The sequence below is a fragment of the Streptomyces sp. NPDC012888 genome, assembly GCF_042900645.1.
Classification (GTDB): domain Bacteria; phylum Actinomycetota; class Actinomycetes; order Streptomycetales; family Streptomycetaceae; genus Streptomyces.
In genome coordinates this window covers 50,299-105,237 of sequence record NZ_JBIBBM010000019.1, presented here as the reverse complement: position 1 = coordinate 105,237, position 54,939 = coordinate 50,299, and the positions used below count along the sequence as shown (strand labels likewise).

At 72.9% G+C, this 54,939-nt stretch carries 54 protein-coding genes and 1 tRNA gene (1 of these 55 only partly in view); 38 read left to right on the top strand and 17 right to left on the bottom strand.

Translation table 11 applies throughout. From position 1 onward, the window contains the following. The 8 genes from topA to ACFY61_RS28295 form a co-directional block, all read left to right on the top strand. On the top strand, positions 1–2,714 hold the 3' portion of the coding sequence (gene topA, locus ACFY61_RS28330) for a type I DNA topoisomerase (RefSeq protein ID WP_389476506.1). It extends 133 nt beyond the left edge of the window; only the last 2,714 of its 2,847 coding nucleotides appear in the window; the start codon falls outside the window, past its left edge; its stop codon occupies positions 2,712–2,714. Positions 2,715–3,237: 523 nt separating this feature from the next. Then, entirely contained in the window at positions 3,238–6,528 is a 3,291-nt protein-coding gene (gene tmk, locus ACFY61_RS28325; protein ID WP_389476504.1) for a dTMP kinase, read from the top strand. Positions 6,529–6,677: 149 nt separating this feature from the next. Next, positions 6,678–7,889, top strand: coding sequence for a DNA polymerase III subunit delta' (locus ACFY61_RS28320; RefSeq protein ID WP_389476502.1), 1,212 nt, complete (start codon positions 6,678–6,680; stop codon positions 7,887–7,889). Between the two features lie 143 nt (positions 7,890–8,032). Next, a complete protein-coding gene (locus ACFY61_RS28315; protein ID WP_389476500.1) occupies positions 8,033–9,568 on the top strand; it encodes an alpha/beta hydrolase in 1,536 nt (511 codons plus the stop codon). 79 nt (positions 9,569–9,647) lie between these two features. Continuing rightward, positions 9,648–9,721 (top strand) — tRNA-Thr (locus ACFY61_RS28310). Positions 9,722–10,210: 489 nt separating this feature from the next. Then, positions 10,211–11,410: a PP2C family protein-serine/threonine phosphatase gene (locus ACFY61_RS28305; RefSeq protein ID WP_389476498.1), complete on the top strand. Its 1,200-nt coding sequence runs from the start codon at positions 10,211–10,213 to the stop codon at positions 11,408–11,410. A 313-nt stretch (positions 11,411–11,723) separates the two neighbouring features. Beyond that, positions 11,724–12,263: a DUF5994 family protein gene (locus ACFY61_RS28300; RefSeq protein ID WP_389476496.1), complete on the top strand. Its 540-nt coding sequence runs from the start codon at positions 11,724–11,726 to the stop codon at positions 12,261–12,263. Between the two features lie 120 nt (positions 12,264–12,383). Further along, the gene (locus ACFY61_RS28295; protein WP_389476682.1) at positions 12,384–13,112 is read left to right on the top strand and encodes a VOC family protein; all 729 of its coding nucleotides are present in this window, start codon (positions 12,384–12,386) and stop codon (positions 13,110–13,112) included. A 127-nt stretch (positions 13,113–13,239) separates the two neighbouring features. On the opposite strand, the gene ACFY61_RS28290 is transcribed toward ACFY61_RS28295, so the two are convergent. Next, on the bottom strand, positions 13,240–13,557 hold the full coding sequence (locus ACFY61_RS28290) for a hypothetical protein (RefSeq protein ID WP_389476494.1): 318 nt from the start codon (positions 13,555–13,557) through the stop codon (positions 13,240–13,242). A 139-nt stretch (positions 13,558–13,696) separates the two neighbouring features. Between ACFY61_RS28290 and ACFY61_RS28285 the strand changes: the two genes are divergently transcribed. The 3 genes from ACFY61_RS28285 (at position 13,697) to ACFY61_RS28275 (ending at position 16,094) form a co-directional block, all read left to right on the top strand. After that, a complete protein-coding gene (locus ACFY61_RS28285; RefSeq protein ID WP_389476492.1) occupies positions 13,697–14,173 on the top strand; it encodes a GNAT family N-acetyltransferase in 477 nt (158 codons plus the stop codon). Between the two features lie 59 nt (positions 14,174–14,232). Next, entirely contained in the window at positions 14,233–14,757 is a 525-nt protein-coding gene (locus tag ACFY61_RS28280; RefSeq protein WP_389476490.1) for a SigE family RNA polymerase sigma factor, read from the top strand. 119 nt (positions 14,758–14,876) lie between these two features. Further along, entirely contained in the window at positions 14,877–16,094 is a 1,218-nt protein-coding gene (locus ACFY61_RS28275; protein ID WP_389476488.1) for a hypothetical protein, read from the top strand. Between the two features lie 19 nt (positions 16,095–16,113). Here ACFY61_RS28275 and ACFY61_RS28270 read toward each other — a convergent pair whose 3' ends face one another. Beyond that, positions 16,114–17,796, bottom strand: coding sequence for a bifunctional 3'-5' exonuclease/DNA polymerase (locus tag ACFY61_RS28270; protein WP_389476680.1), 1,683 nt, complete (start codon positions 17,794–17,796; stop codon positions 16,114–16,116). A gap of 168 nt (positions 17,797–17,964) precedes the next feature. Here ACFY61_RS28270 and ACFY61_RS28265 point away from each other — a divergent pair, with 168 nt between their 5' ends. Beyond that, positions 17,965–19,203, top strand: a complete 1,239-nt coding sequence (locus ACFY61_RS28265; protein ID WP_389476486.1) for a DUF2786 domain-containing protein — start codon at positions 17,965–17,967, stop codon at positions 19,201–19,203. A gap of 119 nt (positions 19,204–19,322) precedes the next feature. Here the strand turns inward: ACFY61_RS28265 and rpsN are convergent, their stop codons facing one another. Continuing rightward, positions 19,323–19,628, bottom strand: a complete 306-nt coding sequence (rpsN, locus tag ACFY61_RS28260; protein WP_389476484.1) for a 30S ribosomal protein S14 — start codon at positions 19,626–19,628, stop codon at positions 19,323–19,325. An 11-nt stretch (positions 19,629–19,639) separates the two neighbouring features. Next, entirely contained in the window at positions 19,640–19,876 is a 237-nt protein-coding gene (gene rpmB / locus ACFY61_RS28255; RefSeq protein WP_389476482.1) for a 50S ribosomal protein L28, read from the bottom strand. A 53-nt stretch (positions 19,877–19,929) separates the two neighbouring features. Between rpmB and rpmG the strand changes: the two genes are divergently transcribed. The 5 genes from rpmG (at position 19,930) to ACFY61_RS28230 (ending at position 22,142) form a co-directional block, all read left to right on the top strand. Next, the gene (gene rpmG / locus ACFY61_RS28250) at positions 19,930–20,094 is read left to right on the top strand and encodes a 50S ribosomal protein L33 (protein ID WP_389476480.1); all 165 of its coding nucleotides are present in this window, start codon (positions 19,930–19,932) and stop codon (positions 20,092–20,094) included. 8 nt (positions 20,095–20,102) lie between these two features. After that, positions 20,103–20,357, top strand: a complete 255-nt coding sequence (locus ACFY61_RS28245; RefSeq protein ID WP_389476478.1) for a type B 50S ribosomal protein L31 — start codon at positions 20,103–20,105, stop codon at positions 20,355–20,357. Beyond that, positions 20,354–21,502 carry a CobW family GTP-binding protein gene (locus ACFY61_RS28240; protein ID WP_389476476.1) on the top strand — a complete coding sequence of 383 codons (1,149 nt, stop codon included), beginning with the start codon at positions 20,354–20,356 and terminating at the stop codon, positions 21,500–21,502. Before ACFY61_RS28245 ends, ACFY61_RS28240 begins: the two co-directional genes overlap by 4 nt. 43 nt (positions 21,503–21,545) lie before the next feature. Then, positions 21,546–21,797 (top strand): 30S ribosomal protein S18, encoded by a 252-nt coding sequence (gene rpsR, locus ACFY61_RS28235; RefSeq protein ID WP_389476474.1) that lies wholly within the window; start codon positions 21,546–21,548, stop codon positions 21,795–21,797. 120 nt (positions 21,798–21,917) lie between these two features. Next, positions 21,918–22,142, top strand: coding sequence for a DUF397 domain-containing protein (locus tag ACFY61_RS28230; protein ID WP_389476472.1), 225 nt, complete (start codon positions 21,918–21,920; stop codon positions 22,140–22,142). Between the two features lie 126 nt (positions 22,143–22,268). On the opposite strand, the gene ACFY61_RS28225 is transcribed toward ACFY61_RS28230, so the two are convergent. Then, positions 22,269–22,757, bottom strand: coding sequence for an ATP-binding protein (locus tag ACFY61_RS28225; protein ID WP_389476470.1), 489 nt, complete (start codon positions 22,755–22,757; stop codon positions 22,269–22,271). Between the two features lie 350 nt (positions 22,758–23,107). Between ACFY61_RS28225 and ACFY61_RS28220 the strand changes: the two genes are divergently transcribed. The 6 genes from ACFY61_RS28220 to ACFY61_RS28195 all read left to right on the top strand — a co-directional run bounded on the left by ACFY61_RS28220 (position 23,108) and on the right by ACFY61_RS28195 (position 28,627). Then, complete coding sequence (locus ACFY61_RS28220; protein WP_389476468.1) at positions 23,108–23,986, top strand: helix-turn-helix domain-containing protein; 879 nt, start codon at positions 23,108–23,110, stop codon at positions 23,984–23,986. A gap of 50 nt (positions 23,987–24,036) precedes the next feature. Further along, positions 24,037–25,494, top strand: coding sequence for an aldehyde dehydrogenase family protein (locus ACFY61_RS28215; RefSeq protein ID WP_389476466.1), 1,458 nt, complete (start codon positions 24,037–24,039; stop codon positions 25,492–25,494). Between the two features lie 121 nt (positions 25,495–25,615). After that, positions 25,616–26,119, top strand: coding sequence for a DinB family protein (locus ACFY61_RS28210; RefSeq protein WP_389476464.1), 504 nt, complete (start codon positions 25,616–25,618; stop codon positions 26,117–26,119). Between the two features lie 25 nt (positions 26,120–26,144). Further along, complete coding sequence (locus ACFY61_RS28205; protein ID WP_389476462.1) at positions 26,145–26,762, top strand: PadR family transcriptional regulator; 618 nt, start codon at positions 26,145–26,147, stop codon at positions 26,760–26,762. Positions 26,763–26,900: 138 nt separating this feature from the next. Then, positions 26,901–27,848 (top strand): ATP-binding cassette domain-containing protein, encoded by a 948-nt coding sequence (locus ACFY61_RS28200; RefSeq protein ID WP_389476460.1) that lies wholly within the window; start codon positions 26,901–26,903, stop codon positions 27,846–27,848. 2 nt (positions 27,849–27,850) lie between these two features. Beyond that, entirely contained in the window at positions 27,851–28,627 is a 777-nt protein-coding gene (locus ACFY61_RS28195; protein WP_389476678.1) for an ABC transporter permease, read from the top strand. A 58-nt stretch (positions 28,628–28,685) separates the two neighbouring features. On the opposite strand, the gene ACFY61_RS28190 is transcribed toward ACFY61_RS28195, so the two are convergent. Next, positions 28,686–29,933, bottom strand: coding sequence for an ion channel protein (locus ACFY61_RS28190; RefSeq protein WP_389476458.1), 1,248 nt, complete (start codon positions 29,931–29,933; stop codon positions 28,686–28,688). A 115-nt stretch (positions 29,934–30,048) separates the two neighbouring features. Between ACFY61_RS28190 and ACFY61_RS28185 the strand changes: the two genes are divergently transcribed. Further along, positions 30,049–30,807 (top strand): MerR family transcriptional regulator, encoded by a 759-nt coding sequence (locus ACFY61_RS28185; protein ID WP_389476456.1) that lies wholly within the window; start codon positions 30,049–30,051, stop codon positions 30,805–30,807. Positions 30,808–30,938: 131 nt separating this feature from the next. After that, positions 30,939–31,652 carry a VTT domain-containing protein gene (locus ACFY61_RS28180; RefSeq protein WP_389476454.1) on the top strand — a complete coding sequence of 238 codons (714 nt, stop codon included), beginning with the start codon at positions 30,939–30,941 and terminating at the stop codon, positions 31,650–31,652. 60 nt (positions 31,653–31,712) lie between these two features. On the opposite strand, the gene ACFY61_RS28175 is transcribed toward ACFY61_RS28180, so the two are convergent. Both ACFY61_RS28175 and ACFY61_RS28170 read right to left on the bottom strand, forming a co-directional pair. Next, the gene (locus ACFY61_RS28175; protein WP_389476452.1) at positions 31,713–33,359 is read right to left on the bottom strand and encodes a threonine/serine exporter family protein; all 1,647 of its coding nucleotides are present in this window, start codon (positions 33,357–33,359) and stop codon (positions 31,713–31,715) included. A 178-nt stretch (positions 33,360–33,537) separates the two neighbouring features. Beyond that, positions 33,538–34,029, bottom strand: coding sequence for an inorganic diphosphatase (locus ACFY61_RS28170; protein WP_125541818.1), 492 nt, complete (start codon positions 34,027–34,029; stop codon positions 33,538–33,540). Positions 34,030–34,183: 154 nt separating this feature from the next. On the opposite strand from ACFY61_RS28170, the gene dacB reads away from it, so the two are divergent. The 7 genes from dacB to ACFY61_RS28135 all read left to right on the top strand — a co-directional run bounded on the left by dacB (position 34,184) and on the right by ACFY61_RS28135 (position 41,890). After that, positions 34,184–35,617, top strand: a complete 1,434-nt coding sequence (gene dacB, locus ACFY61_RS28165) for a D-alanyl-D-alanine carboxypeptidase/D-alanyl-D-alanine-endopeptidase (RefSeq protein WP_389476450.1) — start codon at positions 34,184–34,186, stop codon at positions 35,615–35,617. Positions 35,618–35,673: 56 nt separating this feature from the next. Continuing rightward, positions 35,674–36,804, top strand: a complete 1,131-nt coding sequence (locus ACFY61_RS28160) for a zinc-dependent metalloprotease (RefSeq protein ID WP_389476448.1) — start codon at positions 35,674–35,676, stop codon at positions 36,802–36,804. Between the two features lie 175 nt (positions 36,805–36,979). Continuing rightward, positions 36,980–38,005, top strand: a complete 1,026-nt coding sequence (gene tilS / locus ACFY61_RS28155; RefSeq protein ID WP_389476446.1) for a tRNA lysidine(34) synthetase TilS — start codon at positions 36,980–36,982, stop codon at positions 38,003–38,005. 40 nt (positions 38,006–38,045) lie between these two features. Beyond that, positions 38,046–38,585 (top strand): hypoxanthine phosphoribosyltransferase, encoded by a 540-nt coding sequence (gene hpt, locus ACFY61_RS28150; RefSeq protein WP_389476676.1) that lies wholly within the window; start codon positions 38,046–38,048, stop codon positions 38,583–38,585. 189 nt (positions 38,586–38,774) lie between these two features. Beyond that, on the top strand, positions 38,775–40,811 hold the full coding sequence (gene ftsH / locus ACFY61_RS28145) for an ATP-dependent zinc metalloprotease FtsH (RefSeq protein ID WP_389476444.1): 2,037 nt from the start codon (positions 38,775–38,777) through the stop codon (positions 40,809–40,811). A 96-nt stretch (positions 40,812–40,907) separates the two neighbouring features. After that, positions 40,908–41,513, top strand: coding sequence for a GTP cyclohydrolase I FolE (folE, locus tag ACFY61_RS28140; RefSeq protein ID WP_389476442.1), 606 nt, complete (start codon positions 40,908–40,910; stop codon positions 41,511–41,513). After that, positions 41,510–41,890, top strand: coding sequence for a hypothetical protein (locus ACFY61_RS28135; protein WP_389476440.1), 381 nt, complete (start codon positions 41,510–41,512; stop codon positions 41,888–41,890). The genes folE and ACFY61_RS28135 overlap by 4 nt, the downstream gene beginning before the upstream one ends. A gap of 25 nt (positions 41,891–41,915) precedes the next feature. Here the strand turns inward: ACFY61_RS28135 and ACFY61_RS28130 are convergent, their stop codons facing one another. The 6 genes from ACFY61_RS28130 to ACFY61_RS28105 all read right to left on the bottom strand — a co-directional run bounded on the left by ACFY61_RS28130 (position 41,916) and on the right by ACFY61_RS28105 (position 46,867). Next, complete coding sequence (locus tag ACFY61_RS28130; protein WP_389476438.1) at positions 41,916–42,410, bottom strand: DUF3180 domain-containing protein; 495 nt, start codon at positions 42,408–42,410, stop codon at positions 41,916–41,918. Between the two features lie 62 nt (positions 42,411–42,472). Beyond that, the gene (gene folK / locus ACFY61_RS28125; protein WP_389476436.1) at positions 42,473–43,072 is read right to left on the bottom strand and encodes a 2-amino-4-hydroxy-6-hydroxymethyldihydropteridine diphosphokinase; all 600 of its coding nucleotides are present in this window, start codon (positions 43,070–43,072) and stop codon (positions 42,473–42,475) included. Further along, positions 43,069–43,428, bottom strand: a complete 360-nt coding sequence (gene folB / locus ACFY61_RS28120; RefSeq protein ID WP_389476434.1) for a dihydroneopterin aldolase — start codon at positions 43,426–43,428, stop codon at positions 43,069–43,071. The genes folK and folB overlap by 4 nt, the downstream gene beginning before the upstream one ends. Positions 43,429–43,553: 125 nt before the next feature. Then, positions 43,554–43,997, bottom strand: coding sequence for a nuclear transport factor 2 family protein (locus ACFY61_RS28115; RefSeq protein WP_389476432.1), 444 nt, complete (start codon positions 43,995–43,997; stop codon positions 43,554–43,556). Between the two features lie 58 nt (positions 43,998–44,055). Continuing rightward, entirely contained in the window at positions 44,056–44,928 is an 873-nt protein-coding gene (folP, locus tag ACFY61_RS28110; protein WP_389476430.1) for a dihydropteroate synthase, read from the bottom strand. Between the two features lie 82 nt (positions 44,929–45,010). Further along, positions 45,011–46,867 (bottom strand): phosphatidylglycerol lysyltransferase domain-containing protein, encoded by a 1,857-nt coding sequence (locus ACFY61_RS28105; RefSeq protein ID WP_389476428.1) that lies wholly within the window; start codon positions 46,865–46,867, stop codon positions 45,011–45,013. 149 nt (positions 46,868–47,016) lie between these two features. On the opposite strand from ACFY61_RS28105, the gene ACFY61_RS28100 reads away from it, so the two are divergent. Then, the gene (locus ACFY61_RS28100; RefSeq protein ID WP_389476426.1) at positions 47,017–48,126 is read left to right on the top strand and encodes an alpha/beta hydrolase; all 1,110 of its coding nucleotides are present in this window, start codon (positions 47,017–47,019) and stop codon (positions 48,124–48,126) included. Here the strand turns inward: ACFY61_RS28100 and ACFY61_RS28095 are convergent. Then, on the bottom strand, positions 48,117–49,109 hold the full coding sequence (locus ACFY61_RS28095) for an ABC transporter ATP-binding protein (RefSeq protein ID WP_389476424.1): 993 nt from the start codon (positions 49,107–49,109) through the stop codon (positions 48,117–48,119). The genes ACFY61_RS28100 and ACFY61_RS28095 overlap by 10 nt on opposite strands. 126 nt (positions 49,110–49,235) lie before the next feature. Between ACFY61_RS28095 and ACFY61_RS28090 the strand changes: the two genes are divergently transcribed. From ACFY61_RS28090 to ACFY61_RS28075, 4 genes are all read left to right on the top strand, one after another. Further along, positions 49,236–49,910, top strand: coding sequence for an ABC transporter permease (locus ACFY61_RS28090; RefSeq protein WP_389476422.1), 675 nt, complete (start codon positions 49,236–49,238; stop codon positions 49,908–49,910). A 2-nt stretch (positions 49,911–49,912) separates the two neighbouring features. Then, positions 49,913–50,593 carry an ABC transporter permease gene (locus ACFY61_RS28085; RefSeq protein ID WP_389476674.1) on the top strand — a complete coding sequence of 227 codons (681 nt, stop codon included), beginning with the start codon at positions 49,913–49,915 and terminating at the stop codon, positions 50,591–50,593. Next, the gene (locus ACFY61_RS28080; RefSeq protein ID WP_389476420.1) at positions 50,590–51,564 is read left to right on the top strand and encodes an ABC transporter substrate-binding protein; all 975 of its coding nucleotides are present in this window, start codon (positions 50,590–50,592) and stop codon (positions 51,562–51,564) included. Before ACFY61_RS28085 ends, ACFY61_RS28080 begins: the two co-directional genes overlap by 4 nt. Positions 51,565–51,646: 82 nt before the next feature. Continuing rightward, on the top strand, positions 51,647–52,792 hold the full coding sequence (locus ACFY61_RS28075) for a hypothetical protein (protein WP_389476418.1): 1,146 nt from the start codon (positions 51,647–51,649) through the stop codon (positions 52,790–52,792). A gap of 16 nt (positions 52,793–52,808) precedes the next feature. On the opposite strand, the gene ACFY61_RS28070 is transcribed toward ACFY61_RS28075, so the two are convergent. Next, positions 52,809–53,408, bottom strand: a complete 600-nt coding sequence (locus ACFY61_RS28070) for a TetR/AcrR family transcriptional regulator (protein ID WP_389476416.1) — start codon at positions 53,406–53,408, stop codon at positions 52,809–52,811. A 110-nt stretch (positions 53,409–53,518) separates the two neighbouring features. Here ACFY61_RS28070 and ACFY61_RS28065 point away from each other — a divergent pair, with 110 nt between their 5' ends. Continuing rightward, complete coding sequence (locus ACFY61_RS28065; RefSeq protein WP_389476414.1) at positions 53,519–54,412, top strand: NAD(P)-dependent oxidoreductase; 894 nt, start codon at positions 53,519–53,521, stop codon at positions 54,410–54,412. On the opposite strand, the gene ACFY61_RS28060 is transcribed toward ACFY61_RS28065, so the two are convergent. Beyond that, complete coding sequence (locus tag ACFY61_RS28060) at positions 54,409–54,618, bottom strand: hypothetical protein (RefSeq protein ID WP_389476412.1); 210 nt, start codon at positions 54,616–54,618, stop codon at positions 54,409–54,411. The two genes, ACFY61_RS28065 and ACFY61_RS28060, sit on opposite strands and share 4 nt — an antisense overlap. Positions 54,619–54,939: the final 321 nt, after the last annotated feature.

Below are 54,939 nucleotides of genomic sequence, written 5' to 3'. Positions count from 1 at the left end.
ACCTCCCGAACGGCGCCGCGGAGGTACCCGAGAAGTACACGGGCGAGGTCCGCCGCCTCGGCGTGGACGTCGAGCACGACTTCCAGCCGATCTACGTCGTGAACGCGGACAAGAAGGCCCAGGTCCGCAAGCTGAAGGAACTGCTCGCCGAGTCCGACGAGCTCTTCCTCGCCACCGATGAGGACCGCGAGGGCGAGGCCATCGCATGGCACCTCCAGGAAGTCCTCAAGCCCAAGGTCCCGGTCCACCGGATGGTCTTCCACGAGATCACCAAGGACGCGATCCGCGAGGCCGTCGCCAACCCGCGCGAGCTCAACCAGCGCATGGTCGACGCCCAGGAGACCCGCCGCATCCTCGACCGCCTCTACGGCTACGAGGTCTCGCCGGTCCTGTGGAAGAAGGTCATGCCGCGGCTGTCGGCCGGCCGCGTCCAGTCCGTCGCCACCCGCCTCGTCGTCGAGCGCGAGCGCGAGCGCATCGCCTTCCGCTCCGCCGAGTACTGGGACCTCACCGGCACCTTCGGCACCGGCCGGGCCGGCGACCCCTCCGACCCGTCCTCGCTGGTCGCCCGCCTGAACTCGGTCGACGGCCGGCGCGTGGCGCAGGGCCGCGACTTCGGCTCGAACGGGCAGCTCAAGAACGACGCCCTGCACCTCGACGAGGCGAACGCGCGCGCCCTGGCGGCCGCGCTGGAGAACACCTCCTTCAGCGTCCGGTCGGTCGAGTCCAAGCCGTACCGCCGCTCGCCGTACGCCCCGTTCCGTACGACCACCCTCCAGCAGGAGGCCTCGCGCAAGCTCGGCTTCGGCGCGAAGGCCACCATGCAGGTGGCGCAGAAGCTGTACGAGAACGGCTTCATCACCTACATGCGTACGGACTCCACGATCCTCTCGGACACCGCGGTCGCCGCGGCCCGGGCGCAGGTCACCCAGCTGTACGGTGCCGACTACCTGCCGGCCCAGCCGCGGGTCTACGCCGGCAAGGTCAAGAACGCGCAGGAGGCGCACGAGGCGATCCGGCCTTCGGGTGATCGTTTCCGCACGCCCGCCGAGACCGGTCTGACCGGCGACCAGTTCCGGCTGTACGAGCTGATCTGGAAGCGGACCGTCGCCTCCCAGATGAAGGACGCGACCGGCAACTCGGTCACCGTGAAGATCGGCGGCACCGCGAGCGACGGCCGGGACGCCGAGTTCTCCGCATCCGGCAAGACCATCACCTTCCACGGCTTCATGAAGGCCTACGTGGAGGGCGCGGACGACCCGAACGCCGAGCTCGACGACCGCGAGCGCCGCCTGCCGCAGGTCGCCGAGGGCGACGCCCTCACCGCCTCCGCCATCACGGCGGACGGCCACGCGACCAAGCCGCCGGCCCGCTACACCGAGGCGAGCCTGGTCAAGGAGCTCGAGGAGCGGGAGATCGGCCGCCCGTCGACGTACGCGTCGATCATCGGCACCATCCTCGACCGCGGCTACGTGTTCAAGAAGGGAACCGCCCTGGTGCCCTCCTTCCTCTCCTTCGCCGTGGTCAACCTGCTGGAGAAGCACTTCGGCCGGCTCGTCGACTACGACTTCACCGCGAAGATGGAGGACGACCTCGACCGCATCGCGCGCGGCGAGGCGCAGTCGGTTCCGTGGCTGAAGCGCTTCTACTTCGGCGCCGAGGAGGAGGTCTCCGACGCTTCCGCCGCCGGCAACGGCGACGGTGACCACCTCGGCGGCCTGAAGGAGCTGGTCACGGACCTGGGTGCGATCGACGCCCGCGAGATCTCCTCCTTCCCGGTCGGCGAGGGCATCGTCCTGCGCGTCGGCCGTTACGGCCCGTACATCGAGCGCGGCGAGAAGGACGCGGAGGGCCACCAGCGGGCCGACGTCCCGGACGACCTCGCGCCCGACGAGCTGACCGTCGAGTACGCCGAGCACCTGTTCTCCAAGCCGAGCGGCGAGTTCCCGCTGGGCAAGGACCCGGTCACCGGCCACGAGATCGTCGCGAAGGACGGCCGCTACGGCCCGTACGTGACGGAGATCCTCCCCGAGGGCACGCCGAAGACCGGCAAGAACGCGGTCAAGCCGCGCACGGCCTCGCTGTTCAAGTCCATGTCGCTGGACACGGTCACCCTCGACGACGCGCTGAAGCTGATGTCGCTGCCGCGGACGGTCGGCACCGACGCGGAGGGCGTGGAGATCACGGCGCAGAACGGCCGCTACGGCCCGTACCTGAAGAAGGGCACGGACTCGCGGTCGCTGGAGACCGAGGACCAGCTCTTCACGATCACCCTCGACGAGGCCCTCGCCATCTACGCCCAGCCGAAGGCCCGCGGCCGGGCCGCGGCCAAGCCGCCGCTGAAGGAACTGGGCACCGACCCGGTCAGCGAGCGGCCGGTGGTCGTCAAGGACGGCCGGTTCGGGCCGTACGTGACGGACGGCGAGACCAACGCGACGCTGCGGCGGGACGACGACGTCGAGACGATCACCCCGGAGCGGGGGTACGAGCTGCTCGCGGAGAAGCGGGCCAAGGGGCCGGCGAAGAAGACGGCGAAGAAGGCGCCGGCGAAGAAGACGACGACGGCGGCCGCGGCGAAGAAGACGGCGGCCAAGAAGACGACGGCCGCCAAGAAGACGGCGGCGAAGAAGACGACGACGGCCAAGAAGACGACGACGGCCGCGGCGAAGAAGACGGCGGCGAAGAAGACCGCCGCCACGCCGCCGGAGGCCTAGCCGGCCCGGGCCCCCGCCGGCGCTGGAGGCGCGGGGCCCGTTCGCTCGGCCGCAGCTCTGGTCGGGCCCGCTCGAGCGTCCCCCGATTACCGCTGGGAGGTGCTCCCAGCTCGGGCTGGAAGTGCCGCTGCGCGGCATTCCCCCGGCACCGACCGGCCGGGCGGGCACGTCCGGTCTCGCCGGCGTTTGAGGCGCGGGGTCCGGGGCGGAGCCCCATGCGCTCGGGCGGAGCTCCCGCTGGGCCCGCTCAATCGCCGCTCGGGCTTGGGGGTGCGGCCCCCGCTTCGTGCCGTGGGGCGGCACTTCCAGCCTCGCCGGCGTTCGAGGCGCGAGGTTCGGGGCGGAGCCCTGAGTGCTGGGTCGGAGCTCCGGCTGGGCCCGCTCGGGGTGCCGCTTGGGCTTGGGGTGCGGCCGACGCTCCTGGGTGCGGGGCGGAGCTCGCGGGGCGCTGCGGCCGGTGGTGGCGCCGGGGGCCGGGGTTCTTGGGCCGTGGTCTTGCGGGCGCAGCGGATAGGCTGGGCGGATGACGCGAACCGAGCAGCCGACGGTCGTGCCGTCCGGGAAGGACCCCGTGAACCCCACCTACGACGAAGCCCTCGCCGCGGACTCCCGCGAGCGCGCGGTGCGGGCCCTGCTGCGCACCCCCCGGCTCCGCCGGCTGTGGAGCGCCCAGCTGGTCAGCGGCATCGGCGACGTCCTCGCCCTGCTCGTGCTGGTCCTGCTGGCCCTCCAGGCCGCCGTCGTCGAAGGCGCCTTCGGCGGTGGATACCGCGGCGCCGCCCTCGCCGTCGCCGCCGTCTTCGGGGTGCGCATCCTCGCCACCCTCCTCGCCGGCGCCGTCCTGCTCGGCCCGCTGGCCCGGCTGACCGCCCCCCGGGAGCACGGCGGCAAGCTCGACCGCCGCTGGACCATGATCGGGGCGGACGGGCTGCGGATCGCCCTGTTCGTCGTCGCCCCGCTCTGGCTCGACTGGATCCCCGCGCACGCCCTGACCGCGCTGCTGGCCACCGTCTTCGTCGCCGGGGTCGCCGAGCGCCTGTGGACCCTGGCCAAGGAGAGCGCCGCCCCGGCCCTGCTGCCGGAGCCGCCCCTGGAAGGGGCTGCCGTACGGCCGCTCCCCGACCACCTGGACGCGCTGCGCCGGCTGACGCTGCGCACCGGGTTCGCCGCGCTGCCCGCGGCCGCCGCCGCGCTGCTCCTCGCGTCGCTCGTCGGCAAGGTCCTCGGCCTCGGCGTCGACTGGTTCGCGCAGAACCGTGCCGCCCTCGGCTCCTACGTCGCCGCCGGCCTGTTCGCCGCCTCCGTCTCGCTGCTGCTGCCGCTGGTCCTGCCCGGCACCAAGACGCCCCGCCCGCGCTCACCGCTGGAGGGCCTGCGCGCGCCCAGGACCGGCGACCGGCCGGAGAAGGGCCGTACGGGCGCGGTCCCGCTGCTCGTCCTCGCCTGCGCCGCGGTCGCCGGGGCCGTGTCCTGCGCGGTCGCCGTGGCCGTGCTGCACGCCTTCGACCTCGGCGGCGGCCCCACCGCGTTCGCCCTGATGGTGCTCGCCCTGAGCGCCGGCACCGCCGCCGGCATCCGGGCCGCCCAGGCCGGCAAGGTGCTGCCCGGACTCTCCCGCCGCCGCCTGCTGGCCCTGGCCATAGCGGTCACCGGGATCGCACTGCTGCTGATGGGCCTCGTCCCCGACCTCGCCACCGTTCTGTTCCTCGCCGCGCTGGCCGGTACCGCCGCCGGCGTGTCCGCCAACACCGGCCACACCCTGCTCGACCAGGAGACCGAGGAGTCCCGCCGGGCCCGGATCACCGAGCACCTGCACGCCGTCGTACGCGTCGCCATCGCCCTCGGCGCGGTCGCCGCACCCGTCCTCGCCGCGGCGATCGGGCCGCACCGCCTCGGCGGCGCCCGGGCCGCCCTCGCGCACGGCGGTGCCGCCTACACGCTGATGCTCGTCGGCGCGCTGCTGCTGCCGGTGGCCGTGACCGTACTCGCCCGTGCCGACGACCGGCGCGGCGTACCGCTCCGCCGTGATCTCCGCGAGGTCCTGCGCGGCGGCGAGCCGGACCAGGCGCCCTCCACGACCGGCTTCTTCATCGCCCTGGAGGGCGGCGACGGAGCCGGCAAGTCCACCCAGGTGCAGGCGCTCGCCGACTGGATACGGAGCAAGGGCCACGAGGTCGTGGTGACCCGCGAACCCGGCGCCACCCCCGTCGGCAAGCGGCTCCGCTCGATCCTCCTCGACGTGTCCTCCGCCGGGCTGTCCAACCGCGCCGAGGCCCTGCTGTACGCCGCCGACCGGGCGGAACACGTGGACACCGTGGTCCGGCCAGCCCTGGAGCGCGGCGCGGTGGTCATCTCCGACCGCTACATCGACTCCTCCGTGGCCTACCAGGGCGCCGGCCGCGACCTGTCCCCGACCGAGATCGCCCGGATCTCGCGCTGGGCGACGGACGGCCTGGTGCCCAACCTGACCGTGCTGCTGGACGTGTCCCCGGAGACGGCCCGCGAGCGGTTCACCGAGGCCCCGGACCGGCTGGAGTCCGAGCCGGCCGAGTTCCACCAGCGGGTACGGGCCGGGTTCCTGACCCTGGCCGCCGCGGACCCGGGCCGCTACCTGGTGGTGGACGCCGGCCAGGACCCGGAGGCCGTCACCACCGTCGTACGGCACCGGCTGGACCGGATGCTCCCGCTCTCCGAGGCCGAGGTGCGGGCCCTGGAGGAGGCCCGCCGGCGGGCCGAGGAGGAGGCCCGGCGCAAGGCCGAGGAAGAGGCGGCGCGCAAGGCCGAGGAGGAGCGCCTGCGCGCCGAGGAGGAGCGCAAGCGGGCCGAGGAGGAGGCGCGGCGCAAGGCCGAGGAGGAAGCCGCCCGGCTCAGGGCCGAGGAGGAGGCCGCCCGCAAGGCCGAGGAGGAGCGGCAGCGCGCCGAGGCGGAGGCCCGCGCCCGGGCCGAGGCCGAGCGGGCCCGCGCCGAGGCCGAGGAGAAGGCCCGCAAGGCGGAGGAGGAGCGGCTGCGCAGGCAGGCCGAGGAGGAGGCCCGGCTGCGGGCCGAGGCGGAGGAGAAGCGCCGCGAGAAGCAGCGCCGGGCCGAGGAGGCCCTGGTGAAGGCGGAGGAGGCGCGCCGGCTGGCCGCCGCCGCCGCGGCGGCGCAGGCCGCACAGGCCGCCCAGGCGGCGCAGGCGGCGCAGGCCGCGGCCGCCGCCGAGGCCCAGGCCCGCGCCGCGGCCGCTCCCCGCGTCGGCCTGACCAAGGAGCCCCCGGCCGAGTCCACGGCCCCTGCCCCGGCCCCGGCCGCGCCCGAGCGCCCCGTGCACCCGGACGACGCGGTGACCGTGGAGACCCCGATCGTCGCCACCGGTCCCGACCGGCGCGTGGTCAAGCCGGACGACATCACCGAGACCGTGCCCGTGCCGAAGGTGGTGGACCCGGCGGCCGAGACCGCCGTGCTGCCGCCGGTACCCCCGGCCGGCGCGGCCGACGACACGGCCGTCCTGCCGCCCGTGCCCCCGGCCGGCGCGGCCGACGAGACCGCGGTGCTGCCGCCGGTGCGCCCGGGCGAGGCGCCGGTGGACCGGGTGCCGCCGGACTTCTTCCGGGACTCCCGGACCGGCGGCTCCGACACCACCCGCGAGCTGCCGGCCCTCGACGAGTCCGGCCGCCCGAGGCGCCGCTCGGACTGGGCCGAGGAGACCCCGCTGGACGACCTCCCCACGCTGGCCGACGAACTGCTCGGCCCGCGCCGGGACGAGGACGACCCGTACGACGCGGACCGCGGGGACGGCGGGGACGACGGCGGCGCCCCGCGCCGCCGCAGGCGCTGACGCGCTGACCCGCTGACGACGAGTGCCGGCCGGAAGCGGGCTCCGGCGGGCGACGGCGGGGGCACCGGCCCGGCGCGGGCCGGGCTGTCGGTGGCCCCCGCCACAATGGGGGACGGAACGAGTGACCGGAGCGGAGAGGAGGCGGCGGCATGGCCGTATGGGACGACCTGGTGGGTCAGGAGCGCGTGCAGACGCAGCTCGCCGCCGCCGCGCGCGACGCGGACGCGCTGGTCACCGCCACCGAGGCCGGCCGGCCCGCGCCCGCCGCCTCCAAGATGACCCACGCCTGGCTGTTCACGGGGCCGCCGGGCTCCGGCCGGTCCACCGCCGCCCGCGCCTTCGCCGCCGCCCTCCAGTGCACCAGCCCCGACCGCGCCCTCGGCGGGGAACCCGGCTGCGGCTTCTGCGACGGCTGCCACACCACCCTCGTCGGCACCCACGCGGACGTCGAGATCGTCCGTACCGACCTGCTGTCCATCGGCGTCAAGGAGACCCGGGACCTGGTCCGCCGCGCCCAGCTGTCCCCGGCCGTCGGCCGCTGGCAGGTGATCGTCCTGGAGGACGCCGACCGGCTCACCGAAGGCGCCGGCAACGTCCTCCTCAAGGCCGTCGAGGAGCCCGCCCCCCGCACGGTCTGGCTGCTGTGCGCGCCCTCCCTGGAGGACGTGCTGCCCACGATCCGCTCCCGCTGCCGGCACCTCACCCTCCGCACCCCGCCCGTCGCCGCCGTCGCCGACGTCCTGGTCCGCCGCGACGGCATCGACCCGGCTGTCGCCGCGGCCGCCGCCCGCGCCACCCAGGGCCACATCGACCGGGCCCGGATGCTGGCCACCGACGAGCGCGCCCGCGCCCGCCGGGCCTCCGTGCTGAAGCTCCCGCTGCGCGTGGACGACGTCGGCGACTGCCTCAAGGCCGCCCAGGAGCTCGTCGACGTCGCCGCCGAGGAGGCCAAGCAGGTCGCCGAGGAGATCGACGCCAAGGAGACCGAGGACCTGAAGGCGGCCCTCGGCGCCTCCGCCGGCACCGGCGGCCGCATGCCGCGCGGCACCGCCGGCGTGATGAAGGAGCTGGAGGACAAGCAGAAGCGCCGCCGCACCCGCACCCAGCGCGACAGCCTCGACCTCGCCCTCACCGACCTGACCGGCTTCTACCGGGACGTGCTCGCCCTCCAGCTCGGCTCCACCGTCGCCATCGCCAACGAGGAGGTACGGCCCGACCTGGACCGGATCGCCCGCGCCTCGGGACCCGAGCGGACCCTGCGCCGCATCGAGGCGATCCGCGCCTGCCGCGAGGCCCTCGACCGGAACGTGGCCCCGCTGCTCGCCGTGGAGGCCATGACCATGGCCCTCCGCGCGGGCTGACCCCGGCGGGCCGGACCCGCCCCGGTTGACCGTTCACCCGTACGGGCCGCCGCCCGGCGCGACCGGGTGGTCCGCGCCGCCCGGCGGCGGCACCGGCCCGCCAAGATCACGTCCGGCCGTCCCCGAGGCCGTACGCTCCGGGGATGGACACCAGTCGCCTGCTGCGCACCACCGGAACCGTGATCGCGGCCGCCGGGCTGCTGCTCTCCGGCTGCACATCGGGCGGGACGGTTCCGCGCGCCTCAGCCCAGCCCTCGGAGACCTCGGCGGCCCTCCGCCCGTACTACGCCCAGAAGCTGCGCTGGCGCGACTGCGGTGTGCCCGGCTTCCAGTGCGCGACGATGAAGGCCCCGCTGGACTACGCCCGCCCCGAGTCCGGCAAGGACGTCGAGATCGCGGTGGCCCGCAAGAAGGCCACCGGCCCCGGCAAGCGGCTGGGCTCGCTGGTGGTCAACCCGGGCGGCCCCGGCGGATCCGGCATCGGCTACCTCCAGGCGTACGCGGGCATCGGCTACCCGGCCCAGGTCCGGGCCCGCTACGACATGGTCTCCTTCGACCCGCGCGGGGTGGCCCGCAGCTCCCCGGTGGAATGCCTGACCGGGCCGCGGATGGACGCGTACACCCAGGTGGACCAGACCCCGGACGACGCCGGCGAGCGGGCCCGGCTGGTGGCCGCGTTCAAGGAGTTCGCGGACGGCTGCGCACAGCGCTCCCGGTCCGTCCTGCCGCACGTCTCCACGGTGGAGGCGGCCCGCGACATGGACCTGCTGCGGTCGGTCCTCGGCGACGAGAAGCTGAACTACGTCGGCGCCTCCTACGGCACCTTCCTCGGCGCCACGTACGCGGACCTCTTCCCCGACCGGGTAGGCCGGCTGGTCCTCGACGGCGCCCTGGACCCCACCCTCGCCGCGATCGACCTCAACCGCGACCAGACGGCCGGCTTCGAGACCGCGTTCCGCTCCTTCGCCCGCGACTGCGCCAAGCTGGCCGACTGCCCGCTGGGCCGGGGCACCCCGGAAGAGGTCGGACGGCGGCTGAAGGACTTCTTCCGCAAGCTCGACGCCCAGCCCGTGCCCACCGGCGAGGCTGACCGCCCGCTCGGCGAGGCCCTGGCCACGACCGGCGTGATCGCGGCGCTGTACGACGAGAGCGCCTGGCCGCAGCTGCGGGAGGCGATCACCCAGGCGATGGACGGCGACGGCTCCGGCCTGCTGGCCCTCGCGGACACGTACTACGAGCGCGAACCGGACGGCAAGTACGCCAACCTGATGTACGCGAACGCCGCCGTCAACTGCCTGGACCAGCCGCCGGCCTTCACCGGCCCGGAAGCGGTCGAGAAGGCCGTCCCCTCCTTCCAGAAGGCCTCCCCGGTCTTCGGCGCCGGCTTCGCCTGGGCCGCCCTGAACTGCGCGTACTGGCCGACCAAGGCCACCGGCGCCGCCCGCGAGCTGCGCGCGAAGGGTGCGCCCCCGATCGTGGTGGTCGGCACCCTCCGCGACCCGGCGACCCCGTACAAGTGGTCGAAGGCCCTGGCCGGCCAGCTGGACTCCGGGGTGCTGCTGACCTACGACGGCGACGGCCACACGGCGTACGGCCGCGGCAGCGACTGCATCGACACCGCGATCAACACCTACCTCCTGGAGGGAACCCCGCCCCAGGACGCCAAGAAGTGCACCTGACACAACCCGGTTCGGGGCACCCCTGCGAACCCTGTAGACTTAGCGCCGCTGCTGGCAGTTCCGCTGTCCACGCAGCATTGCCGCCTTAGCTCAGTTGGCCAGAGCAACGCACTCGTAATGCGTAGGTCTCGGGTTCGAATCCCGAAGGCGGCTCAGGACTAGCCCAGGTCAGATCTTTCTGACCTGGGCTTTTCTGTTGCCCGAGGCAGATGGGTCAAGGATGGTGACGCCCTCGGCAGGTGCATGTGAGCCCGACGTGAGCGAGCCGGCCGGGGTGCGACCACTCGCCGTTCTCCTGGGGGGAGAGCCGCCCGGTGTCCTGCCACGCCTCGCCCGACGGGGGCCGTGCAGCAGCCCTTGCCCTGGGCCAGCCCACGGGGCCGGGGTCGGGGTCGGGCTTGGGGGGACATCGCTGAAGCCGGCGGCGCCGCCAGGTGATCAAACCCCTGAGGGGGTGTCGTCGGCGTTGTTCCTGGGAGCGGTGTGGCTTGTCCGCCCGACCAGGAGCATTCTTGATGTTGGGACCCTGGTACGGGTTCCATCGAGTGGCTGTTCGGCTCCGGGCCGGGCGCCCGGTGCCGGCATCGCCCTACGGCACTGCCGGATCAGGGTTGCGCAGCCCGCGCGGTGGGAGGCACCTGGATGGCAGCCGCACGGCATGGGGAGGCGGATCGCTCCGAGAGTTTCGGGGAGGAGCTGTTGGGTGGGCTCCTGGACCTCGCCCCGGAACTGCCGCCTCATCTGGTCGGTCCGGTCCTGGCCGGCACGGTGGCTCGGCTGGGAGGGCGGCAGCCGCAGATCCTTCTCCAGGACTACGGGCAGGAGAGGCTGGTCCCACTGGAGGGGGAGGGGCTGGTGGGTGGGGAACCGCTGCGCATCGACCGCTCGGAAGCGGGCCGGTGCCTTCTCACGTCCCGGCCGGTCGAGCGTGTGCTGAGCGAGGGCGTACGGGTCTATGCGCCGCTGTGGCACGGTGGCGACCAGGCGGGGGTGCTGGCAGTCACGCTGGACAGGGTCGATGACGATGATCGCCGGATCCTGCGCAGGATCGCGGGTCTGATCGCCGACATGATGGAGAGCAAGAACGGCTACACGGACATCTTCTTCCGCACCCGGCGCAGCGAGCCGATGAGCGTTGCCGCGGAGATTCAGTGGTCGCTGATGCCGCCACTCGGCATGGTGACGCCGCGGATCAGCGTCGCCGGAGTCTTGGAGCCCGCCTACGACGTGGCGGGCGACAGCTTCGACTACGCGCTGAACGGGGACACCTTCCACCTCGCGATGATCGACGCGATGGGCCACGGCCTGAACGCGGCCACGATGGCCACGGTAGCCATCGGCGCGTACCGGCACGCCCGCCGGATCAGCATCGAGCTCGCCGAGATCTACCTCTTCATGGACCGGGCAGTGGCCGAGCAGTTCGCCCCCGACCACTTCGTCACCGCTCAGATGATGCGCGTGGACACCGACACGGGCCACCTCCAGTGGGTCAACGCAGGACACCCTGCCCCGATGCTGATCCGCGGGCATCGCGTCGTGGGCCGCCTGGACAGTCCCACAACCCTGCCCGTCGGTTTCGGAGGAGCACAGCCGCAGGTCAGCGAGGTGGTGCTCGAACCGGGGGATCGCATCCTCTGCTTTACCGACGGGCTGATCGAAGAACACGAGAGCGGGCAGGAACAGTTCGGCGAGGACCAGCTGATCGACTGGGTGAACCAACTGGAGAAGACGGACAGAGGGGTCCGCGCGGTCGCCCGGGACCTCTCGCACACGCTCAAGCGGGCACGCGGAGAAGTCACCTCGGACGACGCCACCCTCGTGCTGGTCGAATGGCGCGAATGACGCAGGGGCGTCTCGGTGCGGCAGGGCGGTAAGGGGGTCCGCCTGCCTGAGGGGGCCGCCGACACTTCACCGCCGGCGAATCGCTGCTGTGCTCTCACGGTATTCCGCAAGCCTGTGATCAGGCCGTCCGTGAGCGCCGCCGGCCGGTGTTCCCGGTTTGGGCGTCACCCGTCTGAAACGTCTCGTCGGACCACGCCACGGAGTAGGCTGGGATTACCGGGAGTAACTCGTGCACCCGCTCCCAGGCGGACGTCGTTTCCGGCGATCAAGACATGGTGCCGCTGCAGGGCGGCCCGGGGATGAGTCCGCGATCATGGCTACCACCGCGTTCTCGGTACGTTTGGCCCTGACGCCGAAGACCGCCCTCGCCGGCCTGTTGGACGGCGCCTGGTGGCCCAGGTCACGCGATCTCGCAGCCGAGCTTCCGCCACTGGTCGACGCGATGGAGGGCCGCTTCGGGCGCATCACGCGCGTCACGGCGAACCCCACCTGCTGGCCCTACATCCCGCACAGGGTCCCCGTCGCAGGGCACACCGTGCAGCTGGAATGGTTCACGGAACAGGATTCCGACAAGATGATCATGCTCCATCACGCCGGCGGCCGCTGCGACCTGCTGGTGATCCCGCCCGAGACCGAACCCGCCGCAGCAGCTCGGCTCATGACCGCCGCCACCCTCCCCGGCAACGTCCGGGGCGTCGGCACCCTGATGACCGACGAAGCCGCGACCGGCCTCCGCACCCGTAACGCCCGAAGCGGCGAAGACGCCCGGGAGGCCACCACACCACAGGGCTCCGATGCCGGCTCCGGTCCCACGCGCGGACAGGGGACGGACAGCTCGGTCAAGAGGAGCTGAAGGGTTTTGGGTGGGGGTGGGTGGGGGAAGGCGCGGGGCCCGGAGGGGGGTGGGAAGGATGTGGCGGGCGTGGTTCAGGTGACGGCTGATGTGCTGGGTGCGCCGTGCTGGCTCAGCCTCATGGCGCGGGATCTGGGTGCGGCCCAGCGGTTCTACGGCGCCGTGCTCGGGTGGACCTTCCGGAAGGAGGGGTTCGGGCAGGCGTCCGCCGTGGCCGAGCTCGACGGGGTGCCGGTGGCCGGGATAGGGGCCCTCGCGGTCAAGCTGTCCGTGCCGGTGGCCTGGATGCCGTACTTCGCGGTGGACGACGCGGACGCAGCCGTGGGGCGGATCCGGGAGCGGGGCGGCACCGTCGGCGTGGGGCCGGTGTCCTATCCGCCCGGCGGTCGGGCGGCGCTGGCCGCCGACCGCGAGGGGGCGGCGTTCGGGATCTGGGAGGGACGGGTGCTGTCCGAGTGGCGGGTGGGGGACGGCGAGGCCCCGGCCTGGCTGGAGCTGCACACGAGGAACGCCTTCGACGCGGCCGTGTTCTACGGCGAGGTCCTGGAGTGGGCTGATCACGGGGGCGGTTGTGAGGTCTCGTACGAGGAGGACCAGGTGGTCCTGCGGCACGGCGGTCAGGCGGTGGCCCGGCTGAACAGCGGCCCGGTCGAGGAGGCGGCGGAGAAACCGCAGCTGCGGCCGCGGTGGCTGGCGCACTTCAAGGTGCCCGCGCTGGGTCCGGCCAAGGCCGCGGTGCTCGACAACGGGGGGTCACTCGTCACCGACGCCCCCTGGCCCGGCGCCGGGCACCGGCTCACCGTGCGGGACCCGGACGGCGGTCTGTTCAGCCTGGAGGGGGCGGCCTGATGGACCCCCGCGACCGGCTGGCCGAGTACCGCCGGCGCCGCGACTTCTGCCGGACCGGCGGCTGAGCAGCGCGGGCGCCGGCTGAGGCGTCCGGACGCGGGGTACTGGGCGTCGGGGTACGGCCCCGTCAGGCCAGGTCGTCGCCGGCCAGGCGGAGGGCGAGCCCCTGGAGGATCCCGTCGCTGTGCGGTTCGACGCCGGTCTCGTCGTAGGCGTCGGCGACCGCGTCGAAGGCCATGATGAACCCGTTGACCAGCGCGCTCAGCGGATCGGAGAGCTGCTCCAGCACCGCGAGGCCGGCCTCCTCGGGCCGGGCGCCCACCGGGACGGTGAACTGCGCGGGGATCACCTCGCCCAGCAGGTCCGAGACGAGACTCTCCTCGACGTCGGCGCGGAGGGCCGTCAGCGCGGCGATGGCCTTGAGCTTGATCTCGTTCTCGGTCATGCCCCGAGGCTAGGCCGTCCCTTCCGGATCCGGCCTGACCCGCGCCGCAGGCGGGCCCGGTGCCCGGTGCCCCGTGTCGGGCGCGGCGGGCCGCCGGTGAGAATGGGCCCGGGTGCGCAGGGAGGGAGAGGAGAGGGACATGGACGACAGGCCGGTGGTACGGGTTGCCGGGGAGGACGACCTGGAGGTGGCGGCCCGGCTGTTCCGCGGCTACCTGGACTTCTACGAGGTCGAGGTCGAGGACGAGGACCGCCCCCGCGAGTTCCTCGCGGCGCGGATGAAGGCGGGGGAGTCGCTGGTGCTGCTCGCGGACCTCCCCGGAGGAGGGACCGTCGGCTTCGCGCAGGTCTACCGGACGTTCTCGTCGCTGTCGATGCGGCCGCTGTGGATCCTCAACGACCTGTACGTGGCCCCGGCCGGGCGCCGGACCGGCGCGGGACGGGCCCTGCTGCGGGAGACGCTGCGGCGGGCCCGGGCGGCGGACGCGTCCGGGGTGCAGCTGGAGACGGCGTACGACAACCGGGTGGCGCAGGCCCTCTACGAGTCGGAGGGGTTCGTCCGGGAGGAGTTCCACGCCTACTTCCACGGTCTGGAGGACGTGTCCGGAGAAGGCTGAAACATTTCCGCCCCGCCATCGCGTCGATGAGGTGACACGGCGGTACGGAGGGGGAGTTGATGCATCAACGGCGGGGCAGGGAGGGTTTCCGGGAGTTCGCGGAGGGCCGGACCGGCCAGTTGTTCCGGTCGGCCTGCCTGCTGACGAGCGGGGACACCCACCTGGCGGAGGACCTGGTCCAGGAGACCCTGGGCCGGATGTACCTGCTCTGGGGCAGGGTGTCCCGCATCGACAACCCGGCCGCGTACGCGCAGACCGTGCTCGTCCGCGCCTTCCTGACCCACCGCCGGCGGCGTTCGGCGGCCGAGCGGCCGGTCGGGGAGTTCCCGGAGCCGGTCCGGCCGTCCCCGGCGGGGGACGGCGGCGATCCGCTGCTGCGGATGACCCTGCTGGGGGCCCTGGGGCGGCTGACGCCCAAGGACCGCGCCGTGCTGGTGCTGCGTTACTGGGAGGACCGCAGCGTCGAGGAGACCGCCGAGGCGATGAACGTCAGCTCGGCGGCGGTACGGACCCGCAGCTCCCGCGCGCTGGCCCGGCTGCGGCAGGAACTGGGCGGCAGTCTGGCCGAGTTCGCCGCCCACTGACGGACCGCGAACGCGGAACCGCAGCCCTCGGCCCCACAGCCCGCGGCCCGCAGTACAGCGCACAGCGACCTCTCTTTTCGAACAGACGCGTACAACAGATGCGGAAGGTCTGGTTCCTCATGCCCTTCGAAGACGAACTCGGCGATGCCCTCCGGCGCACCGGCGACGGATTCACCACCGACCAGCGCACCCTGATCGACGGCGGCGAGCGCCGAGGACGCCGCATGGTGGCCCGCCGCAGGGCGGCCGTCGTCACCGGGACGGTCCTCGTCATGGCCGTGGTCGGCGGCATCGGCGCGTACTCCGGCGGCCTGATCGGCGGCGCCGGTGACGAGGGCGGCTCGACCGGAGTGAACGTCGCCGCGCTGCCCGCCCCGGGCGCCGGCTCCGGAGCCGTCACGGCGGAGCAGATGACCGCCAAGCTGAAGGCGCTGATGCCGCCGGGCGGACAGCTCACCGGCACCGAGGCCCGGGGCACCGCCGACGGGCCGATGGCCTACGGCGTCTACGACGACGGCAAGGGCCAGGGGGCCGTCAGCATCGGCCTCTACCGGACCGACCCCCAGGGCCCCCAGGCCCGCGAGCTGACCGAATGCCCGGAGAAGCGCCTGGTCGACTTCGAGAGCTGCACGTCCGAGCGGCTGCCCGACGGCTCCCGGCTGCTCCTCCTGAAGGGGTACGAGTACCCCGACCGCCGCGAGGACACCAAGTGCTGGCGCGCCACCCTCGTCACACCGCAGGGCTTCCTGGTCGACGCATCCGAATGGAACGCAGCGGCGCAGAAGGGCGCGCCGGTCAGCCGGCCCGAACCGCCGCTGAGCCTGGACCGGATGAAGACCCTGGTCACCTCCACCACCTGGCACGACGCCCTGAACGACCTGCCGCCCGCCGGCCCCCAGCAGACGCCCCCCGCGGCGTCGCCGGTCGACGCCCCGGTGGTCCTGCGTTCCCTGTTGAAGGAGACCGGGATCCCGGTCACCGTCACGGGCGGCGAGAGCGACTACGGCTACGCGGTCCTCGACGACGGCAAGGGCGAGTCCATGGTCCAGGTCAACGTCCAGGCCGGCATGGGCGAAGCACTCGAGCCGGTGTTCGCCGCCGCGGGCACCGTCACCCTGCCCGACGGCACCAAGGTGCGCACCGAACAGGGCCCGGGCGAGAAGGGCTGGAAGAACGTGGTCAAGTGGACGGTCGACACCCTGCGGCCGGACGGCCGGCGGGTCGTGATCTCCGCGTTCAACTCCGGTTCCCAGAACAGCCCGACCACCCGGAGCAAGCCCGCCCTGACGATGGAACAGCTGAAGGAACTCGCTCTCGACCCCAAGTGGTTCGGCTGACCGGACACCCGGGCGGCGGCTACTTGGCGTCCGCGTAGCACTCCACCACCGCCGTCGTGAACGGGAACCGCACCGGGGTCTCGCCGAAGGCGATCCGGGCGGCCCGGCCGGCGGCCTCCCGGATCGCCGCGGCCACCGCCTCCGCCTCCTCCGCCGGGCAGTGCACGATCACCTCGTCGTGCTGGAAGAACACCAGCTCGGCGCGGAGCCCGGCGGCGGCCGTGGCCTGCCGCAGCGCCGCGAGCAGCAGCAGCGCCCAGTCCGCGGCGCTGCCCTGGACCACGAAGTTCCGGGTGAACCGGCCCCGGGCCCGCGCGTTGGTGGAGGCGTAGCCCGGGGTCCAGTCGCCCGCGGAAGTGCCGCCGGGGCCGCCGCCGGGGCCGCCCGGGCCGGTGGCGTCCGCCGGCTGGTCCGGCTCCTGCGGCAGCCCGGCCTCCTCCGCCTCGCCGGCGCCGGCCGCCGGGGGACAGGTCCGGCCCAGCCAGGTCCGTACGAGCCGGCCCTCCTCCCCGGCCCGGGCCGCGTCGTCGACGTACGCGACGGCGCGCGGGAAGCGGCGGCGCAGCGCGGCGAGGTTCTTCAGCCCGTCGCCGGAGGTCTGGCCGTAGACGGCGCCGAGGACGGCCAGCTTGGCCTGGTCGCGGTCGCCGGAGAAACCCTGCCGAGAGATCGAGGTGTACAGGTCCTCCGCCCGGCCGGCGACCTCCATCAGCCCCGGGTCGCGGGAGATCGCCGCGAGCACCCGGGGCTCCAGCTGGTCGGCGTCGGCGACGACCAGCCGCCAGCCGGGGTCGGCCACGACCGCCCGGCGGATCACCTTGGGGATCTGCAGCGCCCCGCCGCCGTTGGTGACCCAGCGGCCGGTGACGGTGCCGCCCGGCACGTACTCCGGCCGGAACCGGCCCTCGTGCACCCAGTCCTGCAGCCAGCTCCAGCCGTGCGCGGTGTAGATCCGGTACAGCTTCTTGTAGGCGATGAGCGGCTCGACGGCCGGATGGTCGATCTCCTGGAGCTCCCAGCGGCGGGTGGACCGCACCTTGATCCCGGCCTCGGCGAACGCCCGGACCACGTCGGCCGGCAGGTCGGGCCGGACCCGGCGCCCGAAGGCGGCGGACACCCGGTCGGCGAGCTCGGCCAGGCGCCGCGGCTCTCCGCGCCCCGCGTAGCGCTCGCCGAGCAGCTCCGTCAGCACCGCCCGGTGCACGTCGGCCCGCCAGGGCAGCCCGGCCCGGTTCATCTCCGCCGCGACGAGGAACCCGGCGGACTCGGCGGCGGTCAGCAGCCGCATCCGGTCGGGCCGGGTGGTGGCCTCGTGCCGGCGCATCTGGTCGGCGTACACCGCCAGCAGGGCCGCGGGGGCGAGCGCCGCCGCCGGCCGCGGATCGAAGAGGGAGGACTGCGTACCGGGCTCGGCGGCCCGCTGCGGCGGGTCGGGCGGTACGGGCGCGCCGGTCAGCCGCGCCCAGGCCGCGGCGGCGGAGCGGGGCTCGCCGAACCGGCCCTCGTGGCCGAGCAGCAGCAGTTCGGCGGCCTCGACGTCGTAGCAGCGGTCGACGCGGACGCCCGCGGCGAGCAGGCGGGGGTACACGGCGGCGGTGGACCGCCAGACCCAGCGGGCCCCCGGCGGTGCGGCGCGCACCGCGTCCGCGGGCTCGGCGGCGCTCACGACGGGCGGCGCGCCGGGCCGGGTGGCGGCGGGCATGGCGTGCCACAGGCCGTCGCCGTCCTCGGCGAGGACCCACCGGCCCGTGTGCTCGCTCACGAGTGCGAGTCTGGCAGCCGGGTCCGACAACGCGCGGGAACCGGGCCCCGCGCCGCCCGGGCAGCGGGCCCGTACGGCCACCCCGGCCGCCGTGACAAGCTGGGCGGTGTGAACGAGAACGCCGCCGACGTCGTCGAACGGGCCTGCGCGGCCGCGCTGTACACCCAGGACCACGCCGCCCTGGACACCGGCGCCTCGCTGCTCGCCGCCGACCCCGCGCGCTGGACCGCCGTCGGCCCGGCCCTGCTCGCGCGCGGGCAGGGGTACGTACGGCAGGCCTGGGAGCGGGGCTGGCGGCCGGCCGACGTGCTCCGCCTCGTGCGCCGCGACCTCGACTCCCCTCACCTGCGGATCTGCGAGGACCTGATAGCGGCCGAGGGCCGCCGCTACGCACGGCTCCCGGCCCGCTGGACGACGCACGAGGTGTGGTGGGACGGGGACGACACGTACGCCGAACAGCTTGCCGGACGCACCCGGACGGACCGGTTCACCCTGGCCACCGCCGTCCTGGAGGTGTTCCGGCTGCTGGTCCGGCTGCCGGCGGTCGAGCCGGTCGGCCCCGTGCCCGGGGACCCGGCCGACCTCCCCGAGGCGGCCCACATCGAGCCCCGCATGCTGGCCCGGATCCGGGCGCTGCTCGCCAAGGCCGAGGCCACGACGTTCCCGGACGAGGCGGAGGCGCTCAGCGCGAAGGCGCAGGAGCTGATGGCCCGGCACACCGTCGACGAGGCGCTGCTCGCCGCGCGCGGAGGGGCCCCCGGGCAGCGGCCGGGAGCCTGCCGGATCGGGGTGGAGCCGCCGTACGAGGAGGCCAAGGCGGTGCTCCTGGACGCGGTCGCCCGGGCCAACCACTGCCGGGCGGTGTGGAACGGCGCCTTCGAGTTCTCGACCGTGGTGGGGTTCGAGAGCGACCTGGAGGCGGTCGAGCTGCTGTACACCTCGCTGCTGGTCCAGGGGACGGCGGCGATGACCCGGGCGGAGGCCGGGCAGCGGGCCGGCGGCCGGAAGCGGACCAAGACCTTCAGGCAGTCCTTCCTGCTCGCCTACGCCAGCCGGCTCGGCCACCGGCTCGCCGAGACCGCGGAACACGCCGGGCAGGCCGCCGCCGGTGCGGCCGGCGCGGCGGATCCGGACCGCCTGCCGGCGCTGGTCGCGCGGGACGTGGCGGTGGGCACGCGGGCCGACGAGATGTTCCCCCGGACCACCTCCACGCGGCTGCGCGGCGCCACCGACCACGCGGGCTGGACGGACGGCACGGCGGCGGCGAACGCGGCCCGGTTCGGCACGCGCGCCCACGCCCCGATCGCCGGCCGGGCCCGTCCCTCAACCTCCCCGCACCACGACTGACGGCTGACCTGCGCGGCCGGGCCGCGCCGGGGCCCCCGGGGCTCCACCCCGTACCCCGCGCCTCACACGCCGGCGGGCCGGGGAGGCGCCACGGCCGGCCCCCCGGGCGGCCGGGCGGGTCACCAGCTGGACTTGCGGATGCCCGGGAGGTGGCCCGCGTGGGCCAGGGTGCGGAAGTTGATGCGGGAGAGGCCGAACGCGCGGAGGTGGCCGCGGGGGCGGCCGTCGACCGCGTCCCGGTTGCGGACGCGGGTCGCACTCGCGTCGCGCGGCTGGGCGCGCAGCTCGCGGGCCGCGGCCTGCCGTTCCGCCTCCGGCGTGTGCGGGCTGCGGATCAGCGCCTTCAGCACGGCGCGGCGGGCCGCGTAGCGGGCCACGACCGCCCTGCGGCGCTCGTTGCGGGCGGTCTTGCTCGTCTTCGCCATGGCGGTACCCCTCAGACCTTCCCGCCGCGGGCGCGGATCCGCGCCACCGCCGCCTCGATGCCGATCACGTCCACCGTCTTCACCCCGCGGGCGCTCAGCGTCAGCCGTACGTGACGCCCCTCGCTCGCCAGCCAGTACCGCTTGCGCTGGATGTTGGGGTCGAAGCGGCGGGACGACCGCCGGTGGGAGTGGGAAACCCTGTTGCCGAAACCGGGCTGGGCGCCGGTCAGCTGGCAGTGCGCGGACATGGAACGCGGACCTCCTATTGAAGATGGGAACCGTTTTCATTTACTGTACCGGCATGGCCCGCAACGAACTACGCCCCATCGTCAAGCTCCGCTCCACGGCGGGCACCGGCTACACCTACGTCACCCGCAAGAACCGCAGGAACGACCCCGACCGGCTCGTCCTCCGCAAGTACGACCCGGTGGCCGGCCGCCACGTCGACTTCCGAGAGGAGCGCTGAGTCCCCCCGTGAAGCCCGGAATCCACCCCGCGTACCGGCCCGTCGTCTTCCGCGACAAGGCCGCCGACTTCGCCTTCCTCACCCGCTCCACCGCCACCTCGGAGCGGACCGTGCTCTGGGAGGACGGCGAGACCTACCCCGTGATCGACGTCGAGGTTTCCTCGGCGAGCCACCCCTTCCACACCGGCACCGCCCGGGTCCTCGACACCGCCGGACGGGTCGAGCGCTTCGAGCGCCGTTACGGCTCGGGGGGACGGACATGAGACTGCCCGTCGTGCTCGTCGGCGGGCTGCACTCGGACGCGCGGAGGGAGGTCGTGGAGACGCTGCTGCGCGCGGTGCCGGGCAGCGTCGCACTGCACCACGACCTCGCCACCGCCGCCGGGGGCACGGTGCGGCGCACCGTCCGCGACGCGTCCGGCGAGCGGGGGAGCACGGACGCCCCGCTCGTCGACGACTGCGCGTGCTGCGCGCTGCGCGAGGACCTGGTCCCGGAGCTCCTGCGGCTGGCGGACGGCCGGTCGGCCCGGCTCGCCGTCGTCGAGCTCTGGGACTCGGTCGAACCGAAGGCGATGGCCGAGGTGATCGCCGCGCACGGCGCCGGCCGCCTGCGGCTGACCATCGTGGTCACCGCCGTGGACCCGGCACTGGTGCTGGACTGCCTGGGCAACGGGGACGACCTCGCCGAAGCGGGCCTGGCGGCCGCCGCCACCGACCAGCGGACGGTCGCCGACACCTGGGCCCGGCAGCTGGAGTACGCGCCCGTGCTGGCCCTGGTGGACGGCGTGGGGGACGCCGACGAGGAGGACGCCGCGCTGCTCGCCCAGCTGCACCCGACGGCCCGGCGGCTGCCGGTCGGCTCGCCCGAGCTGGTACGGGTCGTGCTGGAGGGCGAGTTCGACGTGCGGGCGGCCGCGGACCGGCACCATCCGGCGTGCGCGCTGCTGCCGCAGGAGGCGGACGAGTGCGGGGTGGCCACCCTGGTGTGGCGCCGCCACCGGCCCTTCCACCCCGGCCGGCTCTACGCCGCCCTGGAGGACGTCACCTGTGCGGCCGCCCGCAGCCGCGGCCGGTTCTGGCTGGCGGACCGGCCCGAGACGCTTCTGGCCTGGGACGCGGCCGGCGGGGCCCTGTGCGTGGAGGGCGCCGGGCCGTGGCTGGCGGCGCTGCCGGACGCCGCGTGGGACCTGGTCCCGCCGGTGCGGCGGGCAGCCGCCGCCCTCGACTGGCACCCCGAGCACGGGGACCGCTGCCAGCACCTGGTCTTCACCTCGCCCGGCCTGGACCGCGAGGGGCTGGCCGGGCTGCTGGACTCCTGCCTGCTGACGGACGAGGAGTACGCGGCCGGGCCGGCCGGCTGGGCACTGCTGCCCAGGGCCTTCGACGCCCTGCTCGACCCCGTCGCCTGAACCGCCCCCACCCGAAGAACACCGACCCACCGAGGAGGACGCCGTGGCCCGCCGACGGGAGACGCGACCCCGCGCGCCCAAGCCCAACCCGCTGGACGCAGCCGGAATCACGTACATCGACTACAAGGACACCGACCTGCTCCGCAGGTTTGTCTCCGACCGGGGGAAGATCCGCAGCCGCCGGGTCACCCGGGTGACCTCGCAACAGCAGCGGGAACTGGCGCGGGCGATCAAGAGCGCCCGGGAAATGGCCCTGCTGCCGTACGGACCGGGGGGTCGCCGGGGCGGGGAGTGATCATGACGATACCGCCCGTGCACGTGCATCTGCCCATGCATCCGCGTTTGAACACAGCTATGATCCGGTGCAGTTGACATCTGCTATCGGGGGCTTCCTGTGGACCACGCGTACAACGGGATGGCAGCTGCAGAACTCGCTTCCATGTACGGGCTGACCTGGCAGAAGAGCCGGCACAGCAATTCCCAGGGCTCCTGCGTGGAGTTCGCCAAGCTGCCGGGCGGCGACGTGGCCGTGCGCAATTCGCGCTTCCCGGACGGGCCGGCCCTCGTCTACACGCCGGCCGAAATAGAGGCGCTGCTGCTGGGCGCCAAGGACGGGGAGTTCGACCACCTCATCCATTGAGCGCACTCTGATCAAGCCATGCACGTGCACTGGCCGGGACCGATCCCAAGATCGGTCCCGGCCAGTGGTGTGTCCCCCGCCGGAGTCGTCGGTTGCCGGTCCTGCCGGTCCTGCCGGTCCGCGGTGCTACCGCTCCTGGAGCAGGAAGAGCGCCCAGACCACCTTGCCGCTCAGCCGCCCGGCGAGCGGGTGCCAGCCCCAGTTGTCGCTGTACGAGTCGACCAGGAACAGCCCGCGTCCCGATTCGGCGTCGCAGTTCTCGTCCGTCCGGTCCGGGGAGAACGCGCCCCCCGGGGAGTCCTCGCTGGGATCCCGGACCGCGCACACCAGCCGGCTGCGCCAGCGCATCAGGTGCAGCCGCACCGGGGGCTCCTGCTCCGCCCCGTCCCGGGCGTCCTGCGGCAGCGCGTGCCGCAGCGCGTTGGTCACGAGTTCGGAGACGACCAGGGACACGTCGTCGAATCGGTCGTCCAGCCCCCACTGGCCCAGGGTGGCGCGGGTGAACGAACGTGCGCCCCGCACGGCCTCGTAGCGGGCCGGCAGGGCACAGGAGGCGGACCCGGAGACGGCCGTGGGGTCGACCGGGGGCAGCCCCTGCCGTAACGGCTCGAGCATGGTCGATCCATTCATCCCCATGCGTGGCACTCCCGGGATTCGCGGACGGTAGCGGCTGCTGTGTCCATGAAAGAACTGCGGGGTGGGTCGGGCGCCGGCGCGAAGAGCACGCAGGTACGCGGGCTCCATGGTTCCGAATGGCGCAGCCGGATGCAAGGGCAGATGCACGTGCACGCGCCCGACCCGTCCACTCACGTGCCGTTTCTTGCTCATTTCTTCCTACGCCTGCTTATGGACTTCTTTTCCGACAGGACGGATTCCGTTACAGAACGAGTACGGCCCGATGCGTTTTGGTGGCAGACTGCGGGCCCAGGGGTGCGGGGGGCTCCGCGACGCACAAGACCATCGCGATGGGGAGGGCAGGACAAGTGACCGCAGAAGCCAGCGGTTCTGTGGTGCGCCGCATCCTCCTGGGCTCGCAGCTCAGGCGACTCCGTGAATCCCGCGGGATCACCCGTGAGGCGGCCGGCTACTCGATCCGCGCATCCGAATCGAAGATCAGCCGCTTGGAGTTGGGCAGGGTGAGCTTCAAGGCCAGGGACGTAGAGGACCTGCTCACGCTCTACGGAGTCACCGACGGCGCCGAGCGCGAGTCGCTCCTCGGGCTCGTCCGGGAGGCCAACGCCGCCGGCTGGTGGCACAGTTACGGCGACGTGCTGCCCAGCTGGTTCCAGACCTACATCGGCCTGGAGGGCGCCGCCTCGCTGATCCGGATCTACGAGGTGCAGTTCGTCCACGGCCTGCTCCAGACCGAGGCCTACGCCCACGCCGTCGTCAGCCGCGGCATGCCCGAGGCCGCCCCCGCGGAGATCGACCGCCGCGTGGCCCTGCGGCTGGAGCGCCAGAAGGTCCTGGTCTCCGAGAACGCCCCGCAGTTCCACGCCGTGCTCGACGAGGCGGCGCTGCGCCGCCCGTACGGCGACCGGTCCGTCATGCGCGGCCAGCTGGAGCACCTCATCGAGATCTCACAGCGGCCCAACGTCCGGCTCCAGGTGATGCCCTTCTCCTTCGGCGGCCACGCCGGCGAGAGCGGCGCCTTCACCCTGCTGCGCTTCCCCGAGTCGGACCTCCAGGACATCGTCTATCTGGAACAGCTCACCAGCGCCCTCTACCTGGACAAAGACGAGGAAGTGGCGCAGTACGACCGGGCCATGGCGCGGCTCCAGAGCGACTGCCCGGACCCGGACCAGACCCGGGATCTTCTCCGGGGACTCCTTCAACTGTCTTGAAACGCACGTAGTATGACGTCGGATCAGGGGCGCCTGCAGTAAGGGATGGCATGTCCATATTCGAGGACCTGGCTTACCAGTACATCGACGGCGAATGGCTGGCCGGCACCGGGTCGTGGGACATCATCGACGTGAACCCCTACAACGGGGAGAAGCTCGCGGCCATCACCGTCGCCACCGTCGAGCAGGTCGATCTCGCCTACCGCGCCGCCGAGCGCGCCCAGCCCGCGTGGGCCGCCGCCGGCCCCTACGCCCGCCGAGAGGTCCTGGAACGCGCCCTGCGGATCACCGAGGAGCGCGAGAAGGAGATCGTCGAGGCGATGATCGACGAGCTCGGCGGGACCCGTCCCAAGGCCGAGTACGAGGTCCACCTCGCCAAGGAGTTCCTCCGCGAGGCCGCCCGGACCGCAGTCAGCCCCGAGGACCGGATCATCGCCTCCCCGGTCACCGGCAAGGAGAACCGGATCCAGCGGCTCCCCGTCGGCGTCGTCGCCGTGATCAGCCCCTTCAACTTCCCCCTCCTGGTCACCCTGAAGTCCGTGGCGCCCGCCCTCGCCCTCGGCAACGCCGTCGTGATCAAGCCGAACCAGAACGCCCCGGTGACCGGCGGCGGCCTGATCGCCCGGATCTTCGAGGACGCGGGTCTGCCCGCCGGCCTGCTGAACGTCCTGGTCACCGACATCGCCGAGATAGGCGACGCGCTGCTCACCCACCCGGTGCCCAGGGTGATCTCCTTCGCCGGCTCCGACCGGGTCGGCCGGCACGTCGGCGCGGTGGCCGCCCGCCAGTTCAAGCGGACCGTGCTCGAACTCAGCGGCAACAGCGCGCTGGTCGTCCTCGACGACGCCGACCTGGACTACGCCGTGGACGCGGCCGTCTTCAGCAGATTCGTGTACCAGGGGCAGGTCTGCATGGCCGCCAACCGGATCCTCGTCGACCGGTCCGTGGCGGAGGAGTTCACCGAGAAGTTCACCGCCCGGGTGCGGGCCCTGCGCACCGGCGACCCGCACGAGCCCGGCACCCACATCGGCCCGCTGATCAACTCCTTCCAGGCCGACGCCCTCACCGCCCTGGTCGACCGCGCCGTCGAGGCCGGGGCCACCGCCCTGGTGCGCGGCACCACGCGCGGCAACCTGGTCGAGCCGACGGTGCTGACCGGGCTCCCCGAGGACTCCCCGCTGCTGGGCCAGGAGATCTTCGGCCCGGTCGCGCTGCTGGTGGTCTTCGACGGCGAGGACGAGGCCGTACGGCTCGCCAACGCGACCCCGTACGGGCTGAGCGGGGCCGTGCACACCCGCGACGTGGAGCGCGGCGTCCGGTTCGCCCAGCGCGTCCACACCGGCATGATGCACGTCAACGACTCCACCATCGGGGACGAGCCGCTGGCCGCCTTCGGCGGGGAGAAGGACTCCGGTCTGGGCCGGCTCAACGGCGAGGCGGCCGTCGAGGCCTTCACCACCCAGAAGTGGATCTCCGTCCAGCGCGGGCGCAGCGAGTTCCCGTTCTGATCGCGAAACCTCCCCGCTCCGCCACGGAGTTGCGGACAGGAGCTGACCTCAAGGCCCCCTAGCGTGGTTTCCGTCGGCAGGGGGAAGGCCCCCCGGCCCCGTACGGACAAGGCGGTTGATCATGGCTCAGGTTTCCACCGAGGTCCTCGGCGACGAGCGCGGCACGCTCCTGGCCTTCGTCGAGGCGCAGCGCGCCGCCCTGCGGGAGTCGCTGGAGGGGCTGACCGAGGAGCAGGCGGCGAGCCGTCCGAGCGTCAGCGAGCTGTCGCTGTCCGGGCTGGTCAAGCACGCGGCCGAGGTCGAGCAGACCTGGCTGCGGATGGCGCAGGGCAAGCCCCAGCGCTCGCGGGAGGACTACGCCGAGGGCTTCCGGCTGGTCGAGGGCGAGAGCATCCCGTCCGTGCTCGCGTTCTGGGAGCGGGTGGCGGCCGAGACCGCCGCCTTCGTCGCCGCCGTACCCAGCCTGGACGAGACCTACCCGCTGCCCGAGGCGCCGTGGTTCCCCAAGGACACCAAGGTCTCGATCCGCTGGACGCTGCTGCACCTGGTGGAGGAGTTCGCCCGGCACGCCGGCCACGCCGACATCATCCGGGAGTCGCTGGACGGCACCAAGGCGATGGGCTGACGGACCGGCTGGATAGCCTGGGCCCATGTCAGCGATCCGGCTTCTCGTCCTCGGGGCGGTCCGCCAGCACGGGCGGGCCCACGGCTATCAGGTGCGCAACGACCTGGAGTACTGGGGCGCCCACGAGTGGTCGAACGCCAAGCCGGGCTCGATCTACCACGCGCTCAAGCAGATGGCCAAGCAGGGCGTCCTGCTCGCGCACGAGGTGGCGCCCAGCGCGGCGGGTGGCCCGCCGAGGACCGAGTACGAGGTGACCGAGGCGGGCAGCGAGGAGTACTTCACGCTGCTGCGCCAGGCCCTGTCGGCGTACGACCAGAAGCGGGACGCCCTGTCGGCCGCGCTGGGCTTCATGGTGGACCTGCCGCGCACGGAGGTGCTGGAGCTGCTGCGGCGGCGGCTGACCGGCCTGGCGGCCTGGCGCACGGCGGTGACCGGCTACTACACGCCGGAGGAGGGCCCGGAGCAGATGGGCCACATCGGCGAGATCATGCACATGTGGGTCCACTCGGCCGATGTGGAGGCCGAGTGGACCGAGGGCCTGATCGCCCGGATCGAGGGGGGCGCGTACTCCTTCGCGGGCGAGGGCGGCGAGCCGTTCGTCGGGGTGCTGGCGGAAGGCCAGGAGAACCCCTTCGCGTCCTGAGGTGCCGCGATCGGCGCGAGGCCGGTGCGAGGCCGCTGCGACCGGCGAGCCCCGGCTCCAGAGAAAATCGAGTAATCAAGTTTGACTATTGAGTAGGTCGGGTATATGTTGGGCGACCCTGCTACTCAAGTTTGACTAATGAGCGGAGTGGTTCTGCTGATCGTGCTCGAAGGTGTCCACAAGCGGTACGGGGACAAGCAAGCCCTCAACGGGCTCGATCTGGAGGTGAAGAGCGGGACCGTACACGCGGTCCTGGGACCCAACGGGGCGGGCAAGACCACGTCCGTCCGTGTCATGAGCACCCTGCTGCGGTACGACTCGGGCACCGTCCGCGTCGCCGGCCACGACGTGGCGACCGAGGCGGCGGCCGTCCGGGCCCGCATCGGTCTCCTCGGGCAGCACGCGGCGCTCGACGAGGAACTCGACGGCCGGCAGAACCTGGAGATGTTCGGCCGGCTGTACCACCTCGGCGCGCGCCGCGCCGGCGCCCGGGCGGACGAGCTGCTGGAGCGGTTCGGCCTGTCCGACACCGGCCGCAAGCCCGTCAAGGCGTACAGCGGCGGCATGCGGCGCCGCCTCGACCTGGCGGCGTCGCTGATCACCGACCCGGCCGTGCTCTTCCTCGACGAGCCGACCACCGGTCTCGACCCGCGCAGCCGGGCCGAGGTGTGGTCCTCGGTGAAGTCGCTGGTCGGCGGCGGCACGACGGTCCTGCTCACCACGCAGTACCTGGAGGAGGCGGACCAGCTGGCCGACCGGATCACCCTCGTGGACGCCGGCAAGGTGGCCGCCGAGGGCACCGCGGACGAGCTGAAGGCCAGGGTCGGCGGAGCGCGGGTGGAGGTGACCGTCACCGACCAGGAGGCGCTCGCCGCCGCCGCGCGGGCCCTGTCGGGGGCGACGGTCTCCGAGGAGGACCTGAGGCTGAGCGTGCCGGCCTCGGGGACCGCCGACCTGTCGGCGGTCGTCCGGGCCCTGGACGTGGCCGGGGTGGCCACCTCGGACATCGGGTTGCGCAGGCCCACGCTGGACGAGGTGTTCCTGCAGTTGACCGACCGCGACAAGGGCACGGAGGTGGCCGCGTGAGCATGGCGTACGTGGTCCAGGACTCCTGGACGATGACCCGGCGCGAGCTCGCCCACTGGAGCCGCCAGCCGGTCCAGGTGATCGTCGGGCTGATCTTCCCGGTGATGATGCTCCTGATGTTCGGCTTCCTGATCGGCGGCGGCCGCGGGATCGAGGGCGACTACGTCGAGTTCCTCGTGCCCGGCATGCTGGCGCTGACCATGGCCTTCGGCCTCGAGTCGACGCTGACGGCCGTCACCCAGGACCTGAACAAGGGCGTGATCGACCGGTTCCGGTCGATGCCGATGTCCTCCTCCGCGGTGCTCGTCGGCCGCAGCCTGGCGGACATGCTCCAGTCGGCGGTGGGCCTGCTGGTGCTCGGCGCGGTCGGTCTGCTGCTCGGCTGGCGCTGGCACGGCTCGCTCTCCGCGGTCCTCGGGGCCTTCGCCCTGCTGATGCTGTTCCGGTTCGCGATGCTGTGGGTCGGCATCTGGCTCGGCATGGTCGCGGGACGCCCGGAGATGGTCCAGGCGGTCCAGATCCTGGTCTGGCCGGTCGGCTTCCTGTCCAACGCGTTCGCCAGCCCGGCGTCCATGCCGGCCTGGCTGGGCGCGGTCGTCGAGTGGAACCCGCTCTCGGCCACGGCCACGGCCATCCGCGACCTGTTCGGCAACCCGGCCGCGGCCGGCACCTCGTGGGCCTCGGACAACGCCGCGCTGCTCGCGGTGGTCTGGCCGCTCGTCATGCTCGCGGTGTTCTTCCCGCTGGCGGTGGGCCGGTTCCGGGCCCTGAGCAAGTAACGCGGAGCGGCGGGTGGGCGATGGGCCGCCCACCCGCAGGGGACGGCCGTCCGGTGTGTCATCGCACCGGGCGGCCGTCCTCCTTCAGTTGCAGCAGGGGCCGGCCGGTCACCAGCAGCCACGCCGGCAGCAGGGCCAGGCACAGGACCGGCAGCACCCCCGGAGCCGGGGCCAGGACCCCAGCCGTGAACAGGCTCAGCCAGCCCTGCCGGGTCGTCGCCAGCAGGACCCCCAGCACGGCGCAGCTGGTCCCCACCACCGGGTGGACGGCCGGCACCAGGGCGCTCGCGGACAGCCCCAGGGCCACCCCGACGAACACCGCCGGGAAGATCCGGCCGCCGCGGAACCCGGCCGAGGCGGCCACCACCAGCGCCGCCATCTTGACCAGGCACATCAGCAGCAGCGCCCCGAACCCGTAGGCGGCGGAGTCTGCGGTCAGCTCCTTCATCTCCGCCAGCCCCTTGAACAGGGTGAGCCGGCCGCCCAGCGCCCCCAGCAGCCCCAGTACGACGCCCCCGGCCGTGAGGGCAAGCACCGGGTGCGGGAGCGCGTGGAAGAGCCGGTGGGTGTACGGGAAGACGTAGACGGCGGCCAGGCCCAGCAGCGCGCCCAGCGACGCGACCACCACCGCGGCCAGCAGGTCGCCCCAGCCCGGCCCCGTGAAGTCGGGGAGCGAGGTCCGGAAGGTCTGCTCGGAGATCAGCGCGGTCGTCAGGCTGCCCGCCGCGGCCGCCACCAGCGGCGGGAACAGCCGGTCCCACAGCGGCGCGGTGTCCCGGCCCGCCGCCATCGTCTCGGTCAGCACCAGGGCCGCCGCCACCGGCGTGCCGAACAGCGCGCCGATCGTGCCCGCCACGGCCAGCCCGACCCACAGCTGGCCCGGGCGTGCGGGGGCCAGCCGGTGGCCCAGCGCGAAGGCGAGGGCGACGTTCGCGGCGAGGATCGGGTTCTCCGGGCCCAGGCTCACCCCGCCCGCCAGGGTGAGGCCGCCGGCGAGCAGCAGCCCGGGCACCCAGCGCGGGTCCATGGGGACCTCCACCAGGCCGGTGGTGGCCGGGTCCGGGCCGGCGTGCCCGTGCACCTTCCAGACGACCAGCCCGGACAGCAGGCCGGTCACCGTGAGCATGATCATGACCCAGGCGGCGGAGTACGGTCCCAGACCGAGCGCCTCCGGCAGCGCCCCCCACAGCACCTCCTGCAGTTCCTCGGCCGCCTCGCTGACACCGACGAAGAGCAGGGCCGAGCCGATCCCGACGGCGAGCGCGAGCGGGATCGTGGGGAGCAGCGCACGGGCGGCAGGCGTCATCCGCTTAACGTAAGCGGGCAAAACCGGCACGTCGGGGAGGCGCTCTGGGCTTGCACCTCACGTCGCGTGAGGCCCCACAGTGAACCGCGTACCCAGTCAGAGGAGCGGGAGAGAGATGAGCTACTCCGTGGGCCAGGTCGCCGGTTTCGCCGGGGTCACGGTGCGCACGCTGCACCACTACGACGAGATCGGACTGCTCCGTCCGAGCGGCCGCAGCCACGCCGGCCACCGGCGTTACGAGGACGCCGACCTGGACCGGCTGCAGCGGATCCTGTTCTACCGGGAGCTCGGCTTCCCGCTCGAGGAGGTCTCGGTCCTGCTGGACGACCCGGACACCGACCCGCAGGAACACCTGCGCCGGCAGCACGCCCTGCTGTCGGACCGGATCGACCGGCTCCAGCAGATGGCCAAGGCCGTGGAGCGCGCCATGGAGGCGAAGAGATTGAACGTCAACCTGACCCCCGAGGAGAAGTTCGAGGTCTTCGGGGACCACGACCCGGACCAGTACGCCGAGGAGGCCCAGCAGCGCTGGGGCCACACCGACCGCTACAAGGAGTCCATGCGCCGGGCAGCGACCTACACCAAGGACGACTGGAAGCGGATCATGGAGCAGCACGCGGAGGTCTGCCGCCGCCTGGTCGCCCTGATGGACACGGGAGCGGCGCCCGACTCCGCCGAGGCCATGGACCTGGCCGAGGAGCACCGTGGCTGGCTCACGCAGAACCACTACGACTGCGACTACGAGATGCACACCTGTCTCGGCGAGATGTACGTCGCGGACGAGCGGTTCACGGCCACCTACGACGCGTTCCGCCCGGGCCTCGCGGTCTTCCTGCGGGACGCGATCCTGGCGAACGCGGTGCGGCGGGCCTGAGCGCCGACCCGTCACGGCCCCGGCCCGGTACCTGGAACCGGGCCGGGGCCGCGCGCGTTCATAATTGAGACGCCCGCCCGCCCAGCCGCCGCATCGCGCGCCGCGACCCCTATCCAGGAGCCCCGGAAACCGTGGAACCCGTCTACACGCTCGCGCTCGGCCCCGAATGGCTGTCGCCCGACTACCTGATCTCGCACTTCGGCCTGATCGGCATCCTCGTCATCGTCTTCGCGGAGTCCGGGCTGTTCGCCTTCCTCCCGGGCGACTCCCTGCTGTTCACGGCCGGTCTGCTGGTCGCGGACGGCGAGTACATCAAGCAGCCCCTGTGGCTGGTGTGCACGCTGATCGTGGCCGCCGCGATCATCGGCGACCAGGTGGGCTACATGATCGGCAAGTTCTTCGGCCCGAAGCTGTTCAGCCGGCCGAACTCCAAGCTGTTCAAGGCCGAGAACCTGGAGAAGGCGCACGAGTTCATGGAGCGGCACGGCCCCAAGGCCATCGTGCTCGCCCGTTTCGTCCCGATCATCCGGACCTTCGCGCCGATGGTCGCCGGCGCCGGCGCGATGAAGTACCGCACCTTCCTGACCTACAACGTCATCGGCGGCATCAGCTGGGGCGCCGGTGTCACCATCGCCGGCTACTACCTCGGTCAGATCGGCTTCATCAAGGACAACTTGGAGCCGATCCTGCTCGGCATCGTCTTCGTCTCGGTCATCCCGGTGATCATCGAGGTGCTGCGGGCCCGCAAGGAGTCGAAGCAGGCCGCGGCCCGCGGCGGCGCGGACGCCGGCGACGGCGGCCCGGCTCAGCTGCCCGGCGGCCGCGGCCGTCACGCCAAGCGCTGAGGCACCGCGCGCACCGCGCGCACCGCGCCCACCGCGCACGCACCGCAGACGGACCCGGGGTCAGAAGCCCCGGGTCCGTTTCGCTGCCGCCCGGCGCTTGGCGGCGCTCGCCGCGCCCGGCATCCGCATGAACAACCGCGAGGTCTCCGACCCGAGGTTCACGCCGATGGCGATGGCCAGCGCGAGGGCCGCGGCGTTGGTCAGCGAGGCGAGCCCCGCGTCGAGCCGGTTCTCGGCGATCGACAGCAGCCCGTAGTACGTCGCCGAGCCCGGCAGCAGCGGCCCGATCGCGGCCGTCACATACGGCAGGGCCGACGCGTACCGGTAGCGCGAGAACAGCTGCCCGAACAGGCCCACCAGCCCGGCCGCCACCGCCGTGCACAGCACCGGCGGCAGCTCGGCCGCCCGCAGCGCGCCGAACGTCACCCAGGCCACGCCGCCGTTCAGCGTCACGATCCACACCGTCGACCGTTCCTGCTGGAGCAGGATCGCGAAGGTGAACACCAGCACCATCGAGGCGGCGATCTGGACCGGCGGGCGGTTGGGGATCTGGAGGACGTCGTCGGGGTCGGGCGCCGCGCCCAGCTGGAGGCCGACGTAGATCACCACCAGCACGCCGATGATGATCCCGATGAACAGGTACATCACCTCCAGCAGCCGGGCCGAGGCGGTGATGTAGTAGCCGGTCAGACCGTCCTGGACGGCCGCGACCAGGGCGCGCCCGGGCAGCAGCGCGAACAGCCCGCCGGTGATGACGGCCGAGGCGCGCACGTCGATCTCGGCGATCTTCAGGGCCACGCCCATCGCGGCGGGCGGCATCGCGGCCACCACGAACTGGTAGAACTCCGGCAGGCCGCGGCCCGCGCAGATCCAGGCGAGCCGGTCCCCGAGCACCGCGCCGAGGGCGGCCGCGAAGAACACGAAGACCCCGCCGCCGACCAGCACGGACGCGGCGCCGGCGAGCAGGCCGGCGGCGGCCGTGAGGACCCAGGTCGGGTAGGGGTGCCGGTTGCGGCGGATCTCCGCGAGCCGGCGGTAGGCCTCCTCCAGGGAGACCTCGATCTCCGGCGCGGAGATGTCGTCCACCAGCCGGTAGACGGCGGCCAGCCGGGTGTAGTCGGTGCCGCGGCGGCGGACCGTCCGGTTCGCCGAGACCGGGTCGTCCACCAGGGAGGGCTGGTGGGTGATCGACAGCATGGTGAAGGTGACGGTGGGCTCGCACCGGTCCAGGCCGTAGCTGCGGGCCACCGCGAACATCGCGGCCTCCACGTCCTCGGCGCCCTCGCCGCCGGCCAGCAGCAGCTCCCCGATGCGGAGGGTCAGGTCGAGGACGCGGCCCACGGCCGGGCCGGCCTCGGGCGGCCGCTGCGCGGGCTCGGCGACGGGGCGCACGTCGACCGGCATCCGGAGCATGGTCCGCATCCGGTCCTGCCAGGGCGACTCGGTCATCCGCGGGGGCGCGGGGAGCGGGGTGAACGCGGGGGGCGAGTCGGCCGCGCGGTACGTACTGGGCGGCGCGAACGCCGAACCCTCGGGCCCGGGCGCCACGGGCCCGGCCCCGGCGGGCAGCGCGAACTCGGAGGTGGGGGCGTCCTCCGGGGTCCCGGGGACGGGCGAGGTGCCGGGCGGCGGGGCGAACGCGCTGTGGTGCTCGTCGGAACGGGGCTTGCCGTCCTCCGGCTCCTGCGATTCGGACTGCGCCGCCACCCGCCACCCTCCTGATCCCTGGCCGACGGGTATCAGTATGCGGAATCGTTTCATCCACCGCGAAGCCGTTGGCTCCGCCGGTGCCTGGGCCCATGTGCCGGCCGGAGCCCCGGCCGGGCCCGCTCGAAACGCCGGGCGGGCGGCGCCCCGGTGGGGGTGCCGCCCGCCCGGGGGTGGATCAGTGGCCGCCCTGCTCCTGCAGCCGCTTGAACGAGCGCTCGATCTCCGCCTCGGCCTCCGTCCGGCCGACCCAGTTCGCACCCTCGACCGACTTGCCCGGCTCCAGGTCCTTGTAGACCTCGAAGAAGTGCTGGATCTCCAGGCGGTCGAACTCGGAGATGTGGTGGATGTCGCGCAGGTGCTCGACGCGCGGGTCGGACGCCGGCACGCACAGCAGCTTGTCGTCGCCGCCCGCCTCGTCGGTCATCCGGAACATGCCGATCGCGCGGCACTTGATCAGGCAGCCCGGGAAGGTCGGCTCGTCCAGGATGACCAGCGCGTCCAGCGGGTCGCCGTCCTCACCGAGGGTGTTCTCGACGAAGCCGTAGTCCGTCGGGTAGCTGGTGGAGGTGAACAGGCGACGGTCCAGGCGGATCCGGCCGGTCTCGTGGTCCACCTCGTACTTGTTCCGCGAACCCTTCGGGATCTCGATGGTGACGTCGAACTCCACGTCCTGCTCCTCCATGCTCAGCTCTTTGCTAACGAGTGACGCGCGTCCGGCCCAGCCCAGCCGGGCGGGGTGCCATGCTCGCGGCAAGACGCAGTGATTAAGTGTCCCTCACGCATACCCGTGATCGCGAAAGGGGCTGGTCGAGGTGCCGGCGATGAGGACGTGGCAGCTCGTCGCGGGTTCCGCCGTGACGGGCCTGGCCCTGGCCGCCTCTGCGGTGGTTGCGGCCGGTCCCTGGGACTCCGGGCAGCGTACGGCAGAGCGGGACCGGGCGACGGCGCACGCCCGCGCAGGTGGCGCAGATCACGGGGAGCGCCCTGTTCCGCGACCCGCCCCCAGCGCCCCCGGCGTACTCGCCGCCCTCGGCCCGAACGGGGCACAGCAGGCGAATCCGGCGGATCCGGCAGATGCCCGCCCGGCCGCGCTCGCCGCCGCGCTGGAGCCGCTGCTGGCCGACCCCGCGCTCGGCGACCTCAGCACCGCCTCCGTGGTCGACACCGCCTCCGGCCGGGTGCTGTTCGAGGCCGGCGCCCGCCGGCCGATGACCCCCGCCTCCACCATCAAGATCGCCACCGCCGCGGCCGCCCTCTCCGCCCTCGGCCCCGAGCACCGCATCGCGACCACCGTGGTCCCCGGCCCCGTCCCCGGCGGCATCGTCCTCGTCGGCGGCGGCGACCCCTCCCTCACCGCCCGCAAGAAGGCCCCCGCCGGATCCGGCGGCAGTCTCGTCGCCCTCGCCGCCGACACCGCCGAGGCCCTGAAGGCCGCCGGCACCACCGCCGTCACCCTCGGCTACGACGACTCCCTCTACTCAGGGCCCGCCGTCCACCCCATCGGCATCGACAACGACAACATCGCCCCGGTCAGCGCCCTGACCGCCGACCAGGGCCGCCCCGACGACTCCTTCTCCGGCCCCGTCGACCGCAGCAAGGACCCGGCCCGCGACGCCACCCGCGCCTTCGCCGCCCTGCTCCGCGAACACGGCGTCACCGTCACCGGCACCCCCGCCCGCGCCAAGGCACCGGCCGGCGCCACGCCCCTGGCCGCCACCCACTCCACCCCGCTCGCCGGACTCGTCGAGCGGATGCTCACCCACAGCGACAACGACATCGCCGAGGCCCTGGCCCGCCAGACCGCCCTCGCCTCCGGACAGCCCGCCGGCTTCGAGGGCGCCGAGAAGGCCGTCGCGGCCCGGCTCGCCGCCCTCGGCCTCGACCTGTCCGGCAGCCGCTTCGCCGACGGCAGCGGCCTCAACCGCGCCGACAAGGTCTCGGCCGGACTGCTGACCGCCCTGCTCGCCAAGGCCGCCGACCCCGCCCAGCCCCGGCTCCGGCCCGTCCTCACCGGCCTGCCCGTGGCCGGCTTCAGCGGCACCCTGCGGGCCCGCAACGCGGCGGACTCCCCGGCCGCCGGACTCGTCCGGGCCAAGACCGGCACCCTCACCCAGGTCAACTCCCTGGCCGGCACCGTCGTCACCCCGTCCGGGCGACTCCTCTCCTTCGCCTTCCTCGCCTCCGGCAGCACCGACCCGGGCGCCGCCGAGAAGGCCCTCGACGCGCTGGCCTCCGCCGTGGCCACCACTTCCTGACGGTCCGGCGCGCGCGTGGGGCTCCGCCGAACGGCTGGTCCACGTACGGTTGACGCATGACGAGCATCGGTGGTGCGGAGATGGTCGACTGGAACCTCGCGGTGGCGACCGCGACCCGCCTGGTACGGCCCGGCCCGGAGGTCGGCCGGGACGAGGCCCGGGCCGTCGTCGCGGAGCTGCGCGGGCACGCCAGGACCTCGGAACGGCACGTGCGCGAGTTCACCCGGATGATCCCCGAAGGCACACCCGTCGAGGACACCCCCGTCCTCGTCGTCGACCGGGCCGGCTGGATCCGGGCCAACGTCGCCGGTTTCCGCGAGCTCCTCGGCCCCCTGCTTGGCCGGATGCAGGAGCGGCGCGGCAACACCCCCGGCGGAGCCGTCCTCGGCGTCGTCGGCGGCAAGGTCACCGGCGTCGAGCTCGGCATGCTGCTGAGCTTCCTGGCCTCCCGCGTGCTCGGCCAGTACGAGACCTTCGCGCCGGCGGGCCGCGACCTGCCCGGCTCCGGCGGCCGGCTGCTGCTCGTCGCCCCCAACATCGTGCACGTCGAACGCGAGCTCGACGTCGCCCCGCACGACTTCCGGCTCTGGGTCTGCCTCCACGAGGAGACGCACCGTACCCAGTTCACCGCCGTCCCGTGGCTCCGCGACCACCTGGAGGGCGAAATCCAGTCGTTCCTCGGAGCCACCGACATGGACCCGATGACCGTCCTGGAACGCCTGCGCGAAGCCGCCCAGTCCTTCGCCGGCGCCCGACCCGAAGCCGAGGACGGCGAAGAGGGCCGCTCCCTGGTCGAACTCGTCCAGACCCCCGAACAGCGCGAGATCCTCGGCCGGCTCACCGCCGTCATGTCCCTGCTGGAAGGACACGCCGACTACGTCATGGACGGCGTCGGACCCGAAGTCGTCCCCTCGGTCGCCGAGATCCGGGAGAAGTTCCAGCAGCGCCGGGCCAGCGGCGCCGGCCGCCTCGACGCCGCCCTGCGCCGCCTCCTCGGCCTCGACGCCAAGCTCCGCCAGTACCGCGACGGCGAGCGTTTCGTCCGCGCCGTCGTCGGCCAGGTCGGCATGGACGGCTTCAACCGGGTGTGGACCTCGCCCAACACCCTGCCCACCAAGAGCGAGATCGCCCGACCCGCGGACTGGGTGGCCCGAGTGCACCGCAAGGGGACCGGAGAAGAGGCGTAAACATGTCCCACCGGGGGAAGCAGCATCACCCGTCCGAGGGACCGTGGGCCGTACAAGGGCGTGCGATGCTCGGAGAACGGCTCGGTTCTGTCACCATCGACGCACTCTGAGTGACAACTCGGTACCGGCCAGCACGCCTGAGAAGGCACCCCAACTCCACCGAAGGGCACCGGACATGGGTCCCCATCCTGCGGTCGCGGCGATACGCCTGGCGGTCCGCCGCGTACTCCACGACGTACTGAACGAGCTCACCCCCCGGCCGGACGGGCAGCAGCCGCTCGTCCTCGTCGCCTGCTCCGGCGGCGCCGACTCCATGGCCCTCGCCTCGGCCCTCGCCTTCGAGGCCCCCAAGCTCGGCGTCCGGGCCGGCGGCATCACCGTCGACCACGGACTCCAGGCCGGCTCCGACCTGCGCGCCGCCGAGGTGCGCAACAGGATGGCCGCGCTCCGCCTCGACCCGGTGGAAGCGGTCACGGTACGCGTCGGCCGCGAGGGCGGACCCGAGGCCGCCGCCCGCGACGCCCGCTACGCCGCGCTCGACGAGGCCGCGGACCGGCACGGCGCCGCCGCCGTGCTGCTCGGACACACCCGCGACGACCAGGCCGAAACCGTCCTGCTCGGACTCGCCCGCGGCTCCGGCATCCGGTCGCTCTCCGGCATGCCCGAGGTCTCCGGAGGACCCGGCGGCGTCACCGCCGGCGCCCGCTACCGCCGCCCCTTCCTCCAGATCGACCGCCAGACCGCCCGCAAGGCCTGCATGGTCCAGTCCCTCCCCGTCTGGGACGACCCGCACAACGCCGACCCCGCCTACACGCGCTCCCGGCTGCGCCACGAAGGCCTCCCCGCCCTGGAGAAGGCCCTCGGCAAGGGAGTCGTCGAAGCCCTCGCCCGCACCGCCCAGCTCTCCCGCGACGACGCCGACGCCCTCGACTCCTGGGCCGCCGAGGCGGAGGGCTCCGTACGCGACGAACTCGGGCAGCTCGAATGCGCCAAGCTGTACGCCCTGCCGCCCGCCGTACGCCGCCGCGTACTGCGCCGCGCCGTGGTCGCCGCGGGGTCCCCGGCCGGCTCGCTCTTCGCCCGCCACATCGAAGAAGTGGACCGGTTGATCACCGGATGGCGCGGTCAGGGGGCCATCAACCTGCCCGGCCGGGTCGAGGCCCAGCGGCAGGGTGGCAGACTTGTCATCCGGCAGGGCTGATGAGTCAACGAAAGTGATGTTGCGGGTGGACGAGAAGGACATGGGCAGCGACCTGGCGTCGGTGCTCATCACCAAGGAAGAGATCGACGCGAAGCTGGCCGAGCTGGCCGCGAAGATCGACGCGGAGTACGCGGGCAAGGACCTGCTCATCGTCGGTGTCCTCAAGGGCGCCGTGATGGTGATGGCGGACCTGGCGCGCGCCTTGTCCACCCCGCTCACCATGGACTGGATGGCGGTGTCCTCGTACGGCGCCGGAACCCAGTCCTCCGGTGTGGTCCGGATCCTCAAGGACCTGGACACCGACATCAAGGGCAAGCACGTCCTGATCGTCGAGGACATCATCGACTCGGGTCTGACCCTGTCCTGGCTGCTGTCGAACCTGGGCTCCCGCGAGCCGGCCTCCCTGGAGGTCGTCACGCTGCTGCGCAAGCCCGACGCCGCGAAGGTCGCGATCGACGTCAAGTGGGTCGGTTTCGACATCCCCAACGAATTCGTCGTCGGCTACGGCCTCGACTACGCGGAGAAGTACCGCAACCTGCCGTTCGTGGGCACCCTCGCCCCGCACGTCTACGGCGGCTGATCCACACGGCCCCGGTGGATCCGGGAACCCCGGGGCCGTTCCCGCCGTTGGAGCATGCAAGAGCGGGTCTGTCAGCCGTCCCGTCGGGCCGCGGGTGACAATTCAGGGGTACATTCCGAAGAACAGTCTTTACTCACAGCAGCATTTACCTACGGGCAGGAGGGACGGGGCGATCACCGCCCCGTATGGATGGACGTGAAGCGATACTTCCGTGGGCCGGTCATGTGGATCGTGCTGGCTGTCCTCGCCGTGGTCGTGTTGATGAACGTCGTCGGCTCCGGCGGCGGCTACAAGTCGGTGGAGACCAGCGAGGTCATCAAGGCGATCAGCCAGAACCAGGTGCAGACGGCCAAGCTCACCACCGGCGACAGCCAGATGATCAAGATCGAGCTCAAGAACGGCCAGAAGCTCGACGACAACGACGGCACCAAGTTCCAGGCCAACTACATCGGGGACCAGGGCGTCTCGCTCGCCAAGGACCTCCAGACCAAGTACGAGGCCGGTCAGATCCCGGACGGCTACACCGTCTCCCCGGACAAGACCAGCCCGTTCCTGAGCGTGCTGCTCTCGCTCCTGCCCTTCGTCCTCATCGTCGTGGTCTTCCTGTTCCTGATGAACCAGATGCAGGGCGGCGGCTCCCGAGTGATGAACTTCGGCAAGTCCAAGGCCAAGCTGATCACCAAGGACACCCCGAAGACCACGTTCGCGGACGTCGCGGGCTCCGACGAGGCGGTCGAGGAACTCCAGGAGATCAAGGAGTTCCTCCAGGAGCCGGCGAAGTTCCAGGCCGTCGGCGCCAAGATCCCCAAGGGCGTGCTGCTCTACGGCCCGCCCGGCACCGGCAAGACGCTGCTGGCGCGCGCCGTCGCGGGCGAGGCGGGCGTCCCGTTCTACTCGATCTCCGGCTCCGACTTCGTCGAGATGTTCGTCGGCGTCGGCGCCTCGCGCGTCCGCGACCTGTTCGAGCAGGCCAAGGCCAACGCCCCGGCGATCGTCTTCGTCGACGAGATCGACGCCGTCGGCCGGCACCGCGGCGCGGGCCTCGGCGGCGGCCACGACGAGCGCGAGCAGACCCTCAACCAGCTGCTCGTCGAGATGGACGGCTTCGACGTGAAGGGCGGCGTCATCCTGATCGCCGCCACCAACCGGCCCGACATCCTCGACCCGGCGCTCCTGCGCCCCGGCCGCTTCGACCGGCAGATCGCCGTCGACCGCCCGGACATGCAGGGCCGCCTGGAGATCCTCAAGGTCCACCAGAAGGGCAAGCCGGTCGCGCCGGACGTCGACCTCTCGGCCGTCGCCCGCCGCACCCCCGGCTTCACCGGTGCCGACCTCTCCAACGTCCTGAACGAGGCCGCGCTCCTCACGGCCCGCTCGGACAAGAAGCTGATCGACAACCACATGCTGGACGAGGCGATCGACCGCGTCGTGGCGGGCCCGCAGAAGCGGACCCGGATCATGTCGGACAAGGAGAAGAAGATCACCGCGTACCACGAGGGCGGCCACGCCCTGGTCGCGGCGGCTTCCCCGAACTCCGACCCGGTCCACAAGATCACCATCCTGTCCCGCGGCCGGGCCCTGGGCTACACCATGGTCCTCCCGGACGAGGACAAGTACTCGACCACGCGCAACGAGATGCTGGACCAGCTGGCCTACATGCTGGGCGGCCGCGCGGCCGAGGAGCTGGTCTTCCACGACCCGACCACCGGCGCCGCCAACGACATCGAGAAGGCCACCGCCACGGCCCGCGCGATGGTCACGCAGTACGGCATGACCGAGCGGCTCGGCGCGATCAAGTTCGGCGGGGACAACACCGAGCCGTTCCTCGGCCGCGAGATGGCGCACCAGCGCGATTACTCGGAAGAGGTCGCGGCGCTGGTCGACGAAGAGGTCAAGAAGCTCATCGAGACCGCGCACAACGAGGCCTGGGAGATCCTGGTCGAGAACCGCGACGTCCTCGACAACCTCGTCCTCGCGCTGCTGGAGAAGGAGACGCTGGGCAAGGAGGAGATCGCCGAGATCTTCTCCACCGTGGTCAAGCGCCCGGCCCGCCCCGCGTGGACCGGCTCCGCCCGGCGCACGCCGTCGACCCGCCCGCCGGTGCTCTCCCCGAAGGAGCTCCAGCTGACGAACGCGGCCAACGGCAGCTCGGCGACCGCGGCCGCCACCCCGGTCTCCACCGAGAAGGGCATCGAGGTGGTCCCGGAGGACCGCCCCGAAAGCTGATCAAGCCCGGAATGGATGCCGCGCCCCCCAGGTTCTAGCCTGGGGGGCGCGGCACTTTCACATGCCCGCGGACGTGAACACAGGAACGAGGCACAGATGACCGACCCAGTGACGCTGGACGGCGAGCGCGTGATCGGCGAGTTCGACGAGAAGCGCGCCGAGGCGGCCGTACGCGAGCTCCTCATCGCGGTCGGCGAGGACCCGGACCGCGAGGGCCTCCTGGAGACACCGGCGCGGGTCGCCCGCGCGTACAAGGAGATATTCGCGGGCCTGTACCAGCGGCCCGAGGACGTCCTGACGACGACGTTCGACCTGGGCCACGACGAGATGGTGCTCGTCAAGGACATCGAGGTGCAAAGCGTCTGTGAGCATCACCTGGTGAGCTTCCACGGCGTGGCCCACGTGGGGTACATCCCCTCCGTCGAGGGCAAGATCACCGGCCTGTCGAAGCTGGCCCGGCTGGTCGACGTGTACGCCCGTCGCCCCCAGGTGCAGGAGCGCCTGACCACGCAGATCGCGGACTCCCTGATGGAGATCCTGGAGCCGCGCGGCGTGATCGTGGTCGTGGAGTGCGAGCACATGTGCATGACCATGCGCGGCGTGCGCAAGCCCGGCGCCAAGACCATCACCTCGGCCGTCCGCGGCCAGCTGCGCGACGTCGCGACCCGCAACGAGGCGATGAGCCTGATCATGGCCCGTTGACGGCCGCGAGTCGGGCCTGGGGGCCGTTGAGCGCGGACGTGCGCCGGGCCCTGGAGCTGGTGCTCCACGAGGACACCGACGCCCACCGGGCCTACCGCGCGCAGCTGCCGTACGCCGAGATGGCCGAGGGATGCACCTGCCCCTGCCGGAGCAAGTACCTGAGGGTGGACCGCACCGCGGCCCCGGCCGCCCCGCCGCGCGGCGACAGCCCGGTGGTGGCTTCCCGGCTCGTGGTGGACGAGGCCGGAGAGGTCCTCGGGGAGGCCCTGGTCTTCGACTGGAGCCGCGACGGTTACGTCGAGGAGCTGGAGCTCGCCCTCTGGGAGGACGCGGAGCGGCTGGTCGGCCCGCTGGCCGAGCGGATCGCCGACTCCTGAGGCCCCCGGCGCCCACGGGGCGGGGTCAGGCGCGGGCTGAGGATTCCGGGCCGGTCTGGTCGTTGTCTTCCGGGAGTTTGCAGACGCGTTCCAGGAAGAGGGCGGCGGCGATGACCGCCCAGCCGGCCAGGACCGAGAAGGCGGCGTAGACGGCCTGGTCGCGGCGGGCGGGGACCTCGGTGAGGTCGGCCAGGAAGAGGAACACGCCCGCGCCGCCGTACATGCCGGCGACCAGGGCCGCCACCAGGGCGCTGGCCTGGCCGAAGACCACCGCGCGGGCCGCCATCAGGGGTTCGACCCCCTTGGCGCCCGGGCGGCGCTCCCGCTGGGCCTTCAGGCGGCTCCGCAGCGACAGGGCGGTGGCGAGCAGGACCACCGCGATGACCGCGAGGACGACCGGGGCGGCCAGGGGGACGCCCGGCAGGGTGCCGTAGGCGTTCCACAGCCGGGCGCCCGCCCAGGACAGGACGCCGGCCACCACGAAGATGCCGACGAGGACACCCAGCCTCAGTTGCTTCACGAACCCTTACCCCGATCTCGTCCCGCTCGTCCGAACAGCCGCGGCCCCAGGGTAGTGAACGTCTACTCGGGGAGGTGGAGTTCCAGGTCCTGGCGGAGGGTGACGCCGGTGCGGTCCAGGCCGGCCAGCAGGGCGGCGACCGGGCCGTGACCGGGGAGCTGGGCCTCCGGGTCGATGTCGTGCCAGGGGGCCAGCACGAAGGCGCGCAGGTGGGCGCGGGGGTGCGGCAGGGTGAGGACCGGGTCGGCGGAGACCGCGTTGGCGTACGCGATGATGTCGACGTCGAGGGTGCGGGCGCCCCAGCGCTCGTCGCGCACCCGGTGGAAGGCTTCCTCCACGGCGTGTCCCCGCTCCAGCAGGGAGGACGGCGGGAGGGTGGTGCGCACGGCGATGACCGCGTTCAGGTACGAGGGCTGGGAGCCGGGGTCCACGCCCCAGGGCTCGGTCTCGTAGACGGGGGAGACGGCCTTGACCCGCAGCCCGGGGGTATCGCCGAGCGCGTCGATGGCGCCTTGGAGGGTCTCCAGGCGGTTGCCGAGGTTGGCGCCGAGCGCGATGACCGCCCATTTGGGGTTGGAAAGGGTCACGTCGGCGGCGTCGACGGTCTCGACGACGGACGCGGGGACCGGCTGAACGGTGGGGTCGCTCTGGGTCTGGTTCATGCGCGGCTCCGGGTGATCGTGATGGTCACGTCGTCGAAGGGGACGGTGATCGGTGCGTCCGGCTTGTGGACGACCACCTCGACCTGGGCGACGCCCTCGTGCTTGAGGCACTGCTGGGCGATGCGCTCGGCGAGGGTTTCGATCAGGTCGACCGGCTCGCCCTGGACCACGTCCACGACTTCCTCGGCGACGACCCCGTAGTGGACGGTCTTCGCCAGGTCGTCGTCGGCCGCCGCGGGGCGGGTGTCGAGGTGCAGAACCAGGTCGACGATGAAGGTCTGGCCCTCCTCGCGCTCCCGGGGGAAGACGCCATGGTGCCCGCGGGCCTTGAGGCCGCGCAGCGCGACACGATCCACGCGAATCACTCCTGCTTTCGTAGGTGCTGGTCCTACGCCGAGTGCGGTCGGCGTCGTCCACCATCGAATTTACCTGCGATAAACAGCAAAGTTCGCCCGAGGTGGCTCCGAGGGGTCCCCGGGGGTCAGGCGTCGTCGTCCGATTCGTCCTCGTCGGACTCCGTGAGCACCGGGGATCCGTGGTGGGACCAGAGCCGCCAGCCCTCCGATGTGCGTCGGAACACATTCGTGGCGACGACGAGCTGGCCGACGAGTGGACCGAGGTCCTGGCCGTCCTCCGCCGGGCCTCCGCTGAGGATGTTCTCCGTGCAGGTGACGACGGCCGTGTCGGCGATCACGGCCACCTTGGTGTCGGTGAGGAAGAACTGGATGTACTCCGTGTGCGACATGATCAGCGCGTACGAGCGGAGCACCTCGCCGCGGCCGGTGAGCACCGGCCATCCGGGGTGGACGCAGGAGATCTCGTCGTCGAGCCAGAGCCCCGACAGGGTGTCGAAGTCCCCCCGTTCCATGGCCTCGTAGAAGGCCGTGTTGACCTCTTCGACCGCCTCGATGTCGGTTCTGCTCACCGGGCTCCTCTCGGACCTCTCCGCCGCCGCCTCCGGGTCCGTGTCCCCCGGGTACGGATCACTGTGCTCCTTCCACCGCACGGGCGACCCGAACCGCGTCGGCGGTGGCCCGGACCTCGTGGACGCGGACCGCCCAGGCGCCCTCGTGGGCGGCGATGGCGGAGACGGCGGCGGTGGCGGCGTCGCGCTCGCGGGCGGGCGGCGGGGCGGAGGCCTCGCTTCCGGCGAGCACCCGGCCGAGGAACCGCTTGCGGGAGGCGGCGACGAGCAGGGGGAAGCCGAGGGCGCGCAGGTCGCGGAGGTGCGCGACGAGCGCGAGGTCGTGTTCGGCCTGCTTGGCGAAGCCGAGGCCGGGGTCGACGACGAGGCGTTCGGGGGCGATGCCGCCGGCGGTGACGGCGTCGATGCGGGCCCGGAGCTCGGCGGTGACCTCGGCGACCACGTCCTGGTAGACGGCGAGCCTGTTCATGTCGGCGCTGAAGCCACGCCAGTGCATGACGACGAAGGGGACCTCGGTGGCGGCGACGGCCGGGATCATGGCGGGGTCGGCGAGCCCGCCGCTGACGTCGTTGACGAGGGCTGCGCCGGCGGCGACGGCCTGTTCGGCGACGGCGGCGCGCATGGTGTCGACGGAGACGGTGACGCCCTCGGAGGCCAGGCCGCGGACGACGGGGACGACGCGGCGGAGTTCCTCGTCGGCGTCCACGCGGGTGGCGCCGGGGCGGGTGGACTCGCCGCCGACGTCGATCATGTCGGCTCCCTGGGCGGCGAGGTCCAGGCCGCGCTTGACGGCGGCGGTGGTGTCGAACCAGCGGCCGCCGTCGGAGAAGGAGTCGGGGGTCACGTTGACCACGCCCATGACCGCGCAGCGGTCCCACTCCGGCAGCCCCCGGACCCGGCCCCTGGCGGTGGGCACGCGCTTGCTGTTCATGGTCTCCAGGGTAGGGCGCGGAACGGGACGGGCGCCCGGGGCCGGTGCGGCCCCGGGCGCCCGTGGTGGGCCGACCGGCAGGTCAGGCGGCCTGGGCCTCGCGCTCGGGGCGGGGGGCCATGGCGCTCAGCGGGTGGTCGGTGTGGGCGCAGACGCGGACGGGCCTGGGCCGGCGGCGGCTCGCGAAGAGCCGGGGCAGGGCCAGGGTCACGAAGCCTTCGGCCTGCATGGCGGCGAAGCCGATGCGGGGGAGGTCGCGGGTGGCGCGGAAGACCACGAAGCGGGGCTCCCAGCGGGGCTGGAACTTGGCGTTGAACTTGTACAGCGACTCGATCTGGAACCAGCGGGAGAGGAAGACCAGCAGGCCGCGCCAGGCGCGGAGGACCGGCCCGGCGCCGATCTTCTCGCCGCGGGCGAGGGCGGAGCGGAACATCGCGAAGTTCAGGGAGACCTTCTCGATCTTCAGGTCGGGGCAGGCCTGCAGGGCGGCGACGATCAGCAGCTCGTTCATGCCGGGGTCGGCGGCGCGGTCGCGGCGCATCAGGTCCAGGGACATGCCGTCGGGGCCCCAGGGGACGAAGTGGAGGATCGCTTTGAGGTCGCCGAAGGGGCTGGTGTCGCCCTCCTCCACGCGGTGTGCGGTCGCTATCACGCAGTCGCCGTCGCCGGGGTCGCCGACCCGGCCGAGGGCCATGGAGAAGCCGCGCTCGGTGTCGGTGCCGCGCCAGGCGTCGGCGGCGCCCCGTACGGCTTCGAGCTCCGCCTGGGTGAGCTCGCTGACCCGGCGGACCCGGGTGGTGTAGCCGTTGCGCTCGATGCGCTTGACCATCTGGCGGACGTTGCGCATGGCGCGGCCGGAGAGCGAGAAGTCCTTGACGTCGACGATGGCCTCGTCGCCGAGTTCCAGGGCGTCCAGGCCGGTCTCGCGGGTCCAGACCTCGCCGCCGGTCTCGCTGCAGCCCATGACGGCCGGGGTCCAGGAGTGGACCTTGGCTTCCTCCATGAACCGCTCGATGGCGCCGGGCCAGGCCTCGACGTCTCCGATCGGGTCGCCGGAGGCGAGCATCACACCGGAGACGACGCGGTAGGTGACGGCGGCCTTGCCGCTCGGGGAGAAGACCACGGCCTTGTCGCGGCGGAGCGCGAAGTGGCCGAGGGAGTCGCGTCCGCCGTGCTTGGCGAGGAGCTCGCGCAGGCGGGTCTCGTCCTCGGTGGTGAGCCGGGCGGCCGGGTGCTCGGGGCGCAGGGCGAGGTAGATGGTGGTGAGGGCGGTGAGCATGCCGAGGGCGCCGAGGGAGTAGCCGACGGTCCAGGAGACCCGGCCGTAGTAGTCCATCGGGCCCTCGAAGCCGAAGAGGCCGTAGATGACGTGGGTGATCTGCTCGTACAGGCCGGGGTCGCCCTTGAGGCGTCCGGGGTGGCTGTTGACGATGACCAGGCCCAGGCCGATGGAGCCGGCGCTCATCAGCACGAAGTTGGCGAGGGCCTTCCAGCGGCTGCGGGGGTCGGGCAGGGCCTTGAACTCACCCTGGTGGCGCAGGAGCAGGGCGAGCAGCGCGGCCGCGATCAGGACGCCGATCACGGAGTGCCGGTAGGTGAACTGGGCGACGGCCCCGGCCGGCAGCAGCACGACGGCGGCGCGCCAGGCGCGGCGCTTGCGCCGCTTGAGGCCGTGGGCGAGGAGCAGCAGCAGGACGCCCGCGCTGATGGAGAGGGCGGCGGCGAAGGGGCCGAAGGAGCCCGGCAGCACCTCGGTGACGGCGTGGATCCGGCTGTGCCGGAACCGGGGGAAGACGCCGGCGGCGATGTCGAGCAGGCCGACGACGGTGACTGCGGTACCGACCAGGCTCGGTACCGATTCGGGCCGTGGGCCGCTGAGGATCCGACGCAACCGACTCGGAACCTGTCCGGACTTATCGGCATCTATCCTGCTAGACATCGCTTCCCGTTGCTCTGCGAGAGATCAAGTGGCCGAAGGCCACGGCGGCCTCCGGAGTGTGCGCCCACTAGGACGACGCCAAGGGGCGGCGGGTTCACTCTCACTGCGGAAAAACTCGGCCTGCCAAGCAGAAAGTCGGCATAACTCACATGGGTCTCACCAGTAATGCGGTCCTGGTCCTGGCGATCGTCGCCGGTGTGCTGTTGTTCGCGACCACGGTGTGGCTGTGGCCGCGGCTCTCGGGCCGCGGCTGGCGCGCGGTCGCCGGCCGGATCGGACTGCTCCTCGCGACCCAGCTGGCCCTGTTCTCGGCGGTCGGCCTCGCGGCCAACAAGTCCTTCCTCTTCTACGGTTCCTGGGCCGACCTCTTCGGCCGGCAGACCGAGATGGGCAAGGTCGTCGACCACTCGATGAGCACCAGGGACGTCAAGATCGTCGACAAGCAGCACCTGGACGTCCCGGGCGGCACGAAGCCGCAGGTCGGCGGCCAGATCCTGAAGGTGGCGATATCGGGGCGGAAGTCGAAGATCGAGAGCCCCGGGTACGTCTACCTGCCGCCGGAGTACTTCCAGCCGCAGTACGAGGACAAGAACTTCCCGGCCTCCATCGTGCTGACCGGCTACCCGGGCACCGCCGAGAACCTGATCAAAGGGCTGAACTACCCGATGACGGCCTTCAAGCAGGCCAAGGCGGGCAAGATGAAGCCGATGATCCTGGTGATGCTGCGCCCGACCGTCGCCCCGCCGCGCGACACCGAGTGCGTGGACATACCGGGCGGCCCGCAGACCGAGACCTTCTTCGCGCAGGACCTGCCGCAGGCGATCAAGGACACCTTCCGGGTCGGCGACAAGCCGCGGAACATGGGCTTCATCGGCAACTCGACCGGCGGCTACTGCGCGCTGAAGATGGCCGTGCACTACCCGCAGACCTTCGGTGCCGGCGCCGGCCTCTCCGCGTACTACCAGGCCCCGAACGACGCCACCACCGGCGACCTGTTCCACGGCGACGGCAAGCTGAAGAAGCGCGCCGACATCCTGCACAGCCTGAAGAACAAGCAGCCGACCGGGACTTCCTTCCTGGTCACCAGCAGCGAGGAGGGCGAGGGCAACCTCGGCGACACCCGGAAGTTCATCAAGGGGGTCAAGGGGCCGGACCGGGTCTCCTCGATCATCCTCGACAGCGGCGGCCACAACTTCAACACCTGGCGCCGCGAGATCCCGCCGACGCTGGTGTGGATGAGCGACCGCATTCAGGCCTGAGCGGCGCGCAGCGCCCGGTGCACCCCCGCCACGGTGAGCAGGCCGAGCCGCTCGCCGGAGTCCGGGTCGGTCACCGCGATCCGGCCGGAGTCCTCCTGGAGCAGCGCCGACAGGGCCTCGCGCAGCGAGGCGCCGAGCACCACCGAAGCGGTGGGCGGGTTCGCCCCGTCCGCCGCTTCCGGCGTTCCCGGGCGGACCGGGGCCGGGAGCGGCTCCAGGTCGGTGCGGGCCACCCGGGTGACGGACAGCCGCTTGAGCCCCCGGTCGGCGCCGACGAAGGAGGCCACGTACGGGCCGGCCGGCGCGGCGAGGACCGCCGCGGGGGCGTCGAGCTGCTCGATCCGGCCGTGCCCGTAGACGGCGATCCGGTCGCCGAGCCGGACGGCCTCCTCCAGGTCGTGGGTGACCAGCAGCACGGTCTTGCGCACCGAGCGCTGGAGGGCGAGGAACTCGTGCTGGAGGCGCTCGCGGACCACCGGGTCCACCGCCCCGAACGGCTCGTCCATCAGCAGCACCGGCGGGTCGGCCGCCAGGGCGCGTGCCACGCCGACCCGCTGCCGCTGGCCGCCGGACAGCTGCTCGGGGTAGCGGCCGCCGTACACCGACGGGTCGAGGCCGACCAGTTCGAGGAGTTCGGCGGCCCGGGCGCGGGCCCTGGCCTTCGACGTGCCGAGGAGCCGGGGGACGGTCGCGGTGTTCTCCAGGACGGTGCGGTGCGGGAACAGTCCGACCTGCTGGATCACGTACCCGATCCGCCGCCGCAGCTCGACCGGGTCGGCGGCCGAGACGTCCTCGCCACCGAGCAGGACGCGTCCCGAGGTGGGTTCGACCAGCCGGTTGACCATCTTCATGGTGGTGGTCTTGCCGCAGCCCGAGGGGCCGACCAGGGTGACCAGTTCGCCTTCCGCCACCTCGAAGGAGAGGTCGGCGACGGCGGTCGTCCCGTCGGCGTAGCGCTTGGTCACCTGCTCGAATCGGATCACCCGACCCATCCTTGCGCACCGGTCGGGAGGAAGTGTGAAAGGGGTGTTGCCCGTGTGCGAACGATTCCGGCCGTGGCCACCCCGCGGGTTTAGGGTCGACGGGTACGGATGTTCGGGGGTGAGCGGATGGCCGGGCGCGGATGCCTGGTGGCGAACGACTGGTGGTGCTGGGAGTACGTGACCTCGCGCGGCCCGGAGCTGACGGACGCCACGGTCGAACACGTGTGGATCACCGCCGTCTCCGTCGCCCTGGGCGTGCTCGTCGCCTTCCCGCTGGCGCTGCTCGCGCGCCGCGGCCGGCGCTGGGCGGCCCCCGTCCTGGGGCTGACCACACTGCTGTACACCGTCCCCTCGCTCGCCATGTTCTCGCTGCTGCTGCCGTTCTTCGGGCTGTCGGCGTCGCTGGTGGTGACCGGTCTGGTGCTGTACTCGCTGACCGTGCTGGTGCGGAACGTGCTGGCCGGCCTGGAGGCGGTGCCCGAGGAGGTCCGGGAGGCCGCGCGCGGCATGGGGTACGGCCCGGGGCGGCTGCTGTGGCAGGTGGAGCTGCCGCTGGCGCTGCCGTCCCTGATGGCGGGTGTCCGGATCGCGACGGTCTCGACGGTCGCGCTGACCACCGTCGGCTCGATCGTCGGCAAGGGCGGTCTGGGCAACCTCATCGCCCCCGCCGTGAACAGTTCGTTCAAGGCGCAGGTGCTGACCGCCTCGCTGCTGTGCGTGCTGCTCGCGGTGGTGGCGGACCTGCTCCTGCTCGGGGTGCAGCGGCTGCTCACGCCGTGGACGCGGAAGGCGGGCGGCTGACCGTGGACGTACTGGGCGGGACCTGGCGGTGGCTGGCCGACGGGGCCAACTGGTCCGGCGAGAGCGGGGTCTGGCACCGGCTGGCCGAGCACCTGCTGGTCAGCGGGTCGGCGCTGCTGCTCGCCGCGGCGGTGGCCCTGCCCGTCGGGCTGTGGCTGGGGCACGTGGGCCGGGGCGGCGCGCTCGCCGTGAACCTCTCCAACGCGGGCCGGGCGGTGCCGGTGTTCGCGGTGCTGGCGCTGTTCATGGTCTCGCCGCTGCGCAGTGCCGGGTACGTACCGACGGTGGTGGCGCTGGTGCTGTTCGCGGTGCCGCCGCTGCTGACCAACGCCTACACCGGGCTGCGCGGGGTGGACCGTGCCGTGGTGGAGGCGGCCCGGGGTATGGGCATGTCAGGTGGGCAGGTCTTCCTGAGGGTGGAACTCCCGCTGGCCCGGCCGCTGGTGATGACCGGGGTGCGGACGGCCGCCGTGCAGGTCGTGGCCACGGCGACGATCGCCGCGATGGTCGGCCAGGGCGGGCTGGGGCGGATCATCACCGCCGGGTTCAACACGTACGACACCCCGCAGGTGGTAGCGGGGGCCCTGCTGGTGGCGCTGCTCGCGTTGCTGGTGGAGGGACTGCTGGTGAGTGCGGACCGGTTGCTGTTCCGCCGCCGACGAATCGAACGGAGTACTCGATGAGCAAGACGACGCGGGTCCTGGGAGCGTCGCTGGGCGCGCTCGCCCTGAGCCTGTCGCTGGCCGCGTGCGGCGGCGACAGCCTGGAGCGGAGCCGGGACGGCGGGGCGCCGGCCGGCTCCGGGAACAAGGGGGAGCTCGTCGTCGGGGCCGCCGGGTTCACCGAGTCGGCCGTACTGGCGGAGCTGTACGCGCAGCTGCTGCGGGCCGAGGGGTACGGCACCTCGGTCACCACGGTGGGCAACCGCGAGCTGTACGAACCGGCCCTGGAGAAGGGCGAGATCGACGTGGTCCCGGAGTACGCGGCCACCCTCGCGGAGTTCCTCAACGCCAAGGTGAACGGCCCGAAGGCACCGGAGGAGAAGCCGGTCGCGTCCAGCGACGCGGCGGCCACGGTGGCGGCCCTCGAGGGCCTGGCCGGGCCGCTGGGCCTGAAGGTTCTGCCGGCCGGCGGGGCGGTCGACCAGAACGCCTTCGCGGTGAGCAGGGAATTCGCCGCGAAACACAACCTGAAGTCGCTTTCCGATCTTGGAAAGTCGGGTCTGAAGGTGAAGATCGCCGCCGGTGACGAATGCGCCGTCCGGCCCTTCTGTGCGGTCGGGTTGAAGTCGACATACGGAATCGACGTTTCCGGTATCGACCCCAAGGGCGTGGGAACTCCACAGGCCAAGCAGGCGGTCAAGGACGGCGTCGACCAGCTGGTGCTGACCACCACGACCGACGCCACCCTGGACTCCTACGGGCTCGTCCTGCTGGAGGACGACAAGAAGCTGCAGAACGCCGACAACATCCTGCCGGTGGTGAACGCAAAGGAGGCCGGAAGCCCCGAGATCGCCGCCGCCCTGGGCCGGTTGACCCGGGTGCTGACCACCGCCGACCTGATCGAACTCAACGGGAAGGTCGACGCGGAACGGGCCAAGCCGGCCGATGTCGCCAAGAACTACCTCCTCGCCAAGGGCCTCTTGAAGAAGTGAGGTTCAGTGCCGGTGTAACCGCCGGGAAACGGATTGCCGGGCGGCTGTCCCCCAACACGGCACGCCCTGTAAATTTCTGGCCATGCCCCGTGGACGCCACCGCAATCCCGAACCCCTGCACCGGCTTCTCACGCCCTCGGCGGTCGCCGGTGTCTCGCTCACCAGCGCCGTCGCGGCCTGGCTCCTCGCGGAACCCCTGGCGCTGAGACTGCTGGTGGTCCTCACGGCGGCGGCCGGGACCACCGGTGCGGTCGTGATGCGGACCTGGGACCGCGCGGCCGGGCGGCGGGTGGCCGAACTGGCCCGGGAACGGGTCAAGGACGAGTGGCGCACCGAGGAGCGCATCGCCGAACTGGAGTCCGACCTAGAGGAGTCCCGCGCACTGCGGGCCAGGCTGGACGCCAAACTCCGGGCGAAGCGGGTGGAACTGGCCGGGCTTCGGGGCGAGCACGCGGCGCTGCTGCGCCGGTACGCCACCGCGGAGACGGAGCGGGCGAGCGCGCTGGAGGGCCGGCGGCTGCTGGCCATCGAGGCCTCCTCGGCGGCCCCGGGCAGTGCGGGCGCGGGCCAGAAGGAGCTGCCGCCGGTCTCCGAGGATCGTACGGGCAGCGGCGCCCCGACCCCGGTCGGCTACGCCCGGGCCAACGCGGCGCTGAACGCGCTGGCGCGCGGGGCCGCCGCTGAGGCCGGGCCGGAGCCGGACCCCGACCCGGAGCGCGCGGCCAAGCCGCGGGCGGCCGGTGCGCGGCCGGCACCGGCGGTCCCGCCGGCCGCGGCCGCCGCGCCGGCCGCACCCGCCCCCGCGCAGGCGCCGCCGGCCTCCGTACCGGCCCGCAGGCCGGCCGCGGCCGTGGCCCCGTACACGGCGGCCCGGCGCCCGGCCTCCCGGGTCGAGGGCGGCTTCGACTTCTTCGGCACGAAGGCGGCCGCGGCGCAGACGCGGGCGGCGATCGAGGCGGTCCAGCACGAGGACCTGGCGGACGTGGTGGGGGAGGAGGCGATGGCGGACCACAAGGCCCAGAGCGCCGAGGGCGCGCGGGCCGCACGGACCGCTCCCCCCGCGGCCGGCCGCCCCGAGCTCGCCGCCGGTACCGCCGGGCCCGAGCCCGAGTTCGCGGCGCCCGGCCCAGAGCGCCGGGCAGAAACGATTGGCCAGGTCATCGACCTGACGGAGCACGACGAGACCGAGCCGATCGACGTGGCCCCGCTGCGGACCGCGATCTCCTAGCCGCCGCCGTCCCGCCTCAGTCGCTCGCCGGCACGTACGAGGCGATCAGGCGCGACAGGTGGCGGCCCGCCACCAGCAGCGGGGTCCGGCTCTGGCCGACCTGGGCCGCCGTCTCCGCGCCGCCCAGGGTGTTCAGCACCGTCATGGCCAGGTCCCGGGAGTCCTCCTCGGACAGTCCGCAGGCCAGCAGCTTCTCCTCCACCAGCCGTTCCCAGTTGGCGTACGCCGCCGCGCAGGCCGCCTGGACCTCGGGCATGCGGCCCACCGACTCCAGCGCGGTCGCCGTGACCGGGCAGCCGTCCCGCCACATCGACTCCTCCAGGGCCTCCGCCAGCAGTTCGGTCAGCGCCCCGACGGCCTCCGCCGGGTCCGCGTGCAGGGCCAGCCCGGTGCGCAGGAGCTCGGCGAACTCCTCGTCGCCGTAGGCGATCGCGGCCACCGCGAGCTCCTGCTTGCCGCCCGGGAAGAAGTGGTACAGCGAGCCCATGGTGGCCCCCGCCTCCTTCACCAGCTGCTTGATCGGCGTGCTCTCGTAGCCGCCGTGCTGCATCAGCCGGGAGGCGGTGCTGATCAGGCGGTCGCGGGTGCCGAGGGCGGCGGTGGTGGTCGTCGTCATGTAGGGAGTCTATCGCCGGAGTTGGATAGAGCGCTCGCTCTACTTCCGTGCTACTGTCTGCCCCGAGCGCTGGATAGAGCGTTCGTTCTAGCGAGGCAGGGGAGAGCATCATGAGCGAGAACACCGTCAGCGGCACCGTCAGCGTCATCGGACTGGGGCCCATGGGGCGGGCCATGGCCGCCGCCTACCTCGACGCGGGCTACCGCGTCACCGTCTGGAACCGCAGCGCCGGCAAGGACGAGGACCTGGTGGCCCGGGGGGCGCACCGCGCGGCCACCGCCGCCGGAGCGGTGGCCGCGTCCGGGCTCACCGTCCTCAGCCTGATCGACGTCGACGCCATGTACACCGCGCTCGACGGGGCGGCACTCGACGGCCGGGTGCTGGCCAACCTCTCCTCCGACGTCCCCGAGAAGGCGCGGGCCGCCGCCGCGTGGGCCGCGGAGCGGGGGGCGGGGTACCTGACCGGCGGGGTGACCGTCCCGCCGTCCGGCCTCGGCAAGCCCGAGTCCCAGATCTTCGTCAGCGGGGACCGGGGCGCGTACGAGCAGCACCGCGCCGCGCTGGACGTGCTGGGCGGCACCGACCACAAGGGGGACGACCCCGGTCTCGCCCAGCTCCACTACCAGCTGGGCATGATCATGTTCTGGACGGCGCTGACCGGCTGGGAGCAGGCCGTGGCCGTGGCGCAGGCCAACGGGCTGACCGCCGCGGACATCCTGCCGCAGGCCGTGGAGACCTCCGACAGCCTCTCGGGCTTCGTGCGCTTCTACACCGAGCGGGTGGACGCAGGGGAGCACGGTGGTCAGGTCGACCGGCTCGCCATGTGCGCGGCGAGCATCGAGCACGTCCGGCACACGGCCGCCGACGCCGGGGTGGACACCGGGATCCTCGACGCGCACGTGGCGCTCTACCGGCGAGGCCTGGCGGCCGGCTTCGGCGACGACAGCGGTACGCGGGTGCTCCAGCTGCTGCGCGAGCCCGCGGGGTCGGCCGCGGGGGCCTAGAACAGGGCCAGCTGTCCGGGCACTTCGGGCAGCACGAAGCCGTCCAGTGCGGGCGCGGAGGCGCCCAGCACCACCCGGGCGCGGGAGCCGGGGCAGGAGACCATCTCGCCGCGGCTCGCGGGCGGGTCGTGCCGGGCGATCCGCCCGGCGGTCACGGCGCAGTCGCGCCGGCATACGGGGCAGGCGCGACGGGGTGAGGCGGACATGCCCCCAGTCTGCCCGCCCCCGACGACAACCACGCCCGACCCCGGCCAGGGCGCGGGCACCGAGGCCGGGTCTGGCCCGGTCAGGGGCGCGGGGAACTGCGCGAGCGGCCACGGCCGGGCCGGCACGTGCCGCGCAGCGGGGGCCGCGGCGCGCGGGGCTCGGTTGCCGGCGGGGCGGAGGTGGCCCCGGTCAGGGGCGCGGGGAACTGCGCGAGCGGCCACGGGCGGGCCGGCACGTGCCGCGCAGCGGGGGCCGCGGCGCGCGGGGCTCGGTTGCCGGCGGGGCGGAGGTGGCCCCGGTCAGGGGCGCGGGGAACTGCG

Excerpts from the sequence above, each read along its gene's own strand:
- ACFY61_RS28220 (WP_389476468.1), top strand. The coding sequence starts at position 23,108 with ATGGGGAGGGCAGGACAAGTGACCGCAGAAGCCAGCGGTTCTGTGGTG.
- rpmB (WP_389476482.1), bottom strand. The coding sequence starts at position 19,876 with ATGTCCGCGCACTGCCAGCTGACCGGCGCCCAGCCCGGTTTCGGCAAC.
- ACFY61_RS28185 (WP_389476456.1), top strand. The coding sequence starts at position 30,049 with ATGAGCTACTCCGTGGGCCAGGTCGCCGGTTTCGCCGGGGTCACGGTG.
- rpmG (WP_389476480.1), top strand. The coding sequence starts at position 19,930 with ATGGCCCGCAACGAACTACGCCCCATCGTCAAGCTCCGCTCCACGGCG.
- ACFY61_RS28200 (WP_389476460.1), top strand. The coding sequence starts at position 26,901 with ATGAGCGGAGTGGTTCTGCTGATCGTGCTCGAAGGTGTCCACAAGCGG.
- ACFY61_RS28320 (WP_389476502.1), top strand. The coding sequence starts at position 6,678 with ATGGCCGTATGGGACGACCTGGTGGGTCAGGAGCGCGTGCAGACGCAG.
- dacB (WP_389476450.1), top strand. The coding sequence starts at position 34,184 with ATGAGGACGTGGCAGCTCGTCGCGGGTTCCGCCGTGACGGGCCTGGCC.
- ACFY61_RS28285 (WP_389476492.1), top strand. The coding sequence starts at position 13,697 with ATGGACGACAGGCCGGTGGTACGGGTTGCCGGGGAGGACGACCTGGAG.
- ACFY61_RS28270 (WP_389476680.1), bottom strand. The coding sequence starts at position 17,796 with ATGCCCGCCGCCACCCGGCCCGGCGCGCCGCCCGTCGTGAGCGCCGCC.
- ACFY61_RS28305 (WP_389476498.1), top strand. The coding sequence starts at position 10,211 with ATGGCAGCCGCACGGCATGGGGAGGCGGATCGCTCCGAGAGTTTCGGG.
- rpsN (WP_389476484.1), bottom strand. The coding sequence starts at position 19,628 with ATGGCGAAGACGAGCAAGACCGCCCGCAACGAGCGCCGCAGGGCGGTC.
- folK (WP_389476436.1), bottom strand. The coding sequence starts at position 43,072 with ATGAACCAGACCCAGAGCGACCCCACCGTTCAGCCGGTCCCCGCGTCC.
- ACFY61_RS28090 (WP_389476422.1), top strand. The coding sequence starts at position 49,236 with ATGGCCGGGCGCGGATGCCTGGTGGCGAACGACTGGTGGTGCTGGGAG.
- ACFY61_RS28290 (WP_389476494.1), bottom strand. The coding sequence starts at position 13,557 with ATGACCGAGAACGAGATCAAGCTCAAGGCCATCGCCGCGCTGACGGCC.
- ACFY61_RS28215 (WP_389476466.1), top strand. The coding sequence starts at position 24,037 with ATGTCCATATTCGAGGACCTGGCTTACCAGTACATCGACGGCGAATGG.
- tmk (WP_389476504.1), top strand. The coding sequence starts at position 3,238 with ATGACGCGAACCGAGCAGCCGACGGTCGTGCCGTCCGGGAAGGACCCC.
- ACFY61_RS28070 (WP_389476416.1), bottom strand. The coding sequence starts at position 53,408 with ATGACGACGACCACCACCGCCGCCCTCGGCACCCGCGACCGCCTGATC.
- tilS (WP_389476446.1), top strand. The coding sequence starts at position 36,980 with ATGGGTCCCCATCCTGCGGTCGCGGCGATACGCCTGGCGGTCCGCCGC.
- ACFY61_RS28225 (WP_389476470.1), bottom strand. The coding sequence starts at position 22,757 with ATGCTCGAGCCGTTACGGCAGGGGCTGCCCCCGGTCGACCCCACGGCC.
- ACFY61_RS28075 (WP_389476418.1), top strand. The coding sequence starts at position 51,647 with ATGCCCCGTGGACGCCACCGCAATCCCGAACCCCTGCACCGGCTTCTC.
- ACFY61_RS28205 (WP_389476462.1), top strand. The coding sequence starts at position 26,145 with ATGTCAGCGATCCGGCTTCTCGTCCTCGGGGCGGTCCGCCAGCACGGG.
- ACFY61_RS28195 (WP_389476678.1), top strand. The coding sequence starts at position 27,851 with ATGGCGTACGTGGTCCAGGACTCCTGGACGATGACCCGGCGCGAGCTC.
- hpt (WP_389476676.1), top strand. The coding sequence starts at position 38,046 with ATGGGCAGCGACCTGGCGTCGGTGCTCATCACCAAGGAAGAGATCGAC.
- folE (WP_389476442.1), top strand. The coding sequence starts at position 40,908 with ATGACCGACCCAGTGACGCTGGACGGCGAGCGCGTGATCGGCGAGTTC.
- ACFY61_RS28060 (WP_389476412.1), bottom strand. The coding sequence starts at position 54,618 with ATGTCCGCCTCACCCCGTCGCGCCTGCCCCGTATGCCGGCGCGACTGC.
- ftsH (WP_389476444.1), top strand. The coding sequence starts at position 38,775 with ATGGACGTGAAGCGATACTTCCGTGGGCCGGTCATGTGGATCGTGCTG.
- ACFY61_RS28105 (WP_389476428.1), bottom strand. The coding sequence starts at position 46,867 with ATGTCTAGCAGGATAGATGCCGATAAGTCCGGACAGGTTCCGAGTCGG.
- ACFY61_RS28230 (WP_389476472.1), top strand. The coding sequence starts at position 21,918 with ATGGCAGCTGCAGAACTCGCTTCCATGTACGGGCTGACCTGGCAGAAG.
- ACFY61_RS28300 (WP_389476496.1), top strand. The coding sequence starts at position 11,724 with ATGGCTACCACCGCGTTCTCGGTACGTTTGGCCCTGACGCCGAAGACC.
- ACFY61_RS28080 (WP_389476420.1), top strand. The coding sequence starts at position 50,590 with ATGAGCAAGACGACGCGGGTCCTGGGAGCGTCGCTGGGCGCGCTCGCC.
- ACFY61_RS28240 (WP_389476476.1), top strand. The coding sequence starts at position 20,354 with ATGAGACTGCCCGTCGTGCTCGTCGGCGGGCTGCACTCGGACGCGCGG.
- ACFY61_RS28160 (WP_389476448.1), top strand. The coding sequence starts at position 35,674 with ATGACGAGCATCGGTGGTGCGGAGATGGTCGACTGGAACCTCGCGGTG.
- ACFY61_RS28315 (WP_389476500.1), top strand. The coding sequence starts at position 8,033 with ATGGACACCAGTCGCCTGCTGCGCACCACCGGAACCGTGATCGCGGCC.
- ACFY61_RS28190 (WP_389476458.1), bottom strand. The coding sequence starts at position 29,933 with ATGACGCCTGCCGCCCGTGCGCTGCTCCCCACGATCCCGCTCGCGCTC.
- ACFY61_RS28065 (WP_389476414.1), top strand. The coding sequence starts at position 53,519 with ATGAGCGAGAACACCGTCAGCGGCACCGTCAGCGTCATCGGACTGGGG.
- ACFY61_RS28210 (WP_389476464.1), top strand. The coding sequence starts at position 25,616 with ATGGCTCAGGTTTCCACCGAGGTCCTCGGCGACGAGCGCGGCACGCTC.
- folP (WP_389476430.1), bottom strand. The coding sequence starts at position 44,928 with ATGAACAGCAAGCGCGTGCCCACCGCCAGGGGCCGGGTCCGGGGGCTG.
- ACFY61_RS28275 (WP_389476488.1), top strand. The coding sequence starts at position 14,877 with ATGCCCTTCGAAGACGAACTCGGCGATGCCCTCCGGCGCACCGGCGAC.
- ACFY61_RS28280 (WP_389476490.1), top strand. The coding sequence starts at position 14,233 with ATGCATCAACGGCGGGGCAGGGAGGGTTTCCGGGAGTTCGCGGAGGGC.
- ACFY61_RS28295 (WP_389476682.1), top strand. The coding sequence starts at position 12,384 with ATGGCGCGGGATCTGGGTGCGGCCCAGCGGTTCTACGGCGCCGTGCTC.
- ACFY61_RS28100 (WP_389476426.1), top strand. The coding sequence starts at position 47,017 with ATGGGTCTCACCAGTAATGCGGTCCTGGTCCTGGCGATCGTCGCCGGT.